Raw genomic sequence first — 57,671 nt, 5'->3', positions numbered from 1 at the left:
GACGACGATCCTGTTGACGGTCCTCGGGATAGTCATCTTCTTCGCCGGGCTGCTCTTCTCGATCGCCTGGCACGAGCTCGGTCACCTCTCGACCGCCAAGCTCTTCGGCGTCCGCGTGCCGCAGTACATGGTCGGCTTCGGCCCCACCCTCTGGTCGCGCCACAAGGGCGAGACGGAGTACGGCGTCAAGGCGATCCCGCTCGGCGGCTACATCCGCATGATCGGGATGTTCCCGCCCGGGGCCGACGGGAGGATGGAGGCCAGGTCGACCTCCCCGTGGCGCGGCATGATCGAGGACGCCCGCTCGGCGGCGTACGAGGAGCTGCGCCCCGGCGACGAGACCCGCCTGTTCTACACGCGCAAGCCGTGGAAGCGCGTGATCGTGATGTTCGCCGGTCCCTTCATGAACCTGATCCTCGCCGTGGCGATCTTCCTCGGCGTCTTCATGACGATCGGCCTGAACCAGCAGACGACCACGGTCGACCAGGTCGTCCCCTGCGTGGTCGCGCAGAGCGAGAACCGCGACTGCCGCACGAGCGACCCCGCGTCGCCCGCCAAGGCCGCCGGCCTGCAGAAGGGCGACAGGATCGTCGCCTTCGACGGCGAGCCCGTCGAGGACTGGGCCACGCTCTCGGAGCGCATCCGCGACACCGTCGGCCCCGCCTCGATCACGGTCGAGCGCGACGGCCGGGAGAAGGTCCTCCAGGCGGAGCTGATCGCCAACAAGGTGGCCAAGAAGGACGCCCAGGGCCAGCCGGTCGCCGACGAGTACGTCGAGGCGGGCTACCTCGGCTTCGGCCCCGGCATGGCCGTCACTCCGCTGTCCTTCAGCGACTCGGTGGACCGGATGGGTGTCATGATCGAGTCCGGCGTGGACTCGCTCATCGCCCTGCCGTCCAAGGTCCCCGACCTGTGGAACGCCGCGTTCAACGGCGAGGAGCGCAAGGCCGATTCCCCGATGGGCGTGGTCGGCGCGGCCCGCGTCGGCGGCGAGATCCTGGGGCTCGGGCTGCCCATGGAGAACACCGTCGGGATGATGCTGTTCCTCATCGCGGGGTTCAACCTCTCCCTCTTCCTCTTCAACATGCTGCCGCTCCTGCCGCTCGACGGCGGACACATCGCGGGGGCCCTGTGGGAGTCGCTGAGGCGCACTGTGGCGAAGGTCTTCCGACGGCCCGACCCGGGCCCCTTCGACGTCGCCAAGCTGATGCCCGTGGCGTACGTCGTCGCCGGGATCTTCATCTGCTTCACCGCCCTCGTCCTGGTGGCGGACGTGGTGAACCCTGTTCGAATTTCCTGATACGGGCGGTGCACCGGTCGCCCGCGATGGGGTGGTTTGGCCGACGTGATGTGCTCCGGGGTTTCGAGGTGACGTAACCTCGATCCCCGGAGCCCGCCGATCTCGGGACCTTGATCCACACCTTGGGGTTGCACAGCAGATGACTGCAATTTCTCTCGGAATGCCGTCCGTTCCGACGAAGCTCGCCGACCGTAGGGTCAGCCGCAAGATCCAGGTCGGATCAGTGGCGGTCGGCGGGGACGCACCCATCTCGGTGCAGTCGATGACGACGACCAGGACCTCCGACATCGGCGCGACGCTTCAGCAGATCGCGGAGCTGACCGCCTCGGGCTGCCAGATCGTACGGGTGGCCTGCCCCACCCAGGACGACGCGGACGCGCTGGCGACCATCGCCCGCAAGTCGCAGATCCCGGTGATCGCGGACATCCACTTCCAGCCGAAGTACGTGTTCGCCGCCATCGACGCCGGATGTGCGGCGGTCCGGGTGAACCCGGGCAACATCAAGCAGTTCGACGACAAGGTGAAGGAGATCGCCAAGGCGGCCTCCGCCGCCGGCACCCCGATCCGCATCGGCGTCAACGCCGGATCGCTGGACGCCCGCCTGCTGCAGAAGTACGGCAGGGCCACCCCCGAGGCACTCGTCGAGTCCGCCCTGTGGGAGGCGTCCCTCTTCGAGGAGCACGGGTTCGGCGACATCAAGATCTCGGTCAAGCACAACGACCCGGTCGTGATGGTCAACGCCTACCGCCAGCTCGCCGCGCAGTCCGACTACCCCCTGCACCTCGGTGTCACGGAGGCCGGACCGGCCTTCCAGGGCACCATCAAGTCCGCGGTCGCCTTCGGCGCGCTGCTGAGCGAGGGCATCGGCGACACCATCCGGGTCTCGCTGTCGGCCCCGCCGGCCGAGGAGGTCAAGGTCGGCCTGCAGATCCTGGAGGCGCTCAACCTCAAGCAGCGCCGTCTGGAGATCGTGTCCTGCCCGTCCTGCGGGCGCGCCCAGGTCGATGTGTACAAGCTCGCCGACCAGGTGGCCGCCGGTCTCGACGGCATGGAGGTGCCGCTGCGCGTCGCCGTCATGGGCTGTGTCGTCAACGGCCCCGGCGAGGCGCGCGAGGCGGACCTCGGAGTCGCCTCCGGCAACGGCAAGGGGCAGATCTTCGTCAAGGGCGAGGTCATCAAGACCGTCCCGGAGTCGAAGATCGTCGAGACCCTCATCGAAGAGGCGCTGAAGATCGCCGAGCAGATGGAGAAGGACGGCGTCCCCTCCGGCCCGCCGGTCGTCGACGCGGTCGGCGAGCCCGAGGTGCCCGCCGGCTGACGCGCCGCGGACCGACGGCAGTGGAGCCCCGCCCCCGGCCGGGCTCCACTGCCGTTCCACGACGCCCCGTGGACGGGCCGGGTACAGTGCGGAGATCAGAAGACCGTACGGTGAGGCCCCTCACGTGTTGACTCAGACCACTACCCGGGTCCTCGGCCCAGGCGACCTCGGCGCCGCGCTCGCCATCCTCGAAAGCGAGCCCGTCGCCAACGCCTTCGTGACCTCACGCGTCCAGGCCGCCGGGCTCGACCCCTGGCGCCTCGGCGGCGAGATGTGGGGCTGGTACGCGGACGGCCGGCTCCGCTCGCTCTGCTACTCCGGCGCCAACCTCGTCCCGATCTGCGCGCCCCCCGAAGCGGTACGCGCCTTCGCCGACCGCGCCCGCAGGGCCGGCCGCCGCTGCTCGTCGATCGTCGGCCCCGCCGAGGCCACCGGGCAGCTGTGGCGGCTGCTCGAACCCAACTGGGGCCCGGCCCGCGAGGTGCGCGCGCACCAGCCGCTCATGGTCACCGAGCAGCCCTCGCCCGAGGTCCGGCCGGACCCCCGCGTCCGGCGCGTCGGCAAGGACGAGATCGACGTGGTGATGCCCGCGTGCGTGGCGATGTTCACCGAGGAGGTCGGCGTCTCGCCGCTCGCCGGTGACGGCGGGCTGCTCTACCAGGCGCGCGTGGCCGAACTGGTCGCCGCCGGGCGGTCGTTCGCCCGTATCGAGGACGGCAAGGTCGTCTTCAAGGCCGAGATCGGCGCCGCGACCTCCCGGGCCTGCCAGATCCAGGGCGTCTGGGTGGCCCCCGAGTTCCGCGGCCGCGGCCTGTCCGAGACCGGTATGGCGGCCGTACTGGGCTACGCGCTGGCCGATGTCGCCCCCGTCGTCAGCCTGTACGTCAACGACTTCAACACCGCGGCCCGCGCCTCCTACCGCCGGGTCGGCTTCCGCGAGGTCGGCGCCTTCATGAGCGTGTTGTTCTGACGTCGCCGCCCAGTAGGGTGCGCTCCATGGCACCTCTTTCCGGGGGCGAACCCCACAGCCCCGCCGTCGTGGTCGCGCCGGTCGATCTCGCCGCGCGCGTGGACGAGGCGCTCGCCGTCCAGGCCCTCGCCTTCGGGCTCACCGACGAGGAGATCGGGGTACGCCGCCACATCGTGCTGCGGCACCTGCTGAACCCCGGCGCGCGGGCGCTCGGCGCGACGACGCCCGACGGACGGCTCGTCGGCTTCGTCTACGGGATGCCCAACGACCGTACGCACTGGTGGTCCACGGTCGTCGAGCCGTACCTGCGCCGCGCCGGCAACGACGACTGGCTCGACGACTCCTTCGTCATCACCGAACTGCACGTCGACCCCGCCCACCAGGCACGCGGCATCGGCCGCGAGCTGATCACCACCATCACCGACACCGCGTCGCAGCCGCGTTCCATCCTCTCCGCGATCGACATCGAGAGCCCGGCACGCGGCCTCTACCGCGCGCTGGGCTACGTCGACCTGGCCCGCCAGGTGAACTTCCCGAGCGCCCCCAGGCCGTACGCCGTGATGGGCGCGCCCCTCCCGCTGCGCCGTCACGGCGCGTAACGGATTTCCCGGTGCCTGTGCTGCCCGGCTAACCTCCTAGCCATCACACTTTTCTTCGCAGGAGTTCACCATGGCCCAGGTCCAGCGCATGTCCCGTCTGATGGTCAAGACACTGCGTGACGACCCGGCGGACGCCGAGACGCTCAGCCACAAGCTGCTGGTGCGCGCCGGGTACGTCCGCCGGAACGCGGCGGGGATCTGGACCTGGCTCCCGCTGGGCAAGAAGGTCCTCGACAACATCTCGCGCGTCGTGCGCGAGGAGATGGACGAGATCGGCGCCCAGGAGGTGCTGCTGCCGGCGCTCCTGCCCAAGGAGGCGTACGAGGCGAGCGGCCGCTGGGAGGAGTACGGCGACCTGCTGTTCCGCCTCAAGGACCGCAAGGGCGCCGACTACCTGCTCGGCCCGACGCACGAAGAGATCTTCACGCAGACCGTTAAGGACCAGTGCACGTCCTACAAGGACCTGCCGGTGATGCTCTACCAGATCCAGACGAAGTACCGCGACGAGGCGCGTCCGCGCTCCGGCGTGCTGCGCGGCCGCGAGTTCCAGATGAAGGACTCGTACTCCTTCGACACGACGGACGAGGGCCTCGCCGAGTCGTACGCGCTGCACCGCGCCGCCTACCAGAAGATCTTCGCGCGCCTGGGCCTCGACTTCCGCATCGTCTCCGCCGTGTCCGGCGCGATGGGCGGCTCGGCGTCCGAGGAGTTCCTGGCCCCGGCCGCGGCCGGCGAGGACACCTTCGTGGACTGCCCGTCCTGCGACTACGCGGCCAACACGGAGGCCGTGACCTTCAGCCCCGCCGCCGTCGCCGCCGCGTACGACGACGCGGAGCACGGCCCGGTCGTGGAGCTGGACACCCCCGACACCCCGACGATCGAGACCCTCGCCGACCACCTCGGCGTACCGGCGTCCGCGACCCTCAAGAACCTGCTGGTCAAGGTCGACGGCGAGATCGTCGCGGTCGGCGTCCCCGGCGACCGCGAGGTCGACCTCGGCAAGCTCGGCGAGCACCTGGCGCCCGCCGTGGTCGAGCTGGTCACGGCCGAGGACTTCGTGGGCCGCCCCGACCTCGTACGCGGCTACGTCGGCCCGCAGGGCCTGGAGAAGGTCCGCTACATCGCCGACCCGCGCGTCGCCGCCGGCACCGCCTGGATCACCGGCGCCAACAAGCCCGACACCCACGCGAAGAACGTCGTCGCGGGCCGTGACTTCCAGGTCGACGACTACCTGGACGTCGTCGTCGTCGAAGAGGGCGACCCGTGCCCGAAGTGCGGCGCCGGCCTCAAGCTCGACCGCGCGATCGAGATCGGCCACATCTTCCAGCTCGGCCGCAAGTACGCCGACACCTTCCAGCTCGACGTGCTCGGCCAGCAGGGCAAGCCGGTCCGCGTGACCATGGGCTCGTACGGCATCGGCGTCTCCCGCGCCGTCGCCGCCCTCGCCGAGCAGTCCGCCGACGATAAGGGCCTGTGCTGGCCCGCCGAGATCGCCCCGGCCGACGTGCACGTCGTCGCCGCCGGCAAGGCGCTCCAGACCGAGCTCGCCGTCGAGGTCGCCGACAAGCTGGGCGCGGCCGGTCTGCGGGTGCTGGTCGACGAGCGTCCGGGCGTCTCGCCGGGCGTGAAGTTCACGGACGCCGAGCTCATCGGCGTACCGAAGATCCTGGTGGCGGGCCGCCGCAGCGCCGAGGGCGTCGTGGAGCTCAAGGACCGCCGCACGGGCGAGCGCGAGGAGCTGACGGTGGACGAGGCGATCGCCCGCCTGACCGCCTGACCGCCTGACCGCCTGACGCGCCACTGACGCGACGAGGGCCCCGCGCTTCGGCGCGGGGCCCTCGTCGCGTGCGCGCTGCCCGACCTCTTCGCGCGGGGCACGGCGGCCGACCACGCCGGTGACAGCGCCACCAGCCTGGTCGAGGTCTTCAGGAAGGCGGCGGCACGACAGCGGCCGCTACAGCCAGCCGGCGAACTCCAGCAGCAGTTCGGCCTCCTGGTGGCGGCCGGCCGCGGTCGCCCGTACACCCGACTCCACCGCACGGAACAGCGTCCAGCCGTGCAGCCTGGACCGGTCCACGTCCAGGGAGTCGGCGAGCTTGTTCACCCGGCGCCGGGTGGCGGACGCGCCCGCCGCCGTCGCGACGAGGTCCTCCACCCGGTCGCGGACCAGCCGGGCCAGGTCGTACGCCCGCTCCCCGACCAGCGGGTCGGGCCCGACGGCCAGCCACGGGGACCGGTCGCCGGCGAGCACCTTGCCCTGCCTGAAGTTGCCGTGCAGCAGCAGGAGTTCACCGGCGGACGCCGCCAGCTCGTCGCGCGCCGCGAGGGCCGCATCGACCAGTGGGGCGAGCGAGGGGCCGGCGGAGCGCATCGCCGCCGCCTGGCGGGCCGTGCGGCGGGCGACGGTCTCGAAGGGGTGGTCCGCGGGCGGCTCGACCCACAGCCGCCGTACGGTCCCGGCCGCTTCGAGCAGCGCCTTGGCCTCCGGCAGGGAACGCAGCGAGACCTCGCTGTGCAGCCGCTCCAGGAGGAGCTCGCCGCCGGTTTCCCCCCGGTCGAGCAGCTGGACCGCTCCCCAGCCGTTCCAGTGCGCCAGCGCCGCCCGCTCCAGGTCGGGCCCGGCCCCCTCGGGTGCGATCTTGAGCGCGGCCGGAGTGCCGTCCTGCTGCCGTACGAGGACGACCAGGCTGCTCCTGCCGCCGGGGTTCTGCACCCGCTCGACGGTCAGCTCCCGCCGGGCCACGGCCTCCTCGGCGAGCTCGGACAGCTTCCCGAGCCAGTCGGCGGCCGCCGCGTCCCCGTACATCTCGCCCAGCGCCCGTACGAGACGCTGCGGCGCTTCACCAAGCATGCGTGTGGTGTCCCCTTCAAAGGCCGTCTCGAAGCTCACTGCTCGCGGCTCGTGACCGGAGTGGTCAGCTCGGCGAGCCCAGGAAAGGCTACGCCGCGTCCCCGCCAGCGCACCGCCCGCACCGCTGCCTCCCGCAGCGCCCCCGCCGCCTCGCGCCGGAGCGGTCCCGCGGCGGCGCGTACGAGATCGGAGTAGACGCCGGCCACCCGGTTCTCCAGCTCGCCGGCGAGCCGCAGCGCCGCGGCCGCGTCGGGCACCGGGAACGGCAGGGCGTACGCGGCGGCCGCGGCCACCGGGGTGGCGCCCAGGTCGCGCACGGTCCGCTCCAGCGCGTCGCGCCGCGCACGGTGGGCGTCGTACGCCTCCCGCGCCTCGTCCCTGCGCGCGTCGGCGACCCGGCCGCCGACGACCCCGTACCCGTACACGGCGGCGTGTTCGGCGGCCAGGGCGGCCTGCGCGGCCTCCACCGCCCGCATGCCGGTGGGCGTCCCGCTCACCCGTCGCTCCCCTCGGTCGTCAGCAGATACACGTGCGCGGCGCCGGCCGCGGCGACGGACGCCAGCAGCCGTGCCAGCTCCGCCGGCGCGTCGAGGAGAGCCGCGGTGTGCGCGTCGGCGCCGCGCCGCTCCTCGGCGGCGAGCTCCTTCAGCGCGTCCTCCGGCTCGGCGGCGACGGCCGGGGGCGCGGCGGCACGGCCCGCCGGACCTCCGCCCCGCAGCACGTCCGCCTGCCTGGCCACCGCTTCGCGCAGCGGTGCCAGCCGGCCGGCGGTGGAGGGATGGGCGGCGATGACGGCGTCGTAGTGCGCCAGGAGCGTCCGCCGCACCCCCGCGGAACGCTTCCGCAGCCTCGCCTCGGCCCGCGCCGCCGCGGCCCCGGCGGCGGAGCCTTCCGTGCCCCGCGGAGCCGAATCCTCCGTACACCCGGCGGTCAGCAGCGCGACGGCCGCGGCCCCGGTCGCCGCGAGCGCACCCCTGCGTGTGGTTTCCGTGCGCCGCACGTGTGTCTCCCTCGGGCCTCTGCGGTGATCACCGCAGGCGAGCGTACCTGCGGCCGTCCGGCAGGCGGACGGCAACACCCCTCGGGACCGGATACCCTTTGATCTGACACGCGACGATCCACACAACAGCACACGCGGCCGAGGAGTCACCCGGATGAGCACCACCCAGAGCGACAGGCTGCGCGCACTCCTGGAACCACTGGTCAGCGCAGAGGGCCTCGATCTGGAAGACATCGAGGTGTCCCGGGCGGGCCGCCGCCGCCAGCTGAGGATCGTCGTCGACTCCGACGAGGGCGTGGAACTCGACGCCTGCGCCGAGCTGAGCCGCGCAGTCTCCGAGAAGCTCGACGAGACGGACGTGATGGGCGAGGGCGAGTACGTCCTCGAAGTCAGTTCGCCGGGCGCCGACCGCCCGCTGTCGGAGCGCCGCCACTACGTACGGGCCACCGGCCGCCTCGCCAAGCTCACGCTGAACGACGCCACCGAGCTGGTCGCACGCATTCTGGCCGTGGACGACGAGGGACTCGACCTCGAAGTGCCGGGTGTGAAGGGCCGCAGGCCCACCGCCCGCCGGGTCGCCTTCGCGGACATCGCCAAGGCGCGGGTGGAGATCGAGTTCAACCGCAAGGACAAGAAGGAAGAGGAGGCGTAGCCATGGACATCGACGTAAAGCTCCTGAAGGGCTTGGCGAAAGAAAAGGAGATCTCCTTCGACCTTTTGGTCGAGGCGATCGAATCGGCCCTCCTCATCGCGTACCACCGCACCGAGGGAAGCCACCGCCGCGCGCGGGTGGAGCTCAACCGCGAGACCGGGCACGTGACGGTCTGGGCGAAGGAGGACCCGGCGGATCTCGAAGAGGGCCAGGAGCCCAAGGAATTCGACGACACCCCGTCCGACTTCGGCCGGATCGCGGCGAGCACCGCCAAGCAGGTCATCCTCCAGCGTCTGCGCGACGCCGAGGACGACCGGACCTTCGGCGAGTACGCGGGCCACGAGGGCGATGTCGTCACGGGCGTCGTGCAGCAGGGCAGGGACCCCAAGAACGTCCTGGTCGACCTCGGCAAGCTGGAAGCCATCCTGCCCGTGCAGGAGCAGGTGCCCGGCGAGGAGTACACGCACGGTCTGCGGCTGCGGTCGTACGTCGTACGGGTGGCCAAGGGAATGCGCGGCCCGTCCGTGACGTTGTCGCGTACGCACCCCAACCTGGTGAAGCAGCTCTTCGCCCTGGAGGTGCCGGAGATCGCGGACGGCTCGGTCGTCATCGAGGCCATCGCCCGCGAGGCCGGCCACCGCTCCAAGATCGCCGTACGGTCGACGCGGTCGGGTCTGAACCCCAAGGGCGCCTGCATCGGCCCGATGGGCGGACGCGTACGCAACGTCATGGCCGAGCTGCACGGCGAGAAGATCGACATCGTGGACTGGTCGGACGACCCGGCCGAGATGGTGGCCAACGCGCTGTCGCCCGCACGGGTCAGCAAGGTCGAGGTCGTCGACATGGCGACCCGGTCCGCCCGGGTCACCGTGCCCGACTACCAGCTCTCGCTGGCCATCGGCAAGGAGGGCCAGAACGCCCGCCTCGCGGCCCGGCTGACCGGCTGGCGCATCGACATCCGTCCCGACACCGAGCAGCCCTCGGACGACCGGGACTGAGCAAGGTTTTACGACGACAACCGTTCGATATTTGCCCCGATGGGGTGAGGTCGCTGCGGGGAGGTAGACTTAATAGTGTCTGGCCGGACGCACGCCCGCGTATGCCCTGAGCGAACCTGTGTGGGATGCCGGGAGCGAGCGGCCAAGAGCGAACTGCTGCGCATCGTGGTGGTCGAGGGCGAGTGTGTCCCCGATCCTCGCGGTACGCTGCCCGGCCGGGGTGCGTACGTTCACCCCGCCCCTGCCTGTCTCGCTCTGGCGGTTCGCCGCCGGGCGTTTCCCCGGGCCTTTCGGGGCCGGGCACCGCTCGACACAACGGCGCTGAGCCAGTTTGTCGAGCAGGCAACACCGTAAGAAGAGAACGGCACGGATAACCGTGCGGTCAGGTACCTCGCGAGTTGGAAGTAGGTCGAGATTGCGATGAGCACTCGATGAGTACGCGATGAGTACGCCCATGAAGTAGCGACGGTCCGGCGGTAACCCGGACCTCAAAGGAGCGAAGTGGCAAAGGTCCGGGTATACGAACTCGCCAAGGAGTTCGGTGTGGAGAGCAAGGTCGTCATGGCCAAGCTCCAAGAACTTGGTGAATTCGTCCGCTCGGCGTCCTCGACGATCGAGGCGCCGGTTGTACGCAAACTGACTGACGCACTGCAGGGTCCCGGCGGCAACGCCGGCAAGTCCGCAGCCAAGCCGGGCGCGCCGCGTAAGGCGACGCCCGCAAAGCCGTCCCCGACGGCCCCCTCGTCCGCGCCTTCCCCGGCGCAGGCAGCACGTCCCGGAGCCCCGAAGCCCGGTGCCCCGGCCCCCAGGCCGGCCGCGGCCGAGGCCCCGAAGAGCGCCCCGGCGGCGTCCGCGCCGTCCGGCGCCCCGCGTCCGGGCCCGAAGCCCGCACCGGCCAAGCCCGCTCCGGCGGCACCGGTGCCCGCGGCGGAGTTCTCCGCGCCCGAGCCGGCCCAGCAGGCCGCCCCCGCGCAGCCGCAGCAGGCCCAGCGCCCCACGGGCGCCACGCCCGGCCCGCGTCCCGCCCGTCCGGCCCCGGCCGGTCAGCGTGACGGTGGCCAGCGCGACGGCGGTCAGCGTGACGACCGCCGTGGTGGCGAGCGTCCCGCCCGCCCCGGCGGCCAGCAGGCCCCGCGTCCGGGCGGTGCCCGTCCCGCGGGTCCGCGTCCGGGCAACAACCCGTTCACCTCCGGCGGCTCCACCGGCATGGCGCGCCCCCAGGCGCCCCGTCCCGGCGGCGCACCCCGTCCGGGCGGCGGCGCCGGTGCTCCGGCACCCGGTGGCGCTCCGCGCCCGCAGGGCGGTCCCGGCGGCGCGCAGCGTTCCGGTGGCCCCGGCGCCCCGGGCGGCGCACGTCCGACCCCCGGTGGCATGCCCCGTCCGCAGGGCGGCGCACGTCCCGGAGGGCCTGGCGGTGCTCCCGGCGGTAACCGTCCGAACCCCGGCATGATGCCGCAGCGTCCGGCTGCCGGTCCCCGTCCTGGTGGCGGTCCCGGCGGCGGTGGCCGCGGTCCCGGCGGCCCCGGTGGCCGTCCGAGTGGCGGCGGCGGTCGTCCCGGTGGCGGCTTCGCGGGCCGTCCGGCCGGTCCCGGCGGCGGTGGCGGCGGCTTCGCCGGCCGTCCCGGTGGTCCCGGCGGCGGTGGCGGCGCGGGCCGTCCCGGTGGTGGCGGCGGCTTCGGCGGCCGTCCCGGCTTCGGTGGACGTCCCGGCGGCCCCGGTGCCCGTGGTGGCACGCAGGGTGCGTTCGGCCGTCCCGGCGGGCCCGCCCGCCGCGGTCGCAAGTCGAAGAGGCAGAGGCGCCAGGAGTACGAGGCCATGCAGGCCCCGTCCGTGGGCGGCGTGATGCTGCCTCGCGGCAACGGACAGACCGTCCGCCTGTCGCGCGGTGCCTCGCTCACCGACTTCGCCGAGAAGATCAACGCCAACCCGGCGTCGCTCGTCGGCGTGATGATGAACCTCGGCGAGATGGTCACTGCCACGCAGTCCGTCTCCGACGAGACGCTCAGGCTGCTCGCGGACGAGATGAACTTCGTCCTCGAGATCGTCAGCCCGGAGGAGGAGGACCGCGAGCTCCTCGAGTCCTTCTCCATCGAGTTCGGCGAGGACGAGGGCGGCGAGGACATGCTCGTCTCCCGTCCGCCGGTCGTGACCGTCATGGGTCACGTCGACCACGGCAAGACCCGACTGCTGGACGCGATCCGCAAGACGAACGTCGTTGCGGGCGAGGCCGGCGGTATTACGCAGCACATCGGTGCGTACCAGGTCGCCACCGAGGTCAACGGCGAAGAGCGCGCCATCACCTTCATCGACACCCCCGGTCACGAGGCGTTCACCGCCATGCGTGCCCGTGGTGCGAAGTCCACCGACATCGCGATCCTCGTGGTCGCGGCGAACGACGGTGTGATGCCGCAGACGATCGAGGCGCTGAACCACGCCAAGGCGGCCGACGTGCCGATCGTGGTCGCGGTCAACAAGATCGACGTCGAGGGCGCCGACCCGACCAAGGTGCGCGGTCAGCTCACCGAGTTCGGTCTGGTGGCCGAGGAGTACGGCGGCGACACGATGTTCGTCGACATCTCCGCCAAGCAGGAGCTGAACATCGACCAGCTGCTGGAGGCCGTGGTCCTGACCGCGGACGCCTCGCTCGACCTCCGGGCGAACGCGGAGATGGACGCGCAGGGTATCGCGATCGAGGCCCACCTCGACCGCGGTCGCGGCGCCGTCGCCACCGTGCTCGTCCAGCGCGGAACGCTCCGCGTCGGTGACACGATGGTCGCCGGTGACGCGTACGGCCGGGTCCGGGCGATGCTCGACGACCACGGCAACAACGTCGAGGAAGCGGGTCCGTCGACCCCCGTCCTGGTCCTGGGTCTCACCAACGTCCCCGGCGCCGGCGACAACTTCCTGGTCGTCGACGAGGACCGTACGGCCCGCCAGATCGCCGAGAAGCGTGCGGCGCGCGAGCGCAACGCGGCCTTCGCCAAGCGCACCCGCCGGGTGTCCCTCGAGGACCTCGACCAGGTGCTCAAGGCCGGTCTGGTCCAGGACCTCAACATCATCATCAAGGGCGACGCGTCCGGTTCGGTGGAGGCTCTCGAGTCCTCGCTGCTCCAGCTCGACGTCGGCGAAGAGGTGGAGATCCGGGTCCTGCACCGCGGTGTGGGTGCGGTCACCGAGTCCGACATCGACCTGGCGATGGGCTCCGACGCCATCGTCATCGGATTCAACGTCCGAGCTGCCGGCCGCGCCGCGCAGATGGCGGACCGCGAGGGCGTCGACGTCCGGTACTACTCGGTCATCTACCAGGCGATCGAAGAGATCGAAGCGGCCCTCAAGGGCATGCTCAAGCCGGAGTACGAAGAGGTCGAGCTCGGCACGGCGGAGATCCGCGAGATCTTCCGCTCGTCCAAGCTGGGCAACATCGCCGGTGTCCTGGTCCGCTCGGGCGAGGTCAAGCGCAACACCAAGGCGCGCCTCATCCGCGACGGCAAGGTCATCGCCGAGGACCTCAACATCCAGGGTCTGCGCCGCTTCAAGGACGACGTCACCGAGATCCGCGAAGGCTTCGAGGGCGGTATCAACCTCGGAAACTTCAACGACATCAAGATCGACGACGTCATCGCGACGTACGAGATGCGCGAGAAGCCGCGCGGCTGAGCCGTGTAGCCACGCAGTGCAGTCGGGGCCGCTCGGCGGAGATTATTTCCGTCGAGCGGCCCCGGCCGTTGCGTGTACGGTTCTTGTGTCCCTGCCAAGTGGTTGGCGGGGCACGACCCCGAACCGGCGGGACATCCGGACACACATGTATGTGGGGACACTCTCCTTCGACCTGCTCCTCGGCGACGTACGGTCGCTGAAGGAGAAGCGCTCCGTAGTACGCCCGATCGTCGCCGAACTGCATCGCAAATTCGCGGTGAGCGTGGCGGAAGTGGGCGACCAGGATGTCCATCGCAGAGTCGAGATCGGCGTGGCGGTGGTCTCGGGGGACACGGGGCATCTCACAGACGTACTGGACCGGTGCGAGCGCATGGTCGCCGCCCGGCCCGAGGTGGAGTTGCTGTCGGTGAGACGGCGGCTGCACAGTGACGAAGACTGACGTTCAGCAGAAAGAGGAGACGGACCGGTGACCGACAAAGCGCGGGCCCGCAAGCTGGCCGATCGCATCCAGGTCGTGGTCGCGGAGACCCTGGACCGGCGAATCAAGGATCCGCGACTGGGGTTCGTGACCATCACGGACGCCCGGGTCACCGGTGACCTGCGGGAGGCCACGGTCTTCTACACGGTCTACGGCGACGACGAAGCGCGTGCCGCCTCGGCCGCCGCGCTGGAGAGCGCCAAGGGCGTCCTGCGCTCCGAGGTCGGCCGGCAGACCGGGGTGCGCCACACGCCGTCGCTGACGTTCGTCGCGGACGCCCTGCCGGACACCGCGCGTACGATCGAGGACCTCCTCGACAAGGCGCGGGCCAAGGACGCCGAGGTGCGCCAGGTCTCCACGGGCAAGACGTACGCCGGCGACGCCGACCCGTACCGCAAGCCCGAGGACGACGACGAGGCCGAGGACGAGGGCGAAACCGCGGAATGAAACAGCGCACCACCACGACGCCGGACGGCCTTGTCATCGTCGACAAGCCGTCCGGCTTCACTTCGCACGACGTCGTCGCCAAGATGCGCGGGATCGCCAAGACCCGCCGCGTCGGCCACGCGGGCACGCTCGACCCGATGGCGACGGGCGTCCTCGTCCTCGGCGTCGAGAAGGCCACGAAACTCCTCGGTCATCTCGCACTGACCGAGAAGGAGTACCTCGGCACGATCCGGCTCGGCCAGACCACGGTCACCGACGACGCGGAGGGCGAGATCACCGCGTCCACCGACGCGTCCGGTGTGACCAGGGAAGGCGTCGACGCGGGCGTGGCCGAGCTGACCGGCGCCATCATGCAGGTGCCGTCCAAGGTCAGCGCCATCAAGATCGACGGCAAGCGGTCGTACTCGAGGGTGCGCGAGGGCGAGGAGTTCGAGATCCCGGCCCGGCCGGTGACCGTCTCGTCCTTCCAGGTGTACGACGTGCGCGCGGCGGTGGCCGAGGACGGGACGCCCGTCGTCGACATCGTCGTCTCCGTGGTCTGCTCCTCCGGTACGTACATCCGCGCCCTCGCCCGTGACCTCGGCGCGGGACTCGGGGTCGGCGGGCACCTGACCGCGCTGCGCCGGACCCGGGTCGGCCCCTACGGGCTCGACGCGGCGAAGACGCTGGAACAGCTCCAGGAGGAGCTCACGGTCATGCCGATCGCCGACGCGGCGGCCGCCGCGTTCGCGCGCTGGGACGTGGACGAGCGGCGCGCGGGCCTGGTGACCAACGGTGTACGGCTCGACATGCCGGCGTACGACACCAGCCCGGTCGCGGTCTTCGGGCCCGAGGGGCGTTTCCTCGCGCTCGTCGAGGAGAGCCGGGGCAAGGCGAAGAGCCTCGCCGTATTCGCCTGAAGCGTTCGTCTGACGCGTCCGAGTCACCGTGGAGCGGCCCGCCCGAGGGCCGGCCGCTCCACGATCCCCCTTGAAGGATCTCTGTCCACTTCACCCCGTCGATTCACCCACTTGGGCGGGCGCTCGGAGTGACTGGCGGGCGCACAAGGGGGCGCTTTCGATGTCCGCCGGGTGGTCGGGGGCCTGGTGAGCCCCATGCCGATGCGAGTCGGGCGCTGTGGGCATGGCAGTCTTAGACCTGCGTAATCGGCAGTCCCACGTACACAGGTTCGGGTTCGAGTTCGGACGAGGAGAGCGGTCACAGTGCAGCGCTGGCGTGGCTTGGAGGACATCCCCCAGGACTGGGGACGCAGCGTCGTCACCATCGGCTCCTACGACGGAGTGCACCGCGGACACCAGCTGATCATCGGCCGCGCGGTGGAGCGCGCCCGCGAGCTGGGCGTGCCCTCGGTCGTCGTCACCTTCGATCCGCACCCGAGCGAGGTCGTGCGCCCCGGCAGCCACCCTCCGCTGCTCGCCCCGCACCACCGCCGGGCGGAGCTGATCGCGGAGCTGGGCGTGGACGCGCTGCTGATCCTGCCCTTCACCCCGGAGTTCTCGAAGCTCTCGCCGGCCGACTTCATCGTGAAGGTGCTGGTCGACAGGTTGCGCGCGCGGACGGTCATCGAGGGCCCCAACTTCCGCTTCGGCCACCGGGCGGCGGGCGACGTGGGCTTCCTGGCCGAGCTCGGCCGGACGTACGACTACGAGGTCGAGGTCGTCGACCTGTACGTGACCGGGCGGGCGGGCGGCGGCGAGCCGTTCTCCTCCACGCTGACCCGGCGGCTGGTCGCCGAGGGCGACGTCGAAGGCGCCGCGGAGATCCTGGGCCGGCCGCATCGCGTCGAGGGCGTCGTGGTGCGCGGGGCGCAGCGGGGCCGTGAGCTCGGCTACCCGACGGCGAACGTCGAGACGCTGCCGCACACCGCGATCCCCGCCGACGGCGTGTACGCGGGCTGGCTGACCGCGCAGGACGAGAAGATGCCCGCCGCGATCTCGGTCGGCACGAACCCGCAGTTCGACGGCACGGAGCGGACGGTCGAGGCGTACGCCATCGACCGCGTGGGCCTCGATCTGTACGGGCTGCACGTCGCCGTGGACTTCCTCGCGTACGTACGCGGCCAGGAGAAGTTCGAGTCGATCGAGGCGCTGCTGGAAGCCATCGGAGCCGACGTGAAGCGCTCGCGCGAGCTCATCGAGGCGTACGCCGCCCAGTGACCCCGGGGCTCGGCGGACCCTGCGGGCTCAGGCGCCGGCGGTCTCCGTCTCCGCGGTCTCCCCGGCGCGGGCGGCCGCCCAGTGACAGGCGACCTGGGCCTCCTCGCCGCCGGTCAGGACCGGCAGGAGCGTCGTACGGCAGTCGGCGGCGACGCCGGTGCGCTCGGCCTCGCCCGAGGCGAGCACCTGGCAGCGGACGTGGAAGCGGCAGCCGCCGGGGACGCGGGACGGGTCCGGGGGCTCGCCGGTGAGCACGACCGGTTCCGCGCCGGACTCCGGCAGCACGGACAACAGGGCCCGGGTGTACGGGTGCTGAGGGTCCGTCAGTACTTTTTCGGCGGGTCCCGTCTCCACGATCCGGCCCAGGTACATCACCGCCACCCGGTCCGCGATGTTCCAGGCGAGACCGAGGTCGTGGGTCACGACGAGTGCGGAGAGCCCGAGTTCGTCGCGCAACGACAGCAGGAGGGCCAGGATCTCCCCCCGTACGGACGCGTCGAGGGAGGCCACCGGCTCGTCGGCGACGATGAGTTCGGGGTCGAGGACGAGTGCGCCCGCGATGACGACGCGCTGGCGCTGGCCGCCGGAGAGTTCGTGCGGGTAGCGCAGGAAGAACCGCTCGGGCGGTCGCAGCCCGGCGCGCGAGAGGGCCCCGGCGACGGCCTCGCGCTCGTCCCCCGCGTAACCGTGGATGCGCAGGCCCTCCGCCACGGCGTCGTACACCGTGTGCCGCGGATTGAGCGAGCCGCTGGGGTCCTGGAGCACCAGTTGGACGCGCTTGCGGTACGCCTTCAGGGAGCGTGAGGCGTAGTCGAGGGGCTCGCCGCCGAAGGTGACACGGCCCGAGGTGGGCGGGACCAGGCCGAGCAGCGAACGGGCGAGTGTGGTCTTGCCGCACCCGGACTCTCCGACGAGCGCGACGATCTCGCCGGGGCGGATGTCGAGGTCGACGCCGTCGACGGCGCGGGCGGTCGCCGCGCCGCGCCGCCCGGGGAAGGCGACGTGCAGTCCGGCGGCGGAGAGGAGGGGCTCGGTGCTCATGTCTGGCTCCGGTGTGGTGGTGGTGGGGTGGCGGGGCGGGGACGGAGAGCGGGGCGCGGGGGCGGTGCCGCTGCGCGGGGCCTGTTGCCCTGCCCGCCCCTTCCCGGAACCGGGACAGGCCCCCGGACCCCCGGAGGCCCTCCGGGCGTGTCCTCGGAGGCCGGACGGGCTGGAAAGTCCGGCTTCCGGGGGAGTTCGAGGAGCGGAGCCCCGGTTCGGGAAGGGGCGGTCCGGGGAAAGTCCCGCGCAGCGGCAGGCGGCGCCGGTGCCGGGGCGACCCTGGTCACGCCGGCGGCGGTTCCGGTACCGCCACCTGCGCCGGTACCGCCCCCACCCGCACGCACGCCGCCCGCCGCCCGGTCCCCGACTCCCGCAGCGCCTGGTCCTCCGTGGCGCACAGGTCCAGCGCGACCGGGCAGCGCGGGTGGAACGTACAGCCGGTGGGCAGCGCGGACGGATCCGGCGGGTTGCCCGGCAGGCCGCGCGGAGCCCGGCGGGAGGCCGGGTCGCCGATGCGCGGGAACGCCGCCGACAGGGCCAGGCCGTACGGATGCCGCGCGTCGGCGAAGACCTGGTCCGCCGGGCCCTCCTCGACGACCCTCCCCGCGTACATCACCGCGAGCCGGTCGCACGTGTCGGCCAGCACCGACAGGTCGTGACTGATCATCAGCAGGCTGATGTCCTGGTCGGCGACCAGCTGCTCGATCAGCCGCAGGATCTGCGCCTGGACCATCACGTCCAGCGCCGTCGTCGGCTCGTCCGCGACGATCAGCCGCGGATCACAGGCCAGCGCCATCGCGATCATCACGCGCTGCCGCTGTCCGCCCGACAGCTCGTGCGGATACGCGTCGGCGCGCGCGGCCGGCAGCCCCACCTGCTCCAGGAGCCCGACGGCCCGTCTGCGCGCGGCCGCCGGAGTGGACCTGCGGTGCAGCAGGACCGGCTCGGCGATCTGTTCCCCGACGCGGTGCACGGCGTTCAGCGAGTGCATGGCGCCCTGGAAGACGATCGAGGCCCCCGCCCACCGTACGGCCCGCAGCCTGCCCCACTTCATGGTGAGGACGTCCTCGCCGTCGAGCAGGATCTCACCGCTGAGCCGGGCCGACGCGGGCAGCAGCCGCAGCAGCGCCAGCGCCAGTGTCGACTTGCCGCAGCCGGACTCGCCCGCGATGCCGAGCTTCTGGCCGGCGGACAGCGTCAGGTCCACACCGCGTACGGCGCGCGTTCCGGCGCCGTACGTGACGTGCAGGTCCTTCACTTCGAGCAGCACGCTCATCGGGCGGACACCCCCAGCTTCGGGTTGAGCACGGACTCGACCGCGCGCCCGCACAGGGTGAACGCCAGCGCGACGAGCGCGATGGCGATCCCGGGCGGCGCCAGGTACCACCAGTGCCCGGACGACACCGCGCCCGCCTCCCGCGCGTCCTGGAGCATGCCGCCCCACGAGACGACGTCCGGGTCGCCGAGCCCGAGAAAGGCCAGCGTCGCCTCGGTCAGGATGGCGTTGGAGATGCCGAGCGTGGTCTGGGCGAGCACCAGCGGCATGACGTTGGGCAGGACGTGGCGGGTCATGATGTGCCCGTGGCCGCCGCCGAGCGCCGTCGCCCGCTCGATGTACGGACGCGACTCGACGGCCAGGGTCTGCGCCCGCACCAGGCGGGCCGTCGTCGGCCAGGTGGTGACGCCGATCGCCAGGATCACCGTCCACACGCTGCGCGACATCACCGTGGCCAGCACGATCGCCAGCACCAGCGTCGGCATCACCAGGAACCAGTCGGTGATCCGCATGACCACGGTCGAGAACCAGCCGCCGAAGTGCCCGGCGACGATGCCCACGAGCGTACCGATGGCCACGGACAGCGCGGCCGCCATCAGCCCCACGGTCAGCGAGATGCGGGCGCCCCAGACCAGCAGCCCGAGCAGCGAGCGCCCGAACTGGTCGGTCCCGAGCGGGAATTCACCGCTCGGCGGCTCCAGGGCCGACCCGGGAGCGTTCGTCACGCTCTGTACGTCGCCGCCGGTGAGCAGCGGCGCCGCGAGTGCGACCAGCGCGATCACGGCCAGGGCGCCGAGCCCGAAGAGCCCCGCCCGGTGCGTGCGGTACGCACGCCAGAACCGGGCCACGGAGTGGCGGCGCCGCGCCCACGTGAGGGACGAGGCGGTCTGGGCGGAAGGCGTAGTGGTCATCGGCCCACCCGGGGGTCGAGCAGCGGATAGAGCAGGTCGGCGAGGAGGTTCATCACGATCATCGCTCCGGCGAAGACGACGAAGAGCCCCTGCACCAACGGCAGGTCGGGCACGCTCAGCGCCTGGTAGAAGAGACCGCCGAGCCCCGGCCAGGAGAAGACCGTCTCGACGAGGATGGAACCGGCCGCCACGTGGCCCAGGTTGATGAAGACCATGGTGACGGTCGGCAGCAGGGCGTTCGGTACGGCGTGACGGCGCCGCACCAGGTCGTCGCGCAGCCCCTTCGCGCGCGCCGTCGTCAGATAGTCGCTGCCCATCTCGTCGAGCAGCGAGGACCGCATGACCAGCAGCGTCTGGGCGTACCCGACCGCGACCAGGGTGACCACGGGCAGCACCATGTGGTGTGCGACATCGGCGACGTACGCGAAACCGGACGCGTCGCCCGACTCCATGCCGCCCGTCGGGAACATGCCGGGGACCGGTCCGATGCCCACCGAGAAGGTGATGATCAGCAGCAGGCCGAGCCAGAACGACGGCACGGACCACAGGGTGAGGGCCACCCCGGTGTTGACCTTGTCGCCCGGCCCGCCGTGGTGCCACGCGGAGCGGGTGCCGAGCCACAGGCCGAGGACGGAGTAGATGACGACGGCGACGCCGGTCAGCAGCAGGGTCGCGGGCACCTTCTCGGCGATCAGTTCGCCGACCGGCGCGTGGAACTGGTACGAGGTGCCGAAGTCGCCGCTCAGCGCCTTGGCGCAGTAGTCCGTGAACTGCTGCCACACCGGCAGGTCGAGACCGAACTGGCGGCGCAGCGAGGCGAGTTGCTCGGCGGAGACCTGGCGGCCGTGCGTCATGGTGCGCACCGGGTCGCCGGGGATGATCCGGAAGAGGAAGAAGCTGGTGACGAGGACGGCGAAGATCGAGACGGCCGCACCGCCCAGCTTTCCCGCGACGTACAGCAGGTAGGCGCGGGCGGAGCGGGCGCGGGGGCCGGACGGCCCGGTCTTCACCAGGGCCGGGCCGTCGGCGGTGCCCTCCGCGAGGGGGGCGGTGCTTGCAGTGCTCATGGACTACTCACGGTCTTCCGCGGTGGAGCGGCGGCGCAGGGCGACGAAGATCCCGAGGCCCACGGCGAGGACGGCGGCCGCGCCGATGCCCACGACGAGACCGGTGGAGGAGCCACCCTCCCCGGAGGTGTCGTCGGCATCGGCGGGCACGGCCGACCACCAGCTCCAGTAGCCGTCCTGGCCCCAGAGATTGCCGCCGGACTCGGGCATCGTCGTGATCGACTTGATCTGGTCGGTACGGTACGCCTCGACCGCGTTCGGATACGCCATGACATTCATGTAGCCCGTGTCGTACAGCCGCGACTGCATCTGCTTGACGAGGTCGGCGCGCTTGGCCTCGTCGTACTCCGCGGTCTGCCGCGCGTAGAGCTCGTCGAACTTCTTGTCGCAGATGAAGTTGTCCGTCGCGCCGGTGTCCTTGGGCGTGGCCGGCAGCGCGGCGCACGTGTGGATGGAGAGGACGAAGTCGGGGTCGGGGTTGACGGACCAGCCGTCGAAGGCCAGGTCGTACTCGCCGGCCAGCCAGGGGTCGGAGACGTTGTCGAGGCACTCGACCTTGAGGCCGATGCCGAGCTCGCCCCACCACTCCTGCATGTACTTGCCGATGGCCTTGTCGTTCGGGTCGGTGGCGTGGCACAGGATGCGGAAGTCGAGCGGCTTGCCGTCCTTGCCGACGCGCTTGCCCGCGCTGTTCTTCTTGTAGCCCGCCTCGTCGAGGAGCGCGGCCGCCTTCGCCGGGTCGTACGCGATCTTCTGGTCGGCGGACGGCTTCCAGTGGTACGCCGAGAAGCGCGGCGGGATGTAGCCCTCGCCCTCGACGGCGTGGCCCTGGAAGACCTTGTCGATGATCGTCTCGCGGTCGGTGGCGGCGAAGAGGGCCTGGCGCACCTTCCGGTCGAGCAGCGCGGGGTGGCCGTCGCCGAACTTCCTGCCGTCCTTCGACCTGGCGCCCGGGTTGGTGGCGAGCGCGTAGAAGCGCCGGCCGGGGGCGTCGTTGACCTTGATGTTCCTGGCCTTCGCGAGGGACGCCGCCTGGGCGGGGGTGAGGTTGGCCGCGAAGGACACCTCGCCCTTCTGGAGCGCGGCGACGGCCGCGTCACCGTCCTTGTAGTACTTCAGGACCAGCTCGTCGAACTTCGGCGCGCCGCGCCAGAACTTCTTGTTCGGCTTGAGCTTGACGTACTGGTCCACCTTGTAGTCGGTGAGGACGAAGGGGCCGTTCCCGACCACGGGGAACTTCTTGTCGTTGTTGAACTTCGAGAAGTCGCCGACCTTCTCCCACTCGTGCCGGGGGAGGATCGGCACGTCGAGCGCGGCCATGGTGGCCTGCGGCTTCTTCAGCTCGATGACCAGCCGGGTGGGGCTGGGGGCGGTGACCTTCCTGAAGTTGGCGACGAAGCTGCCGTTGGCGGTGGCCGCGCCCTCGTCCTTCATCATCGTGTTGAACGTCCAGGCGGCGTCCTCGGCGGTGGCCTGTTCGCCGTCGGACCAGCTGGAGTTCTCACGGATGGTGTACGTCCACGTCAGCTTGTCCGGCGACGCCTCCCACCGGGTGGCGAGGCCCGGGACCGCGTGGTTGTCCTTGACGTCGTAGTTCGTCAGGTTCTCGTAGATCAGCCGGTGGACGCTGGTGGAGACCAGGCGCTGCGCCAGGAAAGGGCTGAGGGAGTCGACGCTCTGCGAGACCGCGACGGTCAGCGTCCGCCCGGCGTCGGCCTGCGCCGCCTTCGCCTGCTGCGGCGCGGGGTTGAGCGGGGTCGCGGCTCCGGCGGCCAGGGCCAGGGCGGTGGCTCCGACGGCCAGAAGGGTTCGGGTGCGGGGGCGTTGCCGGGTACTGCGCGGAATCTCTGTGTCCATGGGACGTGACCTCGCGTCATGACTCGCACGGGGAGCGCGTGTTGATCAATGAGCTCCAGCTGGTGAAGCGAGGTTTATCAGCGCTGGTCCGGCTGCGTCAACGATGTGCCAAACCCCGCGTGGACTGCGGGAATACCGGACTGATCGGCGTGGGGCCGTACGGCGGAGACGGTGCGGCCCTTCATTGGTCCAGACCCTTGTCGCCCCCCTGCTGAGGGGCTGGCGGAGCCTGCGGACCGGTGGGGGAGGCGTGTCCGGCCGCCGTCCGTGAGGCGGATGCCCGAAGCGGCCTCGTACGTGGCCCGTTTGGTACTTTGGTCGGATCCATCTCTCTGCCTTCCCGGGGGACCCCGTCTTGAGCCAGTCCTGGCAGCCCCAGTACAACCCGGGCAACCAGCCCCCCATGCCCCAGCAGCCTCCGGGGCCGCCCCCGGGATTCGGCGCTCCGCCGTCCGCCCCCGGGCCATTCCCGATGCAGCCCGGGTACGCGTACCCGGCTGCGCCGTACGCGCCGTACGGACAGCAGCCGAACAGCGGGAAGCCGGTCGCCGCCTTCTTCCTCGGGCTGCTCGTCTCGGTCGGCCTGGCCTCGCTCTACAGCCTTGTCATCTATGCCTCGTACGAGGACACGTCGCAGGATGTGGCGCGCGTCCTCTACGTGGCCCACGCCCTTCTCAACGCGGCTGCCGTCGGTACCGTGGTCGGCCTTCTGGCCCGCGGCCGTACCGGCGCCCACATCGGCGGGGCCGTCGTGGCCATGCTCGGCGCCTTCTTCGGCTACACCAACGGCGTGGCGCTCATCTTCACCGACGTGGGCGGGATGTCCGCGTTCTCGGACATGATGGAGGACGACCCCCTCACTCCGGCCAAGGCATGGTGGGGCAACCCGAGCGACCCCGAGCTGATCTCCCTGTTCGGTCTGCTGGCCGCCGCAGTGGTGGCCTGGGGGATGGCCTTCCTCATCGGCCGACGGCGCCGCTGACGGAACGAACGACGCCTACAGCACCGCGCCCCGCCGGATGAGCTCATCCGGCGGGGCGCGGTGCTGTCCAGCGCTCAGGTCAGATCGAACTCACCGTCGCGCGCACCGAGCACGAACGCCCGCCATTCGGCCTCGGTGTACCGCAGGACGGTCTCCGGATCCACGGACGACCTCATCGCGACGGCCCCCTCGGGCAGGTACGCGATCTCGACGCGCTCCTCGTCCTCACTCGTGCCGGGGGCGCTGTGCCACTCGACGTCGGAGATGTCGAGGGCGTACAGCTCTTCCTTCTCCTGTGCGCTCCCCATCAGTCAAACTCCCTTTCGGCAACGGCAGCACGTCGTTTCGGGCATCTTAGGCCGCCTCGACGTGCCGTACGCATAAGCACCTTGTAGTAACTCACCCGCACGGGGGACGGACCCCGCGTCTACTGGGTCCAGCCGGGCCCGGGCTGCTGCTGGTGCTGCGGCTGGGCCGGTGGCTGTTGCGCCGGTGGCTGCTGCTGCCAGCCCTGGCCCTGCGGAGGCTGCTGCGTCTGCTGCTGCCAGCCCTGCCCCGGCGGAGGGGCGGCGACGGGCGGCTGCTGCTGGGGCGCGTACCCCTGCGGGTGCTGCTGGGGGACCTGCTGCTGGGCGGCGAAGCCCTGGCCCTGCTGGGTGCGGGCGATGTCCTCGGCGACGAGTGCCGAGAGGTGGAAGTACGCCTCCCGGGTCTTGGGGCGCATCATGTTGAGGTCGACCTCGGCGCCGGCCGCGAGGTGTTCGTCGAAGGGCACGACGACGACGCCGCGGCAGCGGGTCTCGAAGTGCGCGACGATGTCGTCCACCTTGATCATCTTGCCCGTCTCGCGGACCCCGGAGATCACGGTGAGCGACCGCTGGACGAGATCGGCGAAACCGTTCGCGGAGAGCCAGTCGAGCGTCGTCGAGGCGCTGCTCGCACCGTCCACGGACGGGGTGGAGATGATGATCAGCTGGTCGGCGAGGTCGAGGACACCACGCATCGCGCTGTAGAGCAGACCGGTGCCCGAGTCGGTGAGGATGATCGGGTACTGCCTGCCCAGGACGTCGAGCGCACTGCGGTAGTCCTGGTCGTTGAAGGTCGTGGAGACCGCCGGGTCCACGTCGTTGGCGATGATTTCGAGACCCGACGGCGCCTGCGAGGTGAAGCGGCGGATGTCCATGTAGCTGTTGAGCTGCGGGATCGCCTGCACCAGGTCGCGGATGGTGGCCCCGGTCTCGCGCCGCACCCGTCGGCCGAGGGTGCCGGCGTCCGGGTTGGCGTCGATCGCCAGGATCTTGTCCTGACGCTCGGAAGCGAGCGTGGCACCGAGCGAGATGGTGGTCGTGGTCTTGCCCACGCCGCCCTTGAGGCTGATCACCGCGATCCGGTAACAGGACATCACCGGCGTGCGGATCAGCGCCAGCTTGCGCTGCCGCTCCTCCTCTTCCTTCTTGGCGCCGAGCTTGAAGCGGGACGGGCCGGAGTTGTTCTTACGGGCCTTGGGCTGGTTGCGCAGCAGCCGGTCGGAGGAGAGCTCGACGGCGGCGTTGTAACCGAGCGGGGTGCCGGGCGCCGCCTGCTGCTGGGGGGCGCCGGCCTGCGGTCCCGCCGGGGCGGTCCAGCCCTGGGAGCCGTAGGCGGGCGGGGCCGTGGGGTGCGGCTGCTGCTGCGGCTGCTGGTACGGGGGCTGTTGGGCCGGCGGCATCTGCTGTGGCTGCTGTGGCTGCACGGCTTGCTGCGGGGGCGCGGGCTGCGGGTAACCGTAACCGGCCTGCTGGGGCGGGTAGGGGTAACCGGCCTGCGGCTGCGGCTGCGGCTGCGGCTGTGCGGCCTGCTGCTGCGGCTGCTGCTGGGGGTAACCGGGTGCGGCCTGCCCGCCCTGCGCCGGGTACCCCGGGTACTGGGGGTCGGGCTGCTGCTGCACCGGGGGCAGCGGCTGGGCCGCGCCGAAGGTGCCCTGCGGGAAGGGCTGGTGCTGCGGCTGCTGCTGGGCGAACGACTGGGGGTAGCCGTACCCGGCGGCCTGTGCGGCCGCGGCCTGCTGGTCGGGCTGGACCGGCTGCTGAGGTGCGCCCTGGAGGGGCTGTGCGGGCTGGTAGCCCTGCGGCAGCGGGGGGAGGCCCTGGGGGTCCTGCGGAGGCGTACCGGCGTGAGGCGCGGCGGCCTGGGGGGCGGGCTCGCTCTGCGGCTGGGCCTGCGCCACCGGCTGGGGTTCGGCCGCGGCGGGCGCTGCCGCCGCGGACCCGGCCTGCTCCTCGGCACCGGACGAGCTCTCGCTCTCCGTGCCGGACCGAGCGTCCGTTGCCGAGTCGGCGTCGGCGTCCCCCTCCGCACCGGACGCGGTCTCGGAGCCGCCCGGCTCCGCCTCGCCGCCGTGCTCCTCCGCCGGCTCCTCGACGTCGTCGGCGTCGCCGAACAGCGCTGCCGCCTCCGCGTCGGCAGCGGCGTAGTCCGGCTCGGGGGAAGGCTGCTCGGGAGCGGGCTGCTCGGGAGCTTCCGCCACCGGAGCGGCCACCGGGGCGGCGGCCTGCGGCGGGTTCGCCTGCGCGTCCTCGCCGACCGGACGCAGTACGGGGAAACCGGGCGCGGGCGGGGGCGGGGGCGCGCCGGCCCCGGCCGGCGCCTGCTGCTGCGGGTACCCGTAACCGCCCGAGGCGTCCTGACCCGGCTGGGGCACGCCGGGCGCGGCCTGCTGCGGATACCCGTACCCGGCGGCCTGCCGAGGCGCCGCCTGCGGGGGCACACCCGGTCCCGGCTGCGGCGGGAACCCGTAACCGCCCTGCGCGTACGGCTGTGCCTGCGCGGGGACCTGGGGCGCGGGCAGCCCCTGCTGCGCGGGACCGCCCGCCGGCCCCAGCGGCGGCCCGGCCGGCGGCGGCGGTGACGCCTGTCCGGCGCCCCCCTGTCCGCCCTGCGCGGAGCCACCCCGCGCGCTCTGGTCGTACCAGGCAGGAGGCTCGTAGACGATTTCGAACTCGCCGGTGAGGTCCAGCTCACGGTCGTCCCCGTCCGAGGACTGGCCGCCGCCGTCGTACTCGGACCGATCCCTGTTCACTGCTTTGCCTCCTGGTCAGCCACTGCTGCTGAATGCGTCGTCGCGGTCGGGCGGATGGGGTGGCGCGTCCTACGCCGCTGCGACGTTCACCGCATCACCAGAACACTAATCTTTCGCCCCACGGTACGGAAAAGCGCCCTTGCGTGCGGACCGGCTCCGCTGCTCCTCCGGCGACCGTGCCCGGCCGACGCCCGGGCGGCGGTGCTCAGTCCAGGCGACGGGCCATGCCGAGCAGACCCGTCTCCGCGTCCGTGGGCTCGGTCATGACGTACTTGCGATGCTTGCGCGTGCACCACAGGGTGACGTTGTCGGAGAGCGTCGGCAGCATCTCCAGATGCTCGGCCGGGACGCCCAGGGTCTCCCGTACGACCTCGGTCTCCTGGGGCGAGATGCGCTGGATCCCGACCAGCTGCGCCTGCATCAGCCAGCGCGGCGCGTGTTCGCCGACGAAGGGCAGCACGGTCACCACCGCCTGCCACGGCAGGGACGTCACACGCCCACGCGGCGGGCGTACGCCGCAGTCGCGGATCAGCACCACCGGGCTGGAGACCGACGGCCCCTGCGCGGGCACCCGTCCCACCGGGTAGACCGTCATGCACTGCTGACCGCCGCCCGCCGCCTGGGCCAGTTGCTGCCAGGCATGCGGGCGGCCGGTCTCGACGCCCACGCGCGCGCCCGTCGCGGCGGCGCGCAGCGCCAGCACCTGGGCCAGCCACAGGCCGCCCACCACGACGACGTCGAAGGGGGTGGGGCGGGCCAGGCCGAGCACCGCAGGCTGGGACTCCGGGTCGGTACCGATGATCACGCCGTCGTCGCCGATCGGCACGCTGATCGCCGCGATCTCCTCGGCGGTGACGACATGACGGTTGCGGCGCGGTCCGCGCAGCCCGAACCCCGGGCTGAAGATGCGCCGTTGCTGCTGGGGCGCGTCCGGCCGGACGATCGGGATCAGACCCGTGTCGGTGGGCGAGGCCACGTGCGCGGGGGTGCGGGCGGGTTCCTGGCCCCGCTGCCCCGGGTTCGTGGTCGGTGTGGGGTAGGACATCAGGACGTACCTCCGAGAGGCAGGGTGGCGAGAGCTCCGGGGACCTGTTCCCGGTCCAGGCGCACCAGGCCGACCTTGGACGCGCTCGCGGCACGCTCCAAGTCCCGCCGGACCTGGCCCAGTTCGTTCTCGCCGCGGCCGGTGATGCGCACATGCCCGGCGACGGAGACGCCCCGGCTGCCGGCCTTGCTCAACGTCATGCTGAACGTCGTCGCGAGCACGGGCAGCGAGGTGAACTGCGTGATGAGCTGCGGCAGTGCGACACCGCCGTCCCCCAACTGCGGCCAGCGGGAGATCCAGTACGTCGAGTGCCACCGGTCGTCGACCCGCCAGCTCCGTACCGACTCGACCGTACGCCGCTGGGCGGGCCGGCCGTCCTGGCCGTGCTGCGCGTTGGCCCGCGGGTTGAGGCAGCTGGAGGTCGCGAGCGCCTGCACGAGCTCGCTCTCGTCGAGGATGGTCGCCTCGAAGCCGGCCCCGGCCAACCGGCTCGCCAGCTGGTCCGCCACCCGCAGCAGCGCGCGCTGGGAGCCGGCGACGCCGTCGCCGCGCGCCTCCACCGCCTCGGGGCACAGTTCGGGGTCGAGCTTGAGGGCGACCCAGGTGAGCCGGAGCGCGGGGGACCCGGACCGGGCCTGGAGGGGGCCGTACGACCGTGCGGCGACGGACTGCGGGGGCAGGTGCGGCGCGGGCGCCGGCTGGGTGTGCTGCACCACCTGTGCGGAGGCGAGCCGGATGCCGTCGACCTCCAGGGCGTCCTGGACCAGCTGGAGCGGAAGTTGCCGCCCGGCGAAACCGGGGCGCAGCGGCTCGTCGCCCGGCTGCACGAAGAGCACCGCGGTCAGGAACGACCCGTCGCCGATCATGCCGATCGAGCGGTCGTCACGGGAGACGAAGGTGTACGTCCGCAAAGCGGAGTCGCACTCCACGGTGGGGGCCAGCAACGGGTCCGTGCCGGGCGGGACGGGCAGCTTGGCCTCGCGCCGGCGGCGTTTGAGGGCGCGCGTCGTCTCGTACCACTCGGGCAGCGGCCGGTGGTGCCGGCGCACGATCGCCAGGAGCAGCAGCAGCGCGGCCACGGCGCCGGCCGGGGCGAGCAGCCAGCGCTCGGACGTGACCCAGGCGGCCAGCATGACGGCCGCCGCGAGCTCCACCAGAATGAGCTGCTGCAGCCGCAGCGGGCCCATGCCGCCGGGGTGGGGCAGCGTACGCGGGGCCGCGGTGGCGGGGGTGGCGGTGGAGGAGGGAGCCGGGGACGGCGCGGATCTGCGGCCACGGCCCGGTTGCTGCTGTGCGCGGCGTCCGCGCCGAGTGCTCGTAGCGCTGGTCATCCCCCGGGAGATCCCTTTCGCGAAGTGGTGGCCGTCATCGGTGGAGATCGCCGGTGGAGATCTCAGCGACGGGGCCAGGGGCCACAATTGCCCACGTCAGTCGTGCGAGTGGTCACGGTACCCGCTGATGAACACGGGGCGACACAGGTCCCGTGCTACGAACACGACACAGGGCTGTGAAGATGCGGCGGGGACCCGTACCTGGTGGATCACGGTCGCGCGGCGCAGTGCATAGTGGTTGCCCTGCCCAGCTGAAGCAGCCTTACGCACGATTCTTCTTCACGCACGACCACACGGGAGAGCCAGGACCATGGCAACGCGTCGGGATGAGCTCGCCGCCTATACGTTCGCTCGCAAACGCACCGTCGCAGCGTTCCTGGCGCCATCGCCCGGGGGATCGGACGAAGGCGCGCCGCGTCCGGTCCGTACCGTGATGCCCAGCCTGGCGGTGGGCGTGGTGCTGGTGGTGGGCTTCATCGCCTGGGGTGTGCTCAAGCCGTCGGCGCCCAAGGGCTGGGACACCGTCGGCGAACACATCATCGTCGACAGCGACTCCACGACGCGTTACGTCGTGATCAAGGACAAGGGACCGAACGGCAAGGAAGTGCCGACGCTGCACCCCGTCCTCAACTACGCCTCCGCCAAGCTCCTCCTCGACAAGGGCAAGGGCACCGTCATCGAGGTCCCCGGCAAGGACATCGACAAGAGCGGCATCCCGCACGGTGCGACGCTCGGCATCCCGTACGCCCCCGACCGGCTGCCCACCAAGGACGACGCCGAGAGGGCGAAGACCTGGGCGGTCTGCGAGCGCCCCGCCCCCGGCTCGGACGCCTCCATCGACCGTGCCGTCTTCGTCTTCGACGACGACGACGCGAAGTCGGTCAGGAAGACAGCGGGGAAGGTCGACGCGCGTGAGGCGCTGTACGTCGTCGACGCCAGGACCAGGATCGAGTACCTGGTCGACGGAGAGGGCAACGTCTTCCAGCTGGGCGGCACACCGCGCCTCGACGACACCACGATGGAGCAGCTGCGCGCCGCCGTCATCGGCACGGCGGCCGAACCGCAGCCGGTGAGCACGGAGTGGCTGCAGACCCTCAACCCGGGCGGCGTCATCACGTTCCCGACGATGCCGTCCATCGGCCTGCCGACCGCGGTCGAGGGGCTTCCCGCGGAGGCCGGGACGGTGGGCCGGGTGCTCAAGGCACAGGACGCCCAGGGGGACAAGTACTACGTCGTCCTGAGGGACCAGGTCGCCGCGATCACGCCGTTCGTCGCCGACCTGCTCAAGCACTCGCCGTCCGCGAAGCGGGCGTACGGAACCGACGAGATCGCCGACATCAAGGCCGAGACCCCCGACATCATCGCCGCCAACGGCGGTCCGGCGGAGAGCTTCTACGCGGACAAGGGCTGGCCGCAGACCGTCCCGCAGCAGGCCAACTCCGCGACGACGGCGACCGGTGCGGCCCGTACCACCTCCTGCAGCGTCTACAGCGGCACCATCGGCGCGGACAAGAAGCCGAAGCTCGCGGCCTGGGCCGGGACGACGTACCCCAAGAAGGTCATCGCCGATTCGCTGAACGCCTACGTCTCCTCCGGCTCGGGGCTGCTCTTCCGGGAGGTCAGGGGCGCGGCGAAGGGCGGCGGCGCGACGTACCTGCTGACCGACACGGGCCTGCGCTACTCGCTGCCGACGAACAACGACAGCGCGGCGGACAAGAGCGGCGAGGCGTCCTCGTCCTCGCCGTCGCAGGGTGAAGCGAGCGAGACGGACAAGGCGCGAACACGTCTGGGATACGAGAAGGTGTCCAACCCCGCGGTCGTCCCGCAACCGTGGGCGAAGTTCATTCCGAAGGGCCCCACGCTGGACACCGGCAGCGCCGCGCAGCCGCAGAGCCAGTGAGGTCAACGAACGTGCTCGCGGCCCGACTTGGCCGCTCCCGATCACGGATTCGCCGCACGCATGTGTGAAGTCTGTAACTGATGGTCTTCGCATATGGATGTGCGACAGACGGACGATAGAGTGCTTGCAGCGCTCATTGATATGACGCTTATCCGGGGAGCGGCACAGGCTTCCCGGACCATCAACGACATGGGGGAAGGTTCACCATGGCCGGGCAGTTTCGGGTAACAGAAGATGAGCTGACCAGGCTCTCGAGCCAGATCACCACGGTGAATGGCCAGATCCAGGGCGAGATCCGCCGCCTTGGCGGAGTGATCGACCAGGTCGCGGGCGGTTGGCAGGGCCAGGCGGCCAAGTCCTACCACGAGCTCCAGAACCGGTGGAACGAGGAGGCCAAGAACATGAGCGCCATCCTCGAGGGGATCAAGGAAGCCGTCGACTCCACGCGGAGCAACTACACCGCTTCGGAAGAGCAGCAGAACGCCGAAGTGAGCAAGATCATGTCCGACTTCGGCTGATCAACTCTCTCCGACTTCCTGAAACTTCTTCCTGAAAGGGAGCGACGATGTCGATTCTCGTCAATTACGCCACCATCACCAACGCGTCCACGGACGTGCGCAACACCGCCAACCGCATCAAGCAGCAGCTCGACGACGTAGAGGCCGCAGTCAAGCGCGTCGCCACCACCTGGGAAGGTGAGGCGCAGGAGGGTTACCAGCGCAAGCAGCGCGAGTGGGACCAGACCGCTGCCGCCCTTCACTCGACCCTGATGAAGATCTCCGCCGCGCTGCAGAGCTCGGCCGAGAACTACCAGGCCACGGAGAAGAGCAACGCCAACACCTGGGGCTGATCCGCACCCGAGGTGAGGTGAGATGGGCCGGCCCGGCCGATGCCAGCCATGGTGTCCGCTGGGCCGAACCACTTCCGGGTGCCGCTGAAGAAGGCCCCGAAAGCACCACTGTCAACACAAAGAAAACTTCGACCAGAGCCACAGCCGCAGCTGTAACTACAACCACAGCTACTGCCACAGGTACGGCTGCAACTCGGCTTCGGTAAAAGCGAAAAGCCTGGGGAGCCTGATCATGGGGGTCCTGACACCCCGTCCGCGTACGCGCACGAGTGGAACCCGCGCACTGCAGCGGGTCTTTGGCGTACTGGCGGTCACCGGGGCCTGTCTGGCATCCGCCCCGCCGGCGCTCGCCACCGGCCCGGCCCCCACCCGTCTCGCAGACGCCGACAACCCGACGTTCGGACTGTCCTCCAGCTCCGAGTGCGTCTTCGGCGGCGACATCATAAAGTCCACGCCGTGGTCGCTCCAGCGCGTACTCCTGGACCAACTGCGCGAGCAGGCGACGGGCAAGGGCGTGACGGTCGCCGTGATCGACACCGGCGTCGACGACAAGAACCCGCAGCTACGCGGTGCGATGGCCGCCGGCGGCAAGGACTACGTCGGCAAGTCGGGCGACGGTGCCGAGGACATCGAGGGCCATGGCACCCGGGTCGCGGGCATCATCGCGGCCCGCGAGATCCCGGGCACCGGCTTCGCGGGCATCGCGCCGGAAGCCAAGATCCTGTCGCTGCGCTACACCGGCGCGGAGGAGAAGCAGGGCAACTCGAGGACGATGTCCGCCGCGATCCGCGACGCGGTCGCCAAGGGCGCGGAGATCATCAACATCTCCTCGGACACCGCGAACAAGCAGGACAACACGGAGCTGCGAAACGCCGTGGCGGCGGCGGTGGACGCCGACGCCCTGATCGTCGCGGCCTCCGGCAACGACGGCGCCGACGGCAAGTCCGCCAGCACGTATCCGGCGTCGTACCCGGGCGTCCTGGCGGTGGCGGCCTCGGACCGCAACGACGAACGCGCCTTCTTCTCGCAGGCGGGCGACTTCGTGGACATCGCTGCCCCCGGCGTCAGCATGGTCTCGACCGTCCCGAAGGGCGGCCAGTGCACGGCGGACGGCACGAGCTTCGCGGCCCCGTACGTCGCGGGCGTAGCGGCACTGCTGAAGGAAAAGCACCCGAGGTGGTCTGCGGCCCAACTCGCCACCCGCATCCAGGAAACGGCCCAACGCCCGGGCCGCGGCCCGAACCGCTACCTGGGCTGGGGCGTGGTGGACCCGGTAGCCGCCCTCTCGGACGACTCCACCCCAGGCACCCACCCGGAACCGGACCCACCGGTCAAGGCGGGCGCGGGCGAGGTCGTCCCCATGGCGGTGACGATGGGCGAGACGGAGGCGGAGCAGGAGCGCCGGATCGCGATGTACGTGGTGGGCGCGGGCTTGCTGCTGGTGCTCCTGGCGGGCGGAAGCGGCGTAGCGGTACGGGACTGGCGGAGCAAGCGTGCCAGGCAGCCAAGGTAGTTCAGGGCACACGCGTGCGAGTTAGCGCTGAGAATTCAGAAAACAGGGGAGAGGACACGGGGTATGAGTGACGGTTTGCGCGTCGATCTGAGTGCGCTCGATGAAGTGATCAGGAAGCTCTGGACGCTGCTGGACGACATGGACAAGGCGGGGGAGACGTCGCGGTACCGGACGGATATCCCGATGACCGCGTTCGGGAAGCCGGGTGTCTTCCTGGAGGCGAGCGATCTCTTCAATGCCCACAAAGAGACAAAGAGTGACCTTGAGAGTGCGATCAAGGGACTGCACGGACTGATCGACCAGTTCGGCAAGAGCACCTCCAAGGTCAAGGACAAGTACACCGAACAAGAGTATGCGAACAAGCGTCAAATGGGTGGTAACTCCGGGGGCTCGAACGGCAAGTGGGACTAGTGGTCCGATCGAGAATCACCTACTGAGGGGAAGGGTTCGAAATGGCTGGTGACAAAGAGCTGCCCAAGCCAGTACTTGAGGGTGAGATGTGCATCCCAGGGAGGCCTCAAACCAAGACTCAATTCATCAATTATCCGCTCAAAGAGCTCAAGCAGATGCTTGAAGGCACCGACCCGAGCGCGATTGAGGAGACTGGCCGCCACTGGGGAAAGGTCAGTGAGATTCTCGCTGGCGGCGAGGGAGGGGGAATTGCCGGCCTGCTCGACAAGGCGGTCGACAATGTTCTGGAGCACTGGGGCGGAGAAGCTGCCAGGGCCTTTGAGAAGAAGGCTCGCGGCATCGCACAGAGCGTCAGAAACGCGGCCTGGCACGCCGATCTCAATAGCTCCCAGATGAAGGATGCGGGAGGGCAGCTTCGTCATTATAAAGCGGAACTGGACAAGATCGAGGAACCTGGCTTCTTGGATAAAGTCGGTGACGGCCTCACCGACTTGGCCCATGACAATGGTGAAGCGGTACGCAGTGACCTCGATGCCGGAAAGACCGCTAAGCAGGCGGCGGAGGACAATGAGGGAAAGATCGGCGCAAGCCGAGAAGCGCACCTGAACGGTGTTGCCGTCATGGAGAACCTCGGCGCTCAGTACATGCGGGTCACGAGGAATTTGGACAAAAACCGTCCCGTCCATGACAGAGATGGAGTCAGGGAGCCTACTCGCGATGTGGAATATCCGCCCCCTGTCAGTGTGGGCGACGGCAGTGCATCTCGGCCGGGAGCTTCAACCTCAGGCAGTAAGCCGTGGAGTGCAGGCCCGCCGAAGAGTATTGGCAAAGCTCCTGAGGTCCCTCGTCCCAAGGGCATTACAGGAGGTGCTTCGTTGCTGCCTCCCTCAACCGGAACGAAGGTGGACAGCATCAAGCCCGGCCTGACAGGACCGGGCATTAGCTCCGGTTCCGGTGGAATCGGAGCCGGCGGGGGCAGCGGTGCCGGTGGAGGCACGGGCTCTGGCGTGATGGTTCCCGGTGGCGCTGGAAATCTCGGTGCGGGCGGTGCTCGCGGTGGAATCAGCACCGCTGGCGGCCGTGGCGGTCGACTGGGGGGGCCTGGTGGTGCCGGAGCGGCAGCAGGCCGCGGTACTGGAGCAACAGGCCGCAGTACCGGAGCCCGACCTGGTATGGGCGGCATGGGCGGTGGCGCTGGCGCAGGCGCCGCAGGAGGTCGTGGTGGCGCCGGTGTCGGTGGCCGTGGAGCCCTCGCTAAGGCTCGCGGCGGCGTGGTCGGCGCGGCCCAGGGCATCACTGGCAAGGGCGCCGGAGGCGGTGGCGGCCTGCATGGTAGCCGTGGCGGGACTCAACGTGGCGGCATGCCGGGTGGGATGGCTGGCGGCATAGGTGGCCGCAACGGCCGTCGCTCCGGGAACGAGAATGAGCGGGGCGATCGTCCCGACTACCTTGTCGAGGACGAAGAGACCTGGATCTCGGAAGAAGACCGCAACCGGAATGTGCCGCGCAATATCGAGTAGGCACATACAAGCGAGCCGCACGGAAGGTCCGTGCGGCTCGCTTGTATGAAGGATGGCGTAACCAGTCGTAGTTGAGTGAGGAGCAAGGAATTGGGTGCCAAACGAGTCTGGTCTACGGCAGGAGTCGTGGCGTTGACAGGAGCCTTGCTCCTTACTTCAGCCCCAACTGCCTCGGCTGATTACGTCAGAGACCAGCAGTGGGTGTTGGATGTGTTCACAATGCAAGACACCTGGGCTGAGTCTCAGGGCGAGGGAGTAACTGTTGCTGTTGTGGATTCTGGGGTAGATGCTAGTCACCCTGATCTGGCTGGACAGGTTCTTAAGGGCAAGGACTTTACCGACAGTGGTGGAAATGCTCAGGAGGATGTGCTCGGTCACGGGACCGGTATGGCAAGCATCATTGCTGGCCATGGCCATGGCCACGGTAAGGGTAATACTTCCGGTGTAATGGGACTTGCGCCGAAAGCGAAAATCCTACCTCTCCGCACTCTTCGGACGGAAGAGGACAGGAACGCGGATGAGACTTGGGCCGCCGCAGTGCGTTATGCGGTGGACCAGGGTGCCAAGGTAATCAACCTTTCTTTTTCCAATGATTACGGAAAGACCCTAAGTGACGGCCGAGAGGCTATTGCGTATGCTCAAGCTCGCGATGTAGTAGTTGTTGCTGGCGCGGGTAACAATGGAGGGGATATCAGCTACCCTGCCGCACTGCCCGGAGTTGTCGCTGTCGGTGCTGTGGATAAGGACGCTAACCTCTGGGATAACTCTAATACTGGGAAGGAGTTGACGATTACTGCTCCGGGTGTTGACATTCTCAGTGCTGACCCGACACGCTCGAGCGGGTACGCAGTGGCCAGCGGCACCTCGGATGCCACAGCCTACGTGTCTGCCACCGCCGCCCTGGTCCGCGCAAAATACCCCGACCTCACCGCTGGTCAGGTAATTAACCGCCTCATCAAGTCGGCCTCTTTCCTCGGCCATAAAGGCCTGAAGGCGCCCGACGAAGGCTACGGCTACGGGATCATTCGCCCCAACAAGGCCGTCACGATGGACATCCCCAAGGGCCCGAAGGAAGGCCCCCTGGGTAAGCTGCCGTCGCAGGCATCTTCGAAGGCCGGCAGCGGTTCCGCAGGCAACGATGACAGCTCAACCCGGGCTAAGAAGAAGTCCTCGTCGATCAGCCTGCCCCTAGTCCTCGGCGGCATCGCAGCCGTCGTAGTCCTCGGCGGCATTATTTTCGCCGTAGTGCGCAGCCGCGGAAACCGTGGCGACGGCGGCCCCGGTCCCGGTGGCCCCAACGGTGGACCCCCCGCCCCGAGCATGGACTACCCGCCCCGGCAGTCGCATGCGTGGCCGCCGCCGCACCCCACCGCGGCACCGGGGCAGGCCCAGCACCCCAACCCTTACACCTCACACCCTCCGCACCAAGGCCAGTAAAGCGGCGCTGCAAGACCATGGTGCCGTCCCAGCATGACTTCACCTTCTGCACCGCAAGTAGTTGGTCGAGCTACGCCGGCGTGTGACACCAATGTGAGTGTTGATTCGGCGGCCGTTTCTTTCACTGTTCAAGTGTCGTTCGGTTGCAGGTGGCAATTCCACATGGCTGTCACCTCGGACTTCGACTGATCCACTACAGACGGGTGCTGCAATGGACACTGAAATGATGAAGCAACGCGTGGCGTCGCTTCTTCCTGGTGGTGTGGAGCTCATGGGTCTATTTCCTATTGAGTGCCTTGCGCTCTGGAAGGAGAAGGAGCCCGTGGCACCCAGGGATATGCGCCCTGAGGTATTCAGCGACCTCAGGATGAGCGGCTCCTTTCCATATAAGGTCTGGTCCGCGGGCATCCAGACCTTCTGGAGCGAGTCACTCTCGGGATCGCCGGAGATGTGTGCGGACGAGCAGCAACGTGCTGAGTGGAAACGGAAGGGGAAGCCGTACTAGGGCAGTTGGCAAAGCCTGGCCGGACAGTTCCAGGCGGCTGTTCAGCCGCGCTCTCGATGGTGGCGAGTGTGGAGCTTCCTGGCGGTGACACCCAGCATGCTCCAGGTTCTCTACGCCCCCGCTCACCAATCGAGCGCTTTCGAAATCGGAGACGGTGTGGTGGCGGGTTGGTGGGTCGTTCGTGGGGATCTTGTGTGGGTGTGATAGTACGAGAGTGAATATCACTTCGAGTTCGGTTTCTTGGACGGCTCTTGGCTGACGTTGAACATCGCGGAGCACGAGCACTTCAGAAACCGTTCCCCAGGGATCCTCCCGGCGAACGCCCCGGCCCCGCTCTAACATCGCGGTGGTCGGGCGGGCCGATGGAACTAATTTCCATCGGCCCGTCGTCATGGCTGCTATGAGCTCGTGGCGGGATCATGGGCGACCTCTCTTGTGACGTCCCCAGCAGATGAGGCTGCAGCTCAACAAGTTCAATGCGGCGTGGAGTTAGGTTCGGCGTTCCCAGCGGACGGTGAGGCGCTTGAACTTGTGGGGCAGGGTGAAGGCCTGCTCCACGACGTAGCGGAGCTTGCTCATGCGCTGGATGTTGGGCGCTTCTTTCCGGAGATGACTGAGAGGAGCCGGCCCTTGGGGAGTTCCTTCCGGTCGGGTTCGGAGTCGTAGCTCTTGTCGCCGAACAAGGCTTCGGGATGTCGACGGGGATGGGCCGGAGAGGTCCGCGATGGGCGGGATGTTGCGACCAGGGCGAGGGTCTGGGCGCCTTCGTTGACGCTGGCCGCGGTGGTGATGGCCTTGAGCGGGGTGCCGGGCCTGTGACAGATCAGGTGGTGTTCGCTGCCCGTCTTCTGCCGGCCGACCGGCGACGGACCGGTGCCGACGTCCCCTTTTTTTCGGGCGGAGGGGGAGCCGTTTACGCACGCCCTGGACCAGTCGAGTTCGTCGGCCGCGCAACTCGGTGAGCAGGATCGGGTGCAACCGATCGAAGACCCCGGCCGATTGCCACCGCTCCAGGCGCCGCCAGCAGGTCTGTCCGGAGCTGAATCCCAGCTCCAGGCGAGGACTTTGTGAAGCACGTATCGGATGCCCTGCTGACACAGTCGGTCCGACACCGGGCGTGGCCCCGGTCTCTTCTTCGGCCGGGCTGGCGGCAACGGCCCGATCAGAGCCCACAAGTTGTGGTTCACGGTCCACGGCCGAGTGATCGCACCGCCCGAACGGCTGAATCATCCCACCGGTCACGTCGGGCCAGGGCCGGAATGCAAGATCACTACGTCCTCTATTGCCGTCTAGGTCCGCAATTGTACTGACTTGATGCCGGTGAACTCTGCGGGGAAGCTTCCCACCGCTTCCGTGTATCGTGTGCGCGCTTAACTTTCGCTGAGGATGGGTTCGTTCGTGGGTGATCATTTCAAGGCTGATACGGATCAGCTTGGTGAATTCGTTAAATCGCTGCAGCAGTCCATCAAAGAGTTGGACGAAGCCCGCAAGGCGTTGTCGCACGTCCGTGCCGACCAGATTGGGACGGCACGGCTGGACGAGGCGTGTGACACGTTCCAGGGAAAGTGGAAGTACGGGTCCGAGCAGTTGAGTGAAATGATCGGCGCGATCAGCGAGGGCGTAAAAGAGAACAAACTCAGCTACGAGAAGCTTGAGAAGGAGCTGGCGCAGGCCCTCAAACAGATGGCTGAAGCATCGACGTCCGGTCAGGGGGCGCAGGGCTGATGGCTGCCAATCCTTACCCGAACCTTGGTTGGAATCCGGTCCCGGGTCTCCCCGGCGAGGTCTCGGAACTGCAGCGGAAGGTCAAGGCCGCTGCGTCGGCACTCAGCACCTCGCACGGCCAGATCACGAAGCTGCTGGGCATGAGCAGCAGCTGGGAGGGCGATGCGGCGGACGCGTTCCGGTCCGCGCTCGACGGCGAACTTCCGCAGTACATGAAGAACGCCGCGGATTCGCTCGAGAGGGCAGCTGCCTGGCTGGATAAATGGGATGGTGACCTCTCGTCCCATCGCGACCTGGCGAAGCAGTATGACGAAGTCGCGGGTGAGAAGAAGACGGCAGCCGACAAGGCCAAGCAGCGTCACGACGAGGCCGGCAAGAACCCGGATCTCCAACTCGGCGGGCGACAGTACCCCAGCCAGGAGGAGGCCGACGCCGCGACGACACGCCTGCGGGCAGCCGAGCGTTCGCTCAACGAGGCGGCGACTCACCTCACCAACGCCAACACGGCGTACAACGACGTCATCATCAAGGCGCGGGCGCTGGAAGGTGACCACAGTGCCCGGGCCGGTGTCATCGCGAGCAAGCTCGACGAGGCCGACGACAAGCTGGCTCCGAAGGAGCCGGGCTGGTTCAGCAAGACGCTTTCCGCCATTGGTGAGGGGATCAAGAAGGCCGGCGAATTCCTGCTGGAACATGCCGGGACCATCGGAGCCATCGCAGGCCTGCTGGCGCTCTTCCCGACCCCTCTGGCGCCCGTCTTCGCCGGCATTGCGATCGTCGCCAGTGCGGCGGCCATGAGTAAGAACCTCGCGAGTGAAGACTTCAGAGACTCGTTGATGGGTGAGTACGGGTGGAAGGAAGGGCTGACCGCCTGGGCTTCCGTCGGCGGTGATGCCCTTGGCATGGTGCCGGGCGTCGGTGTCCTTGCCAGAGCGGGCAGTGAGGCGGGGCTCGCGGTGGCAGTTGCCAGAGAAGGCGGCGAGGCCTTGTCGCTGGGGGCGAAGGCCGGCGCTTTCACCAGCGAAGTCGTGCCGGCCCTTTCGTACAAAGCGCTCGACGTCGCCACCAGTTCCGGCATCCGTGACTACGCCATCAATGGCATCAACGTCGTGGCGAACACGGCGTCGTCCCTGGAAAGCCACGACGTACTGCCCGACGACGGCTACGGGCATGACACCGCCGAAGCTACGAAGGCGTTCGCTGCCGGGTCCGGGGCATGGGACACGAGCGTGGAAATTGTCACCGATCTGGGTGAATTCGCAAGGGGTATCCGGCTGTGAACGACCTTCTCGACATGACAGGGGCCGAGCCGAAGCCGGTGTTCTGGTACGGCATCCCGCACGGCTACCGACAAGTGGATCTCCACCCGTCACGTGAAGGACTCGCGGAGGTCGCGCGGCAGATCAGGGAACTTCCCGGCGAGGCCCGTGACTGCGCCGACCAGGTGTTCCGGCTGTACGCCTTTGTTGTGATGGCGCTGCAGAAACAGCAGGTCCAAGGGTGCGCGCTGGGTATGCACCCCGACAACAGCGGTGGCCCCGTGCTGTCCGTGCTCACGGTCTCCAGTGTTCCCATGCCGGGAGTGAGCCCCAAACTCGTACTCACCAAGTTGCTCGCCGACAGCCCCGGCAACGGTCCCGACGATGGTCTTCGGCCCGTCGAACTGCCCGCCGGTGTGGGATTTCTGTCCGAGTCGGTGCGGATCACGGTGGCTCCGGGCGTGCCGCCCGAGGGGCAGGAGGAGCCCAGGCAGGAGAAGACCTGGCAGGGAATGGTGGCGATTCCCGACGCCCGGTCCTCATCGGTCGTCGTCGTGCAGATGGTGACCGCCTCATGGGAGCTGGCCGATGACTATCGAGGTGTACTGCTCGGCACCGCACGTACGGTGACGTTCACCGACCCGGTTTCGGCTCAAGCGGAGCGGGCTCCAGGGGCAGGAGCCCCCGGTTCTGCCGCAGCGGTGATGAGGAGCGACTTCGGATGAACGGGAGAGAGCTGAAAGGCAACGTCCGGCCAGAGGTCGCAAGAGCGTCCTACGCGACCGATGGCACGGACTTCCGGGGGGCGTTGAAGCATCACTACGTCTTCGCGCTGAAGCGCTTCGCGAAGTACTTCGCCATTTTCGTTCCCATGATTGTCCTGCTGTTTGTCACGGGGATCGGCTATCTGGTGCCATTGGCTGTAGTGGGGTTCATCGGACTTTTGATCACGGTGATCCCCTTCGTCTCGGCTGTGACATGGACCTGGAGGTGCTCGCGGGTTTTTCGTACGTACCCTCTGTCGTTCCGAGGTCCGGTAAAGAAACTGGATTCGAGAAGCGGCGGGAAGCTCATTCTCTGCCTCGGTGAGGAGGGGATCGTCGGCTCGCTCGTGCTGTCGGCCATGGACCCCCTGTCGCGCAGCGGCTGGCCCAGAGGAATCGCGGACGGCGTTTGGTTCGCAGGGGACGACCTGTTCGGGGGCGCGGCAATTGTGCCGGGCACCGGTGAGCTGCTGTTCATGCAGCCCAGGGCATGGAAGAAGCTGTCCGAGAGCCGGAAGCACGCCGACGCCGACCGCATCGAGCGGGCGAGGTGAGCCAGCCTCAAGCGTCGCGCGCCCGTCGGGTAACCGGCGAGCACTGGCCACCGGGCGCCAGCCCCCAGTCCCACGCCCCGCAGCATCCAGTGAAGGTATTTGGAGTAACGCCAATGACACATGACCCCCAGCCCCCCCATGCGCCCCAAGTGCCCCTTTCAAAATGCGCCTTCGACGATCCGGGGACGCGGGCGGCTTGGCGCCGGGCGCGCCGCCGAGTAGTGGGCCGATTCATTGGTTGCCTGATTTTCTCGCTGGCGCTGCTCGTCCTTCTGAGTTTGCATGCCACGGAGACCAAGAAGGGTGGTCCGGCGGGCTTGGGGGTCGCACTTCTCCTCGGTCTTGTCGTCCCCTGCGTGCTGTACGTGTACATCGGATCCCTGCTTCGCCTGCGGCGGATACGCAGGGTTCTGCGGTCGTATCCCTGGGAGTTTCGAGCAGCGGCCCGCAAGCACCCGCACGTCAGTGAATCCTACGGAGTTGCTGCTCAAGTCAAGATGGGCAACGGTGACGACGACTGGACCCCCGCGATGCTGTTGCGTAATCCGCTCCGGTGGAACCACTGGGATACGGCGATGGAGAGCGGCGCTTGGTTTGCCGGTGATCCGGCCTTCGGCGGAGTCATCGCACTGCCTGGGGGCAGTGGGCTCATGACCTTCGAGCGCCGTTCACGGATGAGCATCGACGAGTTCCACGAAATTGAACGGGACGCCGAGCGCATGGGCCGGGCCCGAAGCGCTCGTATCGGCAAACGCTAGGGTGTTCGCTCCGGACGTCCGGCCGTTGAACAGGGCGTGAGGAAGCGGGCGTTTGCCGCGCTGCCTTCGGTGCACGTGACGTGTCCTGAGACAGGTATCGTCTGCACCCGCCCCTCGCCCTGCTTGGCCTGATGTGGTTTCGGCCTCGCGTAGGGCTGCTCCGTAATTCCGCACATGCCAGTGTGGGGTGGGGAAGACCGAGTGGCTCGACCACCATGCCTGCACGGAAGATGCACGCGGTAAGTGTGCCTTGCCTGAGGGGAGGTCATAGGGTGTTGTGTGACTACTGAGGCTGAACTCGTGATGTCGTATCGCTGCTCAGGTAGGTCTAATGGGCAGGCCAGTCTCGGCGAGGCAGCCGTCTATGAGGTCGCTGCGGTACTGGATGTGGCGTAGGCCGCGGCGGATGCGCTGGACGAGGTGTTCGGGGGTGCTGAAGGCGACGTTGGAGAGCCAGCCGCGCCGCAGCAGTGACCAGATCCCTTCGACGGGGTTGAGATCGGGTGCGTAGGGCGGCAGGTAGTAGATCGTCAGCCAGTCCCGTGCTTCGGCGAAGTCCCGGAGGCCGGCGGCCTTGTGGACGTTGAGGTTGTCCCAGACGAGCACGATCGGGCCGCCGAGCTGCTGGTGGGCGGCGATCAGCAGCTCGCGGTAGTCGCGCCAGGAGAAGCTCTTGCGACCGTCGCGCTGGCTGTCGTCCCGGCGCGGCCGGTAAATCAGCCGGGACCGGTGGCCGGGTTTGTAGCAGGTCAGCGCGGCGATGGATATCCGTCTGCGGGAACGGCCACGGACCCGCACCACCGGGGTCCGGCCACGTGGTGACCAGGTCTTGGCCTGCGGCGGCGTCATGGAGAATCCGGCTTCGTCCTCGAAGACGAGCCAGGCTCCACGGGCCGCCGCGAGTCTTCCGCGCAGGGCCACACCTCTTTCACCCATCCGGCCACCGCTTCGTCGTCCCGCTCCATGGCGCGTCGGGCCGGGACCTGGCAGGACCAGCCGTTACGCACCAGCAGCTTGCGTACGCCCTGGACCGTGTAGGTCAGGTGGAAACGCCGGCCGATCACCGTTTTGACCCGCGCCAGCGTCCAGCGTTGGTCCTCCCAGCCGTGCGCGGCCGGCCCCTTGGCCAGCTCCGCCTCCAGCTGCGCGAACTGTTTCTTGCTCAGCCTGGGCAGCGACGCCGGCCCCTGGGACCGCAGAGCCCGAGGACCGCCCTCGTCCCACATCTGCCGCCATCGCTGCACCGAGCGGACGCTGACCCGCAAGTCCTTGGCGATCACCGAGCTCGCCTCGCCCTGGGCGAACCGCTCGGCTGCCTTCATCCGTAACTCCTCGCGAAACTGCTGCCGTTCGGCCGTCAGCCCGCCCCCTTGTAGATACCGCATGCCTCGGTGATACCGCACCGTCGACGAGCCGTCAGCCCCTACGACACCACGAGTTCAATCTCAGTAACGGGGAGGGTGTATCCGGAAGTTGCGGGTGTATCCCTACGCATGAGTTCGCGAGCATGACTCCGTTGCAGGCCGACCGGGATGCCAGCTCTGTTGCGTGAGGCCGGGCCGCGCACCGTATCCCTCACCGGAAGAAACACGTGGGAGAGAACTCATGTCCTACCCGACGCCGCCTGGAAGCCCGGGCAGCGCCAACCATTACGGGCCGCCCCCCAGCAGGGCGGGTGGCAGCAACAGCAGTGGCAGGGGCCGGTCCAGCCGCTGCCCATACCGGTCGCGCCACCTGGGATGTCCCCGGTTCCTCCCCGCTCTCGAGACGGAGGCGGTCGTACGGCCCGCAAAGTGATCGGCTCGTTTCTCACTGTCTTCGGACTGCTCGGCCTGGTGGGCGGCGGCGCTCTGGCCGCGCACATACACAGCAACAGCCGGCAGCCGATCGCCAACCGTGAGTACGGCGAGGTCATCTGGAGGGATGAGCCCTCTGACCACGTTTTTCCTGACACGATCGGGGGGCGGGACGGCCGGATGGGTGTTCTCACCAACCCCAAGTACGCGAGCTGGCGCCGCCTCGCGATCTCCCCGGAAACCTCGTGCAGCAAGGGTCTGGACGGGAAGATCTTGAAGTCGGCGGAACGGCTGGGCTGCAAGGCGGTGTTGCGCTCCACCTATGTCGACCTCACGGGCGACATGGTGGCAACAGTCGCCCTGATCGTGCTTCCTGGGGAAGAGCTGAAGAAGGCCGAGATGGCCCAGGACTTCGAAGACCTGAGGGGCACGCAGGGAGCGGTGGTCCCGCTGTCCGTGCCGGGGACTCCTGCCGCGGGCTGGAAGGACGCACGTAACGGAGCCGCGCTGGCGCAAACGCCAGGCGAGCACATGCCGTATGCCGTCGCTGTCACCACGGGGTCGGCCGACGGGCGGATTGCGGGAAACCTGCCGGGGGAGTGGGGCGAGGACGACTACGACGGTCGTGGTGATCGCACAGCTGCCTCCGCAGAGGCCGAAGCCCTCGTCAAAATGTTCCAGCTGCACATGGACGACCTGCAACTGGGAGGCGCGAAGTGAGGCGACACGGTACGAGGACGGCTGTTTTCGGCGTCGTGTTGAGCGGGCTCGTGTGCGCATGGTCGGCGGCTCCCGCTCACGCTGCCGGCACGCCGTCGAGCTGGGAAAGCAGCGCGCTCAGCCTTCCGACGGCACATCAGCTCAGCCAGGGTGAAGGCGTCACCGTGGCGGTCCTGGACACCGGAGTGGCTGCTGACCACCCCGCGGTCAGGGGGCGGGTGATCACCGGCCCGGACTTCCGCGAGGACGGCATGGAACCGGCAAGCCCGGACTGGGGAGACCACGGCACTGCCATGGCTTCGGACGTCCTCAAGGTTGCTCCCAAGGCCAAGATTCTCTCTGTACGGGTGAACTCCGACAAGGACGAGGGCGACGGTTACGAGGACCTGCAACGCGGTGTCAGTCCGGTCGCGAAAGGCATCCAGTACGCAGTGGACCACGGCGCCGACGTGATCTTGTTGTCCCTGGGGACCGGTGAGGTCGGCGAGTTCAAGAATGAGGACGAAGTCGCGGCGATCGGCTACGCGGTCAGCCATGGAGTGCCGCTTCTTGCCGGAGCAGGCAACAGCGGCGATGAGCTCAATCAGCCTTCTGCTCCGGCCGGTTACGCCAACGTCATCGCTGTCGCGGCCACGAAACAGGGTGGCGGCCGCGCAGACTTCTCCACCGTGCACGAGTACAACGAGGTGGCCGCCCCGGGCGTGGACATCACCAGCGCGAAGAACACCGGTGGTTTCTGGTCGGTCGACGGCACCTCGCCTGCGACTGCTCTCGCGTCCGGTGTCGTGGCACTGATGCTCTCCCACAATCACGAACTGACACCTGCGCAGGTCCGGGCGATCCTCACCAGCACGGCCCGGCACCCGGACGGTGGGCCGAACGCGCTGCTCGGCTTCGGGCAGATCAACGCCGCCGCCGCGGTGAAGGCCGCAGGCTCGCCGCCCGTCGACAAGACCCTGCCGGTGAAGCACAAGGGCAAGCAGCACTTCGCCGCTCCTGCAGGTACTCCGAAGACCACCCATCCCGACCTGGAACAGGGGCCGTGGATGCTTGGTCTCGGGGTAGCAGGAGTCGGCCTGTTCATGACGATCGGCGGTCTGCTCCTGGCATTGCTGGGCCGACGTAAGTCTGATGCCGGGGCGGCCATGACACCACCGTCCCCTGGGCCCTTCCCCATCTGATCCGGCGCCGTGTCCCCGCTTGTACGTACGCGGTGGAGCTTCCGATGGCGGTGATCTCGTCGACTACCCCCATCGGAAGCTCCACGGGCCGATACATCTGATACAAGGGATCGCCACGTGACGCGACCGGCCGCCCAGAAGAAGCTCATATGGAGGGGCCCCGTCTGGTCGTGCGGGAGCTTCGCCTCCGTAATGGCTGCCTTCCATCCCGGCAAACGTTCCAGGCGTTCCTTCCCAGGGGCAATTCCCGAAAGCTTCCCCACAGGTCATGGCGTGAAAGAGGGGCGAGTTACTTCGCCCTCGGTTCTGCGGCCGATGCGGAGATCACCGTATTGGACGGTGTCGGCGCTCTTCTGACCCGGCTCGTGGGCTTCGCTGCCTGACACCACCCCATGACACAAGATGCCGTACAAGGAGTGACTCACATGAAGCGACAGGCCCATGTTTCCGTAACCGCCTGCGCCTTCGAGGATCCGGGAACCCGAATGGCCTTGCAGGAGGCATGGCGGCGAGCCCGCGTCCGGTTTGTTGCCTGGACCGCCGTGTGGGCGCTGTTGCTTGTCACGGTGGGGGTGTTCAAGGGTGGCTCCACGGATGCTGTGGCCGCTGTCGCCCTGTTCTTGATGCTTGTCAGCCTGCGTCCACTGGTGCTCTCCGCCCTGTCGCTGCGGTGCCTGCGCACGATTGACACAGTGCTGCGAGCCCGCCCGTGGGAGTACAAGACCTCGGTCCGCAGGGCTCGGCGGGGCAAAGCGAGTGCGGGAATCCCTGTGCAGGTCAGGACCGGAGACGGTGAGGACGACTGGACGCCGGTGATGGTGGCGCGCGCCCCGTTCCGGTGGCGGCGCTGGTCGGGGGAGATGGAGAGCGGAGCCTGGTTCGCGGGCGATCTTGCCCGCGGTGGCGTCCTCGCTCTCCCTGGCGGGCACGGGCTGACACTGGTGCGGAGCCGGTAGCGTCTCAGCGGGATGCCAGTCGCTCCCGGCTGTTGTCGCCCATGTCATTCATCAGCAGGTGCGGCACGTTACGCGATTGTCTGGCTCGATGCGCCTGTGGTCCATGGGGCAGAGTTTCCAGTCGCGGCCACTGTGGCGTGTCCGGTGCGGTGTCGAGGACGCTCCCGTTGCGGCCGGAGGCGGGCGCGGGCGGAGGGAACGACGGCTCGGGGCCGCATCCGAACCAGAGTCGGCGGCAACGCCCGGCAGTCGTGCTCCGACAACCCGAGACACTTGACCCGAGGCCACCACCGCGACTGCTTCTGCCCCTGTGCCTGCGGGTGGGGCGTCGGCCGGGCAGCTGTCAGTAGCCGACCGTATCCGTAACGACTTCGGGTGACGGGGGATACTTCAGGTGACGAGAGGTGAGGAGAAGCGAGATGGTCCAGAACCCCCAGAACTCCCGGAACCCCCAAGGGCCTTCCCCTGACCGCGGTGTGTGGGACGAAGCGCTCGAACCGGAGCAGATCCGCTCTCTGAACTCCGCGCTGCGCAAGCTGGCCGACGACAGCAGTGGCGCAAGCAAGGAACTGCAGGACACGGCGAAGAAGCTGCTTTCGGGCCGCGTCACCCTGCGCAACGCCCTGGACGACCCCTCGGCGGCGCGTGCGCTGGGCAGCGGCATGGCATCCCTGCGCGGTGAGTGGGAGGCGCTCTCGGACGAGGAGCGCGAGCAGATCAGGCAGGGGGAAGTGCCTGCGGGCGGCGGCGCTCCTTCGGATCCGAACGGGCCGAGGCGCTCGGAGGGGGAGGCTTCGCAGCCCCGGAAGAAGAGCCAGGGGCGGCACAGCGGCGGCTTCTCGCTGTACTGAGCACACTTACGGGCGCTATTGGTCCACGGAAGCGGGGAGCCGGTAGCCGGCTCGGGCCGTACGCCGCGAGGGCTCGGGCGGCGTACGGCCCGAGCTCGCCGCCATGCCTTGTCCTGCCCTGCCATGACGAGGACCCGCCATCGGGCTTTCAGCAATTGCCTGCACGACGTCGGCAGCCCCCACGCCCGCGGCTGCGGCCAGTGAATTCTTTGTTCTTCCCCGTCTCCCGTCGGCGTGTACGACGATGCCGATGCGAGCGGCCGACGTGCCGGGACGACCTCGGTGTCCGGTTCAGGGCTGCCCCCGGACCTGCCGGCCAACCCGGCCGGTGCGTTACAGGTTCGCGTCGTGGTGGGCCGGGTTGCCGTGGAGGACGGTGAGGAGAACCGGCAGGTCGGGCAGGCCGAGGGCGGGGGTGGCGAGGGGAGTGTCGGCGAAGACCGTGAGGTCGGTGGGGTACCCGACGGCGAGGTGGCCGGCCTTGTGCTCCTCACCGGCCGCGTAGGCGGCGTTGACGGTCATGGCCTGGAGGGCCCGGTGGCCGCCTGCTCCGGGCCGTGCGGAGGCTGGGTCAGGTCGCGGGCCGGACGGCGGTGGCGGGCCCCGGCCATGACGCCCAGCGGCGGTTAGGGGGCGGTGGGCCAACCGGAGCCGAGGACGACGGTGGCACCCGAGTCCTGCAGGTCGCGGCAGCGCCAACGCGGGAGGCGCGCTCCTCACCGAGGCGGCGGGACCAGTTGTCGGTGTGATCGGCGTGGGTGAAGTCGCAGCAGTGGGTGGGCTGCATGGAAGCGATCACGCCGAGTTCGGCGAAGCGGCGGACCGTGTCGTCGGGCACGGTCTCGATGTGCTCAATCCGGTGCCGCACCGCGCTCGTCACCGGCCTGCGCCTTCTCGACCGAGTCGTGGACGTGGCGGACGGCGCCGTCACCGATGGCATGGGTGGCGGTCGGCACCCCGGCCCGGTGCAGCTCGCCGATGATCCGCGTGTAGACGTGGGGGTCGGACCAGAAGGCGTGCGTGGACTCGTCGTGGCAGTCGGGCCGTTCCAGCCAGGCAGCGCCGTTGGCGACGGTGCCGTCCATGAAGATCCTGAGGACGGAGACCGAAGGCCCGCCACAGGCACAACGGGCCCCCGAGGCAGTCGCATGGGCCGCCGGACAGAACCGGGGTGACCTGGGTGCCGGGGCGGTAGTGCTTCTTGAAGACTTCGATGGCGTGTGGCGGCGGGTAGTTGGGCACGGTCGCGATCTCACCGTTGTCCTTGGCGACGACGATGTTGCTGCCACCCGGTTCTGCGGGTCGCGGGACACCCTCGACGGTGGCGGGCTCGGGATGGACGGCGTACACGACGTAACCGAGATCGAATTTTTCGACCTGCAGGGGTACGAGTGTGCCGTCGGGCAAAACGGGCTGCCCGAAGCGGCTGCGCACGAACTCCAGGGCTTCCTCGGGGCCGGCCGGTACCGGGTGAGGCTGCTGGTGGGACATGGGGCTTTCCGCACTCATGGGGAAGGCCCCATGGTCGGCTTCGTCGGCTCGAGCCCGATTGCCTGCTTGGGCACCCCGTGGGCGAGGGGCGGAGTATCTGCCCCACGCACGATGTTGTACGCCGCCCTCAGCCCCGGGGGCGGCGGGTACAGGGCCCGGTCAGAACAGCCCGTGCCACATCTGCTCGACGATCAGGGACCACCACGCGTTCTGGTGCGCCGGGGCCGAGGCGTCGATGGCGGCCAGCTGTTCCTGGAGCGCCGCGACCGCCGCGCCGGCCGCGATCGGGTCCATGCCCTGCATCCGGCGGCGGGTGGTGGCGAGGAGTGCGAGGGAGCGGGCGAAGGCGGCGGTGGAGATGTTGACGTAACGGGCGGCCGCGTTGACGGGGTCGATCGCCCACAGGGCGCCGAGCCCGTCGGGCTCCGTCGTGCCGGGTCGGCACTGCACGGCGATGACCGCCACCCCGTCCCAGCCGATACGCACCAGGTGCGCCAGCGCGTTGATCTTCTCCGGGTCGGCGGGGCTGCGGCGCTGGCGCAGGTGGGTGGTGATGTCGGTGAACAGCCCGCCCGCGGGCGGGCTGCCGGGCCGGTCGGCGGTGAAGAACAGGGGCAGGTCGGCGGGGAGACCGGCCCAGGTGAGCGTCGCCCGGGCGGCCTCGGGCAGTGGGCCGGCGGTGACGGTGTCGGCGTCGTAGCGGAGTACCCCGTCCGGGCCGAAGACCTCGGCGAGGTGACGGCCGAGCGCCACGTCGCGCATCGGCTCGGCGGGCATCACGTGCGCGGGGAGCGGGACGCGGTGCGGGCGGGGCGGCGGCTGCAGGCCGGCCACCCGGTGCATCGTCTCGACGTGCTGGATCAGTCCGGCGATGCCCTCGGCGCGGGCCTCGGGTCGGGCGCCGTAGGTCTGGGTGCAGGAGAGCTCGGCGTTCCTGTACGTGTGGAGGAGCTCGGCGGTGTAGCCGCCGGGCAGCAGGCTGGGACGCAGGTCGGTGTGGATCGCCAAAACGTTCTCGTGGGGCACGCCCAGGCGGCGCAGCTCGGCCGCCGCCTGGTACTCCGACGGCGGGAGGCCGGGGCCGGAGTTGCGGAAGAGGGTGGTCTCCTCGCCGGTGGCCGGGTCGGTGTAGGTGAAGACGGAAGTGTTGCCGGGGCCGGTGACCGGACGGGCGTCCTCCGCCGGGGCCGTACCGCCGCCGTGCTTCTGCCGGTACATCCGCACGACCTCGTCGACCGGCACCGAGGGCCACACCGTCAGCTCGCCGGTACGCCGGTCGACGACCCCGCACGCGTTCCCGATCTCGGCGGGCGGCCGCCGCTCCCCGGTCTCCGGGTCCCGCTCCAGCGGCGCCGGTGCGGCCCACACGACCCAGCCCAGGTCGAACTCCCGCATCCTGACCTCGCGGCGGGGCGCCTCGCTGCCGTCGGGGTTGAGCCAACGGCCGGCGGTGGCGAGCGCCTGCTCCTGGGTGGTCACGCGGGGCTCCTTCGAGGTCGGCGGGGACGGTTCTGCCTGGGCGGGGTCGGTTCTACGAGGCTATCGGTGTGGCCTGCGCCAGGACCCGCAGGGCCTTCGCACCACGCTCGGTGGCGACGAGGAGGATGCCCTCCGGGGAGAGGTCGGCGCCGGTGAAGGGGACGTCGGAGATCAGTGCGGCCACGACCTCCTCGTCGGCGCGGCTCCACACCCGCAGGTAGTCCCCACCCACGCTGAGCGCGAGCGGAGCAGAGGCGCGCTCCTCCTCGGAAGGCCGCAGTATCCGCTCGGGAGGCGTGTCACCGAGGGGCGTCCGCTGGACGAGGCCGTGGACGAGCAGTGCGGACCCGCCGCGCGCACCGATCGGATACGCGTCAGGTGTGCCCTCCGGGACAGCGAGCGCCGCGACGGGGACCGCCGGTTCGTCGCCGGACGCCGGGATGCTCCCGATGGTCGCCGCGTGGATGCCCGGGACCGGCAGGCTCCAGAGGGTCTGCCACGGGAGGTCGATGCCGAGCCGGTGGACTGCGGCGGCGTACTCGGGCAGACCGTCCTCGACGAACGCGGTCTCCAGCAGGGCGGCACGCAACTGGGCCGGGGCCTCGGTACGCGTCAGCAGGGGAGCGGTGCGGAGATAGGTACGGGCCGCGGCTCCGAGTCCTTCCGCCGGGACTGCCTCAATGGCCGCGCGCAGCCGTACCGGGTCTGCGTGAACGAAGAGCCCTGGATCGGTGAGGAGTTGGGGAAGAAGGCCGGCTTCGAGGGTGTGCCCCGCTATGTGGTCGCGTACGTAGGGGTCGGCTCGGCTCCAGTCCTGGTTCGGCACGGCCTCGAGCAGTGCCACGGCTATCTGGGACTGGGCGGCGCGGACGCCGGGCAGCCCTGCGCGGATCTCGTCCCCGATGGCCGGGTGGAGCAGGCGGAGCAGCGTACGACCGCCCTCTTCTTCGACAGGTTCGACGAACGGTGCCACGAGGGCCATGCCGTTGCCGATCGCCTCGGCCAGGTCCGGCCCGGCGACGGCGACCACGAGCCGCCTCCACAGCCCCACCGGGATCCCGGCGCCCTCGGCCAGTGCCAGCGGAGCCAGCATCAGCCGCAGCGTCTGCGGGTCACTGCCGAGACGACGGGAGTGCAGGTCCAGGGCCTGACCGACGGACGTCGGCAGGCACTGGTGGTCGGTGGGGTCGAATCCGTTGGGTGCCGTCAGGATGCTGTGCACAGCCAGCTGGACGACCAGGTGGTTCGTCCCGGCCTGCCGGCCGATGGCCTCGGCCAGCCGGCGACGCTGCCTGGGATCGACGGTGAATGGCAGCTCGGGGGCGCCGGACTGAGGATTCAAGGCCGCATCGGCGTGCAGCACCAGACCCTCGGGGTCGGCCCACTGCGGGTCGTCGAGGTCGATGATCTGCGCGACTCCGGCCGGCAGTCCCTCCGCAAGCTCGGCGGCGAGTTCGCGCGGCACATCGGTGAGCAGGCGTACGGCCGGTATCGCGGCCCATGGCTTGAGTACGTCCCGCACCACACGGGTGGGCTCCCAGCCGGACCGGACCGGGCCGGCGCGGTCGACGTCGGGGACGACGACGGTGACGGCGTCGTCGAGGGCGGCCAGTCTGGTGAACACATCTCCTGTGCTCCTGGCGCCGAGATCGAAGTGATCGGCGATCAGCCACAGGATCTGAGCCGACGTGAGCCCAGACGTGCTGGTCACCGCCGGGGGTGACAGATCGGGCGGAACGATCGATGGATCGAGTTCGTCCAGGGGGAGCCGCTTGCGGAACTGCGGGTCGCACAACATCAGGAAACCGGTGAGCAGCCGTGACCGTCCGCTGCCGGAGTCACCGGTGACCACGATGACGCGCGGGGCACCGGGCCACTCCATCCGCCAGGCGGCGAGGGCACGGAGTGCTGCGGTGCGGCCGCCTATGTGGGGGTGGGGTGCGTAGGTGTCGGTAGTGCCGGTCATCGGTCCCGTCCTCCGCTGTGCGGACACGTCTGCATACGTCAGTGATCCTATGGTTCCGGCCCGTGAGCCCCGGCTCGGGTGTCAGACCCACTCGTCCCCGTAGGAAGCCAAGTCCCACGTGCTGTCCTCGAAGTCGTACCCTTCGAGAACGAGCGTCCATGCCTCAGCCCGGGCGGCGACGCCGTCGATCTGCCGGCACCACGCCGTGAGGCTGCTCTGCGCGTCCTTGTGGTCGGGGGCGTACGGGAAGTGCGTCCTGCGGAACTCGTCGTAGAGCCGGACCATGGCGAAGAACTGTGTGAGGCTGCTGCCGGCGACGGGGTCGGGCGAGCCACCCGTGGTGTCCCGGAAGAGGCGACCGGTGCTGCCGTCGAGCAGCAGCCGGGAGTACATCCAGGTACCGAGCTCGTAGAACGGACCGTCACTGGGTGCCTCGCTTCTGGCACGGCGTTGACGGGGTACGCCTCGCCCTCGGCGGGGCCAGGCCACTTCGGGCAACGGGCTTGTGTCCCGCGGGGTGATGGCGAGGTTCAGGAAGTCGCTGATCTCGGGCAGGCCCGTCTCGAGGAGGAAGCTGCGCGCGTCAGGGTCGTCGAGTCCCGGGGGAAGCTGATTCTCGGCCAGCCGGTGGCAGGTGTCAGGACCGAAGGTCTCCTCGAGCCAGTCCCGCATCCCGCGGCCGCGCAGAGCCGCGGACGCGGACTGCGGCAGGGGCCACGGAGCGGACCGGGTGTGCGTGGCGACGAGGGGCCGCCTGCGGTATGCGGTCTGATCGGAGCCCTCCGTCGCCTGCACGGATACGGCGAAGAGGCCCGCGGTGCCGGCAAGCACCCAGTTGCCGTCGACATGCACTCCCTGTGTTACTGCGGACGGGCAGCGTGGAGGAAGAGTGAGCGCGTCCGCACCCGGTTGCCACCCACTGTCGGTGTGTCGGGCGAAGGCAACGGCAGGTGCATCGGAACCCGGTGGCCGGCGTGCGCTGTGCCAGGGAAGACCGCCTTCGGCCAAGGAGGCCCGCACGTGTACCGGCGCGGTGGCAGGTTCACCGGTTGCCGGATTCCACTCCTGGCGGACATATCGGTGCTCGGGGTGAGCGTTCTTGCCTGTAGTCATGTCCCGGGCCGTGACGACACGCGGGCCTGACTTACCGGATGTCACGCCGAGTTCGTCGACACGACCGGCCTGGCCCGGAACCTGACCGAAAATGCCCATGGGACGCCAGTGGGTCCACGTTGTCCGCCACGGCAGCGGAACCCCCGAAGCCAGGAGTTGTTCGGCCAGCTCCCGGCGCCCCGCGCCGAGTGCCGCGTGATGAAGCCAAGCCACCCACTCGCCTTGTGACGAGGGGGCGATGCCCTGTGCTTCCAAGTAGTGGGGAATGGCTGCCACACTCGCGTAGGGCACACCGTCGGGGTAGGCGACGGCGATGGCCTCGAGCACGGCGGAAGCTGTGCACCGGGCCAGCATCCGGCCGTCCTGGAGGAGTCGGGGCAGACCGTCGGCGAGCGCCGCATGAAGCGGGAGGGCATGGGCGGCGTACTGTCCCACTGGGCCACTGCGATCCCGGAGCCCTGGCCCGCCGTCCTCCACGGCGGACACCAATGCCCCAACGACCCGGGACTGGTCGGCGGAATCCCAGGGCTTCCTTCGTCGCCATGCGTGGAGCAGAGCGTCGGAACGGAAAGCGACCGATGACCGGGTCTCGTCGACGACCAGAACATCAGCTCGCCGCTCGGCAAGGACGAGGAGGGCCGACACTGTTTCCCGCGCACCGTTCGACTCGCAGAGCAACTGCCAGACAGACAGGGGCACCCGCCGGAGCTCCGCGGCGGCCAGCGCTCCGAGTCGGCGGGCCGTTTCGGGCTCTTCGGCTGCGGCTTCGGCCGGAGGGGGCGCGGGCAGGACCACTTGGTACTCGCCCGACGGAAGCGGTGCCACCAGTTCGGAGTCGTACTCCGCCATGACCCATACCTCACGGCCTTCGAACCGTCGGAATCCTGGGGCCAGTACCTCCGCCACCCGTGCCGGTTCGGTCGACGTCAGCACCTCGCCCGCGTACTGCACGTTGGCGAGGAGGAAGCCGCAGGGGCGCCCCGGAGGGGCGGCCCGGCACTCGTCGCGCATGCGGGTCGCCACAGCGTCGGCGCTCATGCCCCAGCAGTCGATCAGGATGGCGTTCGGCCAGCGGTCGTGCACTGCTCGCAGATAAGCGGTCTTGCCGCTCAGCGCCGGGCCGACGACCGAGAACACCCGTCGCTCCCGAGCGGGCAGCTCCCGCCAGGCCTCGATGCGCATCCAGTCCTCATCGTTGATCTCGGGCACTGGATCGATTCCTTCCATGAGCGGTGATGCGTGCGGCGGAGTTACTGGCCGGAGACGGCATTGCCTTCCCAAATGGTCTTCAGCCGGTTCACATAGTTGTTGAAGTCGCCCTTGAACTTAGCCCGCGCCTCGTCCTTGGCCTCGGCGGGTGTCGCGGTGGTGCCGTCGTCCCGGGAGAGGTCCGCGTCCTCGGCTATCACACCTCTGCGGAAACCGACACCGTAATGAATGCGGAGCTTGTTCTTCCTCTCTCCCTCGCCGAGTTCATCGTCGGGGACACCGTCTTCGACTTCGTTCGCCAGGTAGTCGGAGCAGTCGTTCCCGGAGGCGTGGCCACACGGCTCACGCTCGGTGTACAGACTGATGGGCTCGAACGGCTGCTGACCAGCGGCTTCGCGCCTCTCGTTAACCGATTGAATCCAGTCCATGGCATGCGGCTCGGAGTGGACGCCGGCGCCCCAGGGCGAGCTCATGGGGAGAGAGCTGTCCACGACATACCGGATTTCGTCGTTGTTCTCCGGATCACGGACCTCGACCACTGCGTAGTTCTTTCGTGACCAGTCGCCCTTATGCTCTTCGAGTGAATCCAGCTCGTGCTGGACCGCCTCGGTGATCTCGCTGTCCGTCATGCCCTGGCCGTCGTCGATGCGGTCGGCGATTGCCGCTTCGAGACCGGCTCGATTCGGCATGTCCCGCCGGTTGTGGTAGTGCACACCGCCTGACTTGATGCCTGCCTTGTCCATGAGCTTTTCGATGGTCTCGCGGGCCTTGTTCGAACGCTCGATCTTCTCCGGGTCGTCCGTGGCCGGAGTGAAGTTGGAAGGCGAATTCGGGTTGTCAGCATGGGGATCGAGCGCGACCCCCACGGAACTCGTCGCATGAAAACGCAGGTCCATACGGGCCAGCGCCGCGACGACGGCTCCTTGTTGTCCTTCGGTCAGGTCACCGAACCCGGGCAGGGCATCGATCAACGTCTGCTTGCGGATGCCGCCCTGTTCATCGGCGAGACCATCATGCAGAAGCGAACGAAGCTTGCCGTTCTCGCTCCACTCCTTCAGCCTGTCGTTGACTGGTTTGAGGTCGGTCTGCAGGACCTCATTGGTCTCCCGGAGCTGGGCCTGGGAGGGCTCGGGGAGCATGTCGTAGTGCGTGTCGTCCGGGTTTTGGACGGTGTCGTACTCGGCGCTGCCGCGAGGTCGCTCGGGAGGCTTGTCTCCTTCGGTACCGGCTCCTGCAGGTGCCTCGGGCGGACGACGGTCCGCGCTGTCAGAGGCTTCAGACGTATGGCGGGCGGCGCTCTCCTCTGATGCCGGGCGCGACTGATTGCCCATGTGCGGGCCCACTGGGTGCCGGTTGGCATCCAGTGGGATCGCGAAGACGCCGTTGTTTCCGCTGTGGAGGGGGTCGGGGCTGGTCCGTCCGGTCTGGGCGTCGATGTAGGTGATGCGGCCGTTGTGGTTGACGGCGTTCCAGGCGTGGGCGCGGCCGTTGGGGTCCTGGGTGATGATCACGGCCTGGGAGCCGTGGCCGCTGGTGCGGAGGGTGTTCTCCAGGTGGTCGAAGGCGTCGCGGCCGTTGCCGAGGTCGCTGAAGCGGGCGCCCAGCGTGTTCTCTATGCGGTCGCGGCCGCCGTTCTCGCCGCGGTCGGAGGGGTTGCCGTCGGGGTCGGGGTCGGGGGTGCGGGCGGCGGCCGCGGTGGGGTTGCCCGTGTAGGTGTCGACGGTGGACAGGGCTACGTCGACGCAGTTGTTGTTGCGGCCGGGGGTGTCGGGTCCGGTGCCGTTGATGTTCTGGACCCAGGGGCCGTCGGCGGGGTCCGGTGGGCGGGTGGGGTCGCCGTTTTCGTCCCGGGGGACGGAGTTGTCGAGGGCGTCCTGTTCCGCGCGGGTGGGGTCGGTGACGCCGCCCGGGGGTGTGGTGTCGCGGGTGGCGGTTGCGGGTTTGGGGGTGGTGGTGTTGGTGGTGTTGTCCTGGCCCTGTTGCTGAGTGGGCGGGGTGGTGTGGGTGGGCTGGGCGGTGTGACCGTTGGGGGCGGGGGCCACGGTGTGGATAGGGACCGCTGTGGCCTGTTGCTGCTGTTGGTTCGGTGTGTTTGGCGTGTTCGCCGGGCTCGGTTGTGTGTTCTGAGGCGTGTGGGGCTGCGATCCCGGCTGTTGCGGCTTGTTGCCGGGGGTGGGGCTGGGGGTGGCTCCGGGCTGGTTCGGGGTGCTGGGAGTGTTCGGGGTGCTGGGAGTGCTGGGGGCGCTGTTGCTCGGGGTCGGGGCCCTGTCGGGTGTGCGGCCGGGAGCAGGGGAGTCCGAGGCGTTCGGGCTCGGCGTCACCGTTGGAGTGGCGGCGGGCGACTGTGTGGTCCTGGCCGGGGCCGGCTGCCTCGGGTCCTGGCTCGAGGTGGTTGATTCGGGGCGGTTCGGGTGGGGCGTACGGGTGTCTGCCGAGCCCGGTGCGCCGGTGCTGGGCGTGGTGGCCGCCCCGGGGGTGGGGGTGGGCGCGGAGCTGGGCGTGCTGGGACTCGGCGCGCGGCCCGGTGTGGTCCCGGGTGCGGGCTGGTTCGGATGAGGGGCACGGGTCTCCGGTGTGCCCGGGGCGCGGCCGTCAGCCGACGGTGTCGGCGTGCGGGGTGGTGTGGACGGTGTCGGGTTCGGGGTGGAGGCGGGGCCCGTTGTGGTGGGGCTGGTTGTGGTGGGGTTGGGGTTGGTGGGGCTTGTACTGGGCGGGGGGC

51 protein-coding genes and 1 pseudogene (2 of these 52 only partly in view) are annotated in these 57,671 nt (G+C 69.5%); 33 read left to right on the top strand and 19 right to left on the bottom strand.

All coding sequences use genetic code 11. From position 1 onward, the window contains the following. A protein-coding gene (gene dxr / locus ABD374_RS30735) for a 1-deoxy-D-xylulose-5-phosphate reductoisomerase (RefSeq protein ID WP_344499762.1) crosses the window boundary here: on the top strand, positions 1-2 show a 2-nt sliver of it. The gene continues 1,252 nt to the left of window position 1, outside the view; just 2 of its 1,254 coding nucleotides fall inside the window; its start codon lies beyond the left edge, outside the window; its stop codon straddles the left edge of the window (only 2 of its three bases are visible, at positions 1-2). Beyond that, positions 1-1,300, top strand: partial view of a M50 family metallopeptidase gene (locus ABD374_RS30730; RefSeq protein ID WP_344499760.1) — the 3' portion only. Its footprint begins 2 nt before the window's first position; only the last 1,300 of its 1,302 coding nucleotides appear in the window; its start codon straddles the left edge of the window (only 1 of its three bases is visible, at position 1); it ends in the stop codon at positions 1,298-1,300. The genes dxr and ABD374_RS30730 overlap by 4 nt, the downstream gene beginning before the upstream one ends. A gap of 139 nt (positions 1,301-1,439) precedes the next feature. Continuing rightward, a complete protein-coding gene (gene ispG / locus ABD374_RS30725; protein WP_344499758.1) occupies positions 1,440-2,618 on the top strand; it encodes a flavodoxin-dependent (E)-4-hydroxy-3-methylbut-2-enyl-diphosphate synthase in 1,179 nt (392 codons plus the stop codon). Between the two features lie 124 nt (positions 2,619-2,742). After that, a complete protein-coding gene (locus ABD374_RS30720; RefSeq protein WP_344499756.1) occupies positions 2,743-3,588 on the top strand; it encodes a GNAT family N-acetyltransferase in 846 nt (281 codons plus the stop codon). Between the two features lie 26 nt (positions 3,589-3,614). After that, positions 3,615-4,187 carry a GNAT family N-acetyltransferase gene (locus ABD374_RS30715; protein ID WP_344499754.1) on the top strand — a complete coding sequence of 191 codons (573 nt, stop codon included), beginning with the start codon at positions 3,615-3,617 and terminating at the stop codon, positions 4,185-4,187. A 70-nt stretch (positions 4,188-4,257) separates the two neighbouring features. Continuing rightward, positions 4,258-5,964, top strand: a complete 1,707-nt coding sequence (locus ABD374_RS30710; RefSeq protein ID WP_344499752.1) for a proline--tRNA ligase — start codon at positions 4,258-4,260, stop codon at positions 5,962-5,964. Positions 5,965-6,141: 177 nt separating this feature from the next. Here the strand turns inward: ABD374_RS30710 and ABD374_RS30705 are convergent, their stop codons facing one another. Genes ABD374_RS30705 through ABD374_RS30695 form a run of 3 tightly spaced genes read right to left on the bottom strand, consistent with a single transcriptional unit; the run spans position 6,142 to position 8,038 of the window. Continuing rightward, positions 6,142-7,038 (bottom strand): aminoglycoside phosphotransferase family protein, encoded by an 897-nt coding sequence (locus tag ABD374_RS30705; protein ID WP_344499750.1) that lies wholly within the window; start codon positions 7,036-7,038, stop codon positions 6,142-6,144. A gap of 35 nt (positions 7,039-7,073) precedes the next feature. Then, positions 7,074-7,514 carry a ferritin-like domain-containing protein gene (locus ABD374_RS30700; RefSeq protein ID WP_344499927.1) on the bottom strand — a complete coding sequence of 147 codons (441 nt, stop codon included), beginning with the start codon at positions 7,512-7,514 and terminating at the stop codon, positions 7,074-7,076. A 17-nt stretch (positions 7,515-7,531) separates the two neighbouring features. Next, the gene (locus ABD374_RS30695; RefSeq protein ID WP_344499748.1) at positions 7,532-8,038 is read right to left on the bottom strand and encodes a hypothetical protein; all 507 of its coding nucleotides are present in this window, start codon (positions 8,036-8,038) and stop codon (positions 7,532-7,534) included. A gap of 154 nt (positions 8,039-8,192) precedes the next feature. Between ABD374_RS30695 and rimP the strand changes: the two genes are divergently transcribed. The 8 genes from rimP to ABD374_RS30655 all read left to right on the top strand — a co-directional run bounded on the left by rimP (position 8,193) and on the right by ABD374_RS30655 (position 16,426). Beyond that, entirely contained in the window at positions 8,193-8,690 is a 498-nt protein-coding gene (rimP, locus tag ABD374_RS30690) for a ribosome maturation factor RimP (protein ID WP_344499746.1), read from the top strand. A gap of 2 nt (positions 8,691-8,692) precedes the next feature. Next, positions 8,693-9,688 (top strand): transcription termination factor NusA, encoded by a 996-nt coding sequence (nusA, locus tag ABD374_RS30685; protein ID WP_344499744.1) that lies wholly within the window; start codon positions 8,693-8,695, stop codon positions 9,686-9,688. Positions 9,689-9,763: 75 nt separating this feature from the next. Next, positions 9,764-10,042: a YlxR family protein gene (locus tag ABD374_RS30680; protein ID WP_093798754.1), complete on the top strand. Its 279-nt coding sequence runs from the start codon at positions 9,764-9,766 to the stop codon at positions 10,040-10,042. 147 nt (positions 10,043-10,189) lie between these two features. Beyond that, a complete protein-coding gene (gene infB, locus ABD374_RS30675; protein ID WP_344499741.1) occupies positions 10,190-13,345 on the top strand; it encodes a translation initiation factor IF-2 in 3,156 nt (1,051 codons plus the stop codon). A gap of 145 nt (positions 13,346-13,490) precedes the next feature. After that, complete coding sequence (locus tag ABD374_RS30670) at positions 13,491-13,784, top strand: DUF503 domain-containing protein (RefSeq protein ID WP_344499739.1); 294 nt, start codon at positions 13,491-13,493, stop codon at positions 13,782-13,784. 27 nt (positions 13,785-13,811) lie between these two features. Continuing rightward, complete coding sequence (gene rbfA, locus ABD374_RS30665; RefSeq protein WP_344499737.1) at positions 13,812-14,270, top strand: 30S ribosome-binding factor RbfA; 459 nt, start codon at positions 13,812-13,814, stop codon at positions 14,268-14,270. Further along, on the top strand, positions 14,267-15,169 hold the full coding sequence (truB, locus tag ABD374_RS30660; RefSeq protein WP_344499735.1) for a tRNA pseudouridine(55) synthase TruB: 903 nt from the start codon (positions 14,267-14,269) through the stop codon (positions 15,167-15,169). The genes rbfA and truB overlap by 4 nt, the downstream gene beginning before the upstream one ends. Before the next feature lie 303 nt (positions 15,170-15,472). Further along, on the top strand, positions 15,473-16,426 hold the full coding sequence (locus tag ABD374_RS30655) for a bifunctional riboflavin kinase/FAD synthetase (RefSeq protein ID WP_344499733.1): 954 nt from the start codon (positions 15,473-15,475) through the stop codon (positions 16,424-16,426). Between the two features lie 27 nt (positions 16,427-16,453). Here ABD374_RS30655 and ABD374_RS30650 read toward each other — a convergent pair whose 3' ends face one another. The 5 genes from ABD374_RS30650 to ABD374_RS30630 all read right to left on the bottom strand — a co-directional run bounded on the left by ABD374_RS30650 (position 16,454) and on the right by ABD374_RS30630 (position 22,578). Continuing rightward, the gene (locus ABD374_RS30650) at positions 16,454-17,467 is read right to left on the bottom strand and encodes an ABC transporter ATP-binding protein (RefSeq protein ID WP_344499731.1); all 1,014 of its coding nucleotides are present in this window, start codon (positions 17,465-17,467) and stop codon (positions 16,454-16,456) included. A 283-nt stretch (positions 17,468-17,750) separates the two neighbouring features. Beyond that, complete coding sequence (locus ABD374_RS30645) at positions 17,751-18,743, bottom strand: ABC transporter ATP-binding protein (RefSeq protein WP_344499729.1); 993 nt, start codon at positions 18,741-18,743, stop codon at positions 17,751-17,753. Continuing rightward, the gene (locus tag ABD374_RS30640) at positions 18,740-19,654 is read right to left on the bottom strand and encodes an ABC transporter permease (protein WP_344499727.1); all 915 of its coding nucleotides are present in this window, start codon (positions 19,652-19,654) and stop codon (positions 18,740-18,742) included. Before ABD374_RS30640 ends, ABD374_RS30645 begins: the two co-directional genes overlap by 4 nt. Further along, positions 19,651-20,721 carry an ABC transporter permease gene (locus ABD374_RS30635; protein ID WP_344499725.1) on the bottom strand — a complete coding sequence of 357 codons (1,071 nt, stop codon included), beginning with the start codon at positions 20,719-20,721 and terminating at the stop codon, positions 19,651-19,653. The genes ABD374_RS30640 and ABD374_RS30635 overlap by 4 nt, the downstream gene beginning before the upstream one ends. 3 nt (positions 20,722-20,724) lie before the next feature. After that, positions 20,725-22,578, bottom strand: coding sequence for an ABC transporter substrate-binding protein (locus ABD374_RS30630; protein ID WP_344499723.1), 1,854 nt, complete (start codon positions 22,576-22,578; stop codon positions 20,725-20,727). A 355-nt stretch (positions 22,579-22,933) separates the two neighbouring features. Between ABD374_RS30630 and ABD374_RS30625 the strand changes: the two genes are divergently transcribed. Then, positions 22,934-23,560 carry a hypothetical protein gene (locus tag ABD374_RS30625; protein ID WP_344499721.1) on the top strand — a complete coding sequence of 209 codons (627 nt, stop codon included), beginning with the start codon at positions 22,934-22,936 and terminating at the stop codon, positions 23,558-23,560. Positions 23,561-23,634: 74 nt separating this feature from the next. Here ABD374_RS30625 and ABD374_RS30620 read toward each other — a convergent pair whose 3' ends face one another. From ABD374_RS30620 to eccE, 4 genes are all read right to left on the bottom strand, one after another. Next, positions 23,635-23,868 (bottom strand): DUF397 domain-containing protein, encoded by a 234-nt coding sequence (locus ABD374_RS30620; RefSeq protein WP_344499719.1) that lies wholly within the window; start codon positions 23,866-23,868, stop codon positions 23,635-23,637. Between the two features lie 119 nt (positions 23,869-23,987). After that, positions 23,988-26,618, bottom strand: coding sequence for an SCO5717 family growth-regulating ATPase (locus ABD374_RS30615; protein WP_344499717.1), 2,631 nt, complete (start codon positions 26,616-26,618; stop codon positions 23,988-23,990). A gap of 205 nt (positions 26,619-26,823) precedes the next feature. After that, positions 26,824-27,663 (bottom strand): hypothetical protein, encoded by an 840-nt coding sequence (locus tag ABD374_RS30610; protein WP_344499715.1) that lies wholly within the window; start codon positions 27,661-27,663, stop codon positions 26,824-26,826. After that, positions 27,663-28,994: a type VII secretion protein EccE gene (gene eccE / locus ABD374_RS30605; RefSeq protein ID WP_344499713.1), complete on the bottom strand. Its 1,332-nt coding sequence runs from the start codon at positions 28,992-28,994 to the stop codon at positions 27,663-27,665. Before eccE ends, ABD374_RS30610 begins: the two co-directional genes overlap by 1 nt. Before the next feature lie 310 nt (positions 28,995-29,304). Between eccE and eccB the strand changes: the two genes are divergently transcribed. The 5 genes from eccB to ABD374_RS30580 all read left to right on the top strand — a co-directional run bounded on the left by eccB (position 29,305) and on the right by ABD374_RS30580 (position 33,668). After that, positions 29,305-30,894, top strand: a complete 1,590-nt coding sequence (eccB, locus tag ABD374_RS30600; RefSeq protein ID WP_344499711.1) for a type VII secretion protein EccB — start codon at positions 29,305-29,307, stop codon at positions 30,892-30,894. A gap of 206 nt (positions 30,895-31,100) precedes the next feature. Continuing rightward, positions 31,101-31,412 (top strand): WXG100 family type VII secretion target, encoded by a 312-nt coding sequence (locus tag ABD374_RS30595; RefSeq protein ID WP_093798737.1) that lies wholly within the window; start codon positions 31,101-31,103, stop codon positions 31,410-31,412. Positions 31,413-31,459: 47 nt separating this feature from the next. Further along, on the top strand, positions 31,460-31,744 hold the full coding sequence (locus ABD374_RS30590) for a WXG100 family type VII secretion target (protein WP_344499708.1): 285 nt from the start codon (positions 31,460-31,462) through the stop codon (positions 31,742-31,744). Positions 31,745-31,976: 232 nt separating this feature from the next. Further along, positions 31,977-33,257, top strand: a complete 1,281-nt coding sequence (gene mycP, locus ABD374_RS30585; RefSeq protein ID WP_344499706.1) for a type VII secretion-associated serine protease mycosin — start codon at positions 31,977-31,979, stop codon at positions 33,255-33,257. Between the two features lie 63 nt (positions 33,258-33,320). After that, the gene (locus ABD374_RS30580; RefSeq protein ID WP_344499704.1) at positions 33,321-33,668 is read left to right on the top strand and encodes a hypothetical protein; all 348 of its coding nucleotides are present in this window, start codon (positions 33,321-33,323) and stop codon (positions 33,666-33,668) included. On the opposite strand, the gene ABD374_RS30575 is transcribed toward ABD374_RS30580, so the two are convergent. After that, positions 33,665-34,354: a hypothetical protein gene (locus tag ABD374_RS30575; RefSeq protein ID WP_344499702.1), complete on the bottom strand. Its 690-nt coding sequence runs from the start codon at positions 34,352-34,354 to the stop codon at positions 33,665-33,667. The genes ABD374_RS30580 and ABD374_RS30575 overlap by 4 nt on opposite strands. A gap of 334 nt (positions 34,355-34,688) precedes the next feature. Here ABD374_RS30575 and ABD374_RS30570 point away from each other — a divergent pair, with 334 nt between their 5' ends. The 8 genes from ABD374_RS30570 (at position 34,689) to ABD374_RS30535 (ending at position 42,190) form a co-directional block, all read left to right on the top strand. After that, on the top strand, positions 34,689-35,057 hold the full coding sequence (locus ABD374_RS30570) for a hypothetical protein (protein WP_344499700.1): 369 nt from the start codon (positions 34,689-34,691) through the stop codon (positions 35,055-35,057). 257 nt (positions 35,058-35,314) lie between these two features. After that, on the top strand, positions 35,315-36,625 hold the full coding sequence (mycP, locus tag ABD374_RS30565) for a type VII secretion-associated serine protease mycosin (RefSeq protein ID WP_344499698.1): 1,311 nt from the start codon (positions 35,315-35,317) through the stop codon (positions 36,623-36,625). Positions 36,626-36,836: 211 nt separating this feature from the next. Then, positions 36,837-37,130, top strand: a complete 294-nt coding sequence (locus ABD374_RS30560) for a hypothetical protein (RefSeq protein WP_344499696.1) — start codon at positions 36,837-36,839, stop codon at positions 37,128-37,130. A gap of 1,398 nt (positions 37,131-38,528) precedes the next feature. After that, entirely contained in the window at positions 38,529-38,855 is a 327-nt protein-coding gene (locus ABD374_RS30555) for a hypothetical protein (protein WP_344499694.1), read from the top strand. Further along, positions 38,855-40,135, top strand: coding sequence for a putative T7SS-secreted protein (locus ABD374_RS30550; RefSeq protein WP_344499692.1), 1,281 nt, complete (start codon positions 38,855-38,857; stop codon positions 40,133-40,135). The genes ABD374_RS30555 and ABD374_RS30550 overlap by 1 nt, the downstream gene beginning before the upstream one ends. After that, a complete protein-coding gene (locus ABD374_RS30545; RefSeq protein WP_344499690.1) occupies positions 40,132-40,839 on the top strand; it encodes a hypothetical protein in 708 nt (235 codons plus the stop codon). Before ABD374_RS30550 ends, ABD374_RS30545 begins: the two co-directional genes overlap by 4 nt. Then, positions 40,836-41,432, top strand: coding sequence for a hypothetical protein (locus ABD374_RS30540; RefSeq protein WP_344499688.1), 597 nt, complete (start codon positions 40,836-40,838; stop codon positions 41,430-41,432). Before ABD374_RS30545 ends, ABD374_RS30540 begins: the two co-directional genes overlap by 4 nt. 113 nt (positions 41,433-41,545) lie before the next feature. Then, positions 41,546-42,190, top strand: coding sequence for a hypothetical protein (locus tag ABD374_RS30535; RefSeq protein WP_344499686.1), 645 nt, complete (start codon positions 41,546-41,548; stop codon positions 42,188-42,190). A 318-nt stretch (positions 42,191-42,508) separates the two neighbouring features. Here ABD374_RS30535 and ABD374_RS34785 read toward each other — a convergent pair. Then, positions 42,509-43,575 (bottom strand): IS630 family transposase gene (locus ABD374_RS34785; RefSeq protein ID WP_425577394.1). Its coding sequence is split into 2 segments (ribosomal slippage): positions 42,509-43,129 and positions 43,132-43,575, totalling 1,065 coding nucleotides; the frame shifts between segments, so codons are not numbered across the junction. A gap of 408 nt (positions 43,576-43,983) precedes the next feature. Between ABD374_RS34785 and ABD374_RS30520 the strand changes: the two genes are divergently transcribed. From ABD374_RS30520 to ABD374_RS30505, 4 genes are all read left to right on the top strand, one after another. Continuing rightward, complete coding sequence (locus ABD374_RS30520) at positions 43,984-44,706, top strand: hypothetical protein (RefSeq protein ID WP_344499680.1); 723 nt, start codon at positions 43,984-43,986, stop codon at positions 44,704-44,706. A 35-nt stretch (positions 44,707-44,741) separates the two neighbouring features. Next, complete coding sequence (locus ABD374_RS30515) at positions 44,742-45,887, top strand: S8 family peptidase (RefSeq protein WP_344499678.1); 1,146 nt, start codon at positions 44,742-44,744, stop codon at positions 45,885-45,887. A 425-nt stretch (positions 45,888-46,312) separates the two neighbouring features. Continuing rightward, complete coding sequence (locus ABD374_RS30510; RefSeq protein ID WP_344499676.1) at positions 46,313-46,843, top strand: hypothetical protein; 531 nt, start codon at positions 46,313-46,315, stop codon at positions 46,841-46,843. A 419-nt stretch (positions 46,844-47,262) separates the two neighbouring features. Further along, positions 47,263-47,694: a hypothetical protein gene (locus ABD374_RS30505; RefSeq protein WP_344499674.1), complete on the top strand. Its 432-nt coding sequence runs from the start codon at positions 47,263-47,265 to the stop codon at positions 47,692-47,694. A 333-nt stretch (positions 47,695-48,027) separates the two neighbouring features. Here ABD374_RS30505 and ABD374_RS30500 read toward each other — a convergent pair. The 5 genes and pseudogenes from ABD374_RS30500 to ABD374_RS30480 form a co-directional block, all read right to left on the bottom strand. Continuing rightward, a pseudogene (locus tag ABD374_RS30500) lies at positions 48,028-48,791 on the bottom strand (amidohydrolase family protein); the annotation flags it as partial. Positions 48,792-49,344: 553 nt separating this feature from the next. Further along, a complete protein-coding gene (locus ABD374_RS30495) occupies positions 49,345-50,664 on the bottom strand; it encodes an SUKH-4 family immunity protein (protein ID WP_344499672.1) in 1,320 nt (439 codons plus the stop codon). Positions 50,665-50,716: 52 nt separating this feature from the next. Further along, the gene (locus ABD374_RS30490; protein ID WP_344499670.1) at positions 50,717-52,630 is read right to left on the bottom strand and encodes an ATP-binding protein; all 1,914 of its coding nucleotides are present in this window, start codon (positions 52,628-52,630) and stop codon (positions 50,717-50,719) included. A gap of 81 nt (positions 52,631-52,711) precedes the next feature. After that, a complete protein-coding gene (locus ABD374_RS30485; protein WP_344499668.1) occupies positions 52,712-54,952 on the bottom strand; it encodes an SUKH-4 family immunity protein in 2,241 nt (746 codons plus the stop codon). 41 nt (positions 54,953-54,993) lie between these two features. Continuing rightward, a complete protein-coding gene (locus ABD374_RS30480; protein ID WP_344499666.1) occupies positions 54,994-56,994 on the bottom strand; it encodes a toxin glutamine deamidase domain-containing protein in 2,001 nt (666 codons plus the stop codon). Positions 56,995-57,136: 142 nt separating this feature from the next. On the opposite strand from ABD374_RS30480, the gene ABD374_RS30475 reads away from it, so the two are divergent. Then, on the top strand, positions 57,137-57,508 hold the full coding sequence (locus tag ABD374_RS30475; RefSeq protein WP_344499664.1) for a hypothetical protein: 372 nt from the start codon (positions 57,137-57,139) through the stop codon (positions 57,506-57,508). The last annotated feature ends 163 nt before the right edge of the window (positions 57,509-57,671 follow it).

Origin of the sequence: Streptomyces enissocaesilis (assembly GCF_039533765.1) — a bacterium.
Classification (GTDB): Bacteria; Actinomycetota; Actinomycetes; order Streptomycetales; family Streptomycetaceae; genus Streptomyces; species Streptomyces enissocaesilis.
The sequence above is the reverse complement of the archived record's forward strand: the minus strand, read 5'-3'. Positions and strand labels throughout refer to the sequence as shown.

Bases quoted from the DNA above. Each gene is read 5' to 3' on its own strand.
- ispG (WP_344499758.1), top strand. From the start codon at position 1,440: ATGACTGCAATTTCTCTCGGAATGCCGTCCGTTCCGACGAAGCTCGCC.
- ABD374_RS30715 (WP_344499754.1), top strand. From the start codon at position 3,615: ATGGCACCTCTTTCCGGGGGCGAACCCCACAGCCCCGCCGTCGTGGTC.
- ABD374_RS30710 (WP_344499752.1), top strand. From the start codon at position 4,258: ATGGCCCAGGTCCAGCGCATGTCCCGTCTGATGGTCAAGACACTGCGT.
- ABD374_RS30705 (WP_344499750.1), bottom strand. From the start codon at position 7,038: ATGCTTGGTGAAGCGCCGCAGCGTCTCGTACGGGCGCTGGGCGAGATG.
- ABD374_RS30700 (WP_344499927.1), bottom strand. From the start codon at position 7,514: ATGCGGGCGGTGGAGGCCGCGCAGGCCGCCCTGGCCGCCGAACACGCC.
- rimP (WP_344499746.1), top strand. From the start codon at position 8,193: ATGAGCACCACCCAGAGCGACAGGCTGCGCGCACTCCTGGAACCACTG.
- nusA (WP_344499744.1), top strand. From the start codon at position 8,693: ATGGACATCGACGTAAAGCTCCTGAAGGGCTTGGCGAAAGAAAAGGAG.
- ABD374_RS30670 (WP_344499739.1), top strand. From the start codon at position 13,491: ATGTATGTGGGGACACTCTCCTTCGACCTGCTCCTCGGCGACGTACGG.
- truB (WP_344499735.1), top strand. From the start codon at position 14,267: ATGAAACAGCGCACCACCACGACGCCGGACGGCCTTGTCATCGTCGAC.
- ABD374_RS30650 (WP_344499731.1), bottom strand. From the start codon at position 17,467: ATGAGCACCGAGCCCCTCCTCTCCGCCGCCGGACTGCACGTCGCCTTC.
- ABD374_RS30645 (WP_344499729.1), bottom strand. From the start codon at position 18,743: ATGAGCGTGCTGCTCGAAGTGAAGGACCTGCACGTCACGTACGGCGCC.
- ABD374_RS30640 (WP_344499727.1), bottom strand. From the start codon at position 19,654: ATGACCACTACGCCTTCCGCCCAGACCGCCTCGTCCCTCACGTGGGCG.
- ABD374_RS30635 (WP_344499725.1), bottom strand. From the start codon at position 20,721: ATGAGCACTGCAAGCACCGCCCCCCTCGCGGAGGGCACCGCCGACGGC.
- ABD374_RS30630 (WP_344499723.1), bottom strand. From the start codon at position 22,578: ATGGACACAGAGATTCCGCGCAGTACCCGGCAACGCCCCCGCACCCGA.
- ABD374_RS30620 (WP_344499719.1), bottom strand. From the start codon at position 23,868: ATGGGGAGCGCACAGGAGAAGGAAGAGCTGTACGCCCTCGACATCTCC.
- ABD374_RS30610 (WP_344499715.1), bottom strand. From the start codon at position 27,663: ATGTCCTACCCCACACCGACCACGAACCCGGGGCAGCGGGGCCAGGAA.
- eccE (WP_344499713.1), bottom strand. From the start codon at position 28,994: ATGACCAGCGCTACGAGCACTCGGCGCGGACGCCGCGCACAGCAGCAA.
- eccB (WP_344499711.1), top strand. From the start codon at position 29,305: ATGGCAACGCGTCGGGATGAGCTCGCCGCCTATACGTTCGCTCGCAAA.
- ABD374_RS30595 (WP_093798737.1), top strand. From the start codon at position 31,101: ATGGCCGGGCAGTTTCGGGTAACAGAAGATGAGCTGACCAGGCTCTCG.
- ABD374_RS30590 (WP_344499708.1), top strand. From the start codon at position 31,460: ATGTCGATTCTCGTCAATTACGCCACCATCACCAACGCGTCCACGGAC.
- mycP (WP_344499706.1), top strand. From the start codon at position 31,977: ATGGGGGTCCTGACACCCCGTCCGCGTACGCGCACGAGTGGAACCCGC.
- ABD374_RS30580 (WP_344499704.1), top strand. From the start codon at position 33,321: ATGAGTGACGGTTTGCGCGTCGATCTGAGTGCGCTCGATGAAGTGATC.
- ABD374_RS30575 (WP_344499702.1), bottom strand. From the start codon at position 34,354: ATGGACGGGACGGTTTTTGTCCAAATTCCTCGTGACCCGCATGTACTG.
- ABD374_RS30560 (WP_344499696.1), top strand. From the start codon at position 36,837: ATGGACACTGAAATGATGAAGCAACGCGTGGCGTCGCTTCTTCCTGGT.
- ABD374_RS30550 (WP_344499692.1), top strand. From the start codon at position 38,855: ATGGCTGCCAATCCTTACCCGAACCTTGGTTGGAATCCGGTCCCGGGT.
- ABD374_RS30540 (WP_344499688.1), top strand. From the start codon at position 40,836: ATGAACGGGAGAGAGCTGAAAGGCAACGTCCGGCCAGAGGTCGCAAGA.
- ABD374_RS30535 (WP_344499686.1), top strand. From the start codon at position 41,546: ATGACACATGACCCCCAGCCCCCCCATGCGCCCCAAGTGCCCCTTTCA.
- ABD374_RS30510 (WP_344499676.1), top strand. From the start codon at position 46,313: ATGAAGCGACAGGCCCATGTTTCCGTAACCGCCTGCGCCTTCGAGGAT.
- ABD374_RS30505 (WP_344499674.1), top strand. From the start codon at position 47,263: ATGGTCCAGAACCCCCAGAACTCCCGGAACCCCCAAGGGCCTTCCCCT.
- ABD374_RS30490 (WP_344499670.1), bottom strand. From the start codon at position 52,630: ATGACCGGCACTACCGACACCTACGCACCCCACCCCCACATAGGCGGC.